Genomic DNA, 55,463 nt, shown 5'->3' on the forward strand with positions numbered 1-55,463 from the left:
CGAGCCGCCCAGCTAGACCCCGCGCTCAAGCCCAAGGAGGGTGCCGCCCGGGCGCAGCGCAGGGCGCCTCCCAGGCCGCCGCACCACCGCCGGACCGCGCCGGCCGCGCGCCCGGCCCGTCCGGCCGCCGAGGACGAGACCCCTGGCGCCCCGCTGGATCAGCGCTTCACCTTCGACAGCTTTGTCGTCGGCAAGCCCAACGAACTGGCCCATGCCGCCGCGCGCCGTGTGGCCGAGGGCGGGCCGGTGACCTTCAACCCGCTGTTCCTGTATGGTGGCGTGGGCTTGGGCAAGACCCACCTCATGCATGCGATCGCGCATGAGCTGCAGCAGCGCCGCCCCGAATTGCGGGTTCTGTACCTGTCGGCCGAGCAGTTCATGTACCGCTTCATCCAGGCCCTGCGCGAAAAGCAGGTGATGGATTTCAAGTCGCTGTTCCGGTCTGTCGATGTGCTGATGGTCGATGACGTGCAGTTCATCGCCGGCAAGGATTCGACCCAGGAGGAATTCTTCCACACGTTCAACGCGCTGGTGGATCAGAACAAGCAGATCGTCATCTCGGCCGACCGCGCGCCGGGCGAGATCAAGGATCTGGAGGAGCGGATCAAGTCGCGCCTGCAATGCGGGCTGGTCGTCGACCTGCATCCGACCGATTACGAATTGCGGCTGGGCATCCTGCAGCAGAAGGCCGATTTCTACCGCAGCCAGTACAAGGGTCTGGCGATCTCGCCCCTGGTGATGGAATTCCTGGCGCATCGGATCACCACCAATGTCCGCGTGCTGGAAGGCGCGCTGACCCGGCTTTACGCCTTCGCCTCGCTGGTCGGGCGCGAGATCACGCTGGATCTGGCCCAGGAATGCCTGGCCGATATCCTGCGCGCTTCGGACCGCAAGCTGACGATCGAGGAGATCCAGCGCAAGGTGGCGGAGCATTACAATGTCCGCCTGTCCGACATGATCGGGCCGAAGCGGCTGCGCACCATCGCCCGGCCGCGGCAGGTGGCGATGTATCTGGCCAAACAGCTGACCAGCCGCAGCCTGCCGGAAATCGGCCGGCGCTTCGGCGGGCGCGATCACACGACGATCATGCATGGCGTGCGCAAGATCGAAGAGCTGAAGGCCATCGACAGCCAGCTGGCCGATGACCTGCAACTTCTGAAGCGGCTGCTGCAGGGCTGAACCGGCCCGGAATCGCCGCCGACGCGGCGATTCGCCAAGGAGGGGCCGATCAGCCGGCCAGATCTGGCTGGGCATAGCGGCCCCGGAACCGCTCGAACACCTCGACCGTGCGGCGGGCGATGCCCGTCCAGCCAAAGGCCCGGCGCGCGAAGCGGGCGCCTTCCACCGTCAGCCGGTCGCGCAGCCAGCCATGCTGCAACGGCATGTTCAGCGCGGCGGCAAATTCCATCGGCCGGGTCGGATCGGCGACCAGCGCATGCCGCCCGAATTCGATCTGCGGATGCAGCCCGCCCCGTGTGGTCAGCACCGTCGGCGTGCCGCAGGCCATGGCCTCGACCGCGGTCATGCCGAAGGGTTCATAGCGCGACGGCAGCGCAAAGACCCCGGCGGCGCGATAGTGATCGGCCAGATCCTCATCGGCGACATAGCCGCGCCAGTCGATCGCCTCGGTCAGGCCCTGCGCCCGGGCCTGCGCCTGCCAGCGCCGTACCAGCTTGCGGTCGTCGGCCGAATTCGCGCCGGCCGCCAGCACCAGCCGGGCCTTGGGCTGCATCTTCAGAAGATGCGGCAGCGCGTCGATGATCAGGTCATAACCCTTGTTGGTCGCGGCGCGGCCGACGACATAGACATCCTGCTTGCCGATCCCCAGCCGCCGCCGGATCGCGGCCAGCCGCCCCGGCGTCACCGCGGTAAAGCGCTGCTCGTCGATGCCGGGCGGAATCATGGTGATATGTTCGACCGGCAATTCGTATTCATCCTGAATCAGCTGAACCTGCTGCTCGCTGGTGGCGATGATGTGGTCGCAGCTGCGATAGAGGACGAATTCCTTCTCGATCCGTTCCTCGAACCGGTAATTCGCCGCCGCCCCCTCGCCCAGGCTTTGCATGTCGCTGGCCTTCCACGCGCCCAGCGAATGCGGCGTGTGGACATGGGGGATCTGTAATTCTTCCGCGATCTTCTGCCCGGCCACGCCCGCATCCCAGTAATGGCTGCTGACCACGTCATAATGCAGCCCGTGCTTGCGCACCGCGGCCAGAACATTGGTGACGAAATCGCCGTACCAGTCGTGCATGTCTTCCTTGCGGATGAAGTCCTTGCCGCCAAAGGGAATGCGCCAGACGCGAAGGTTTTCGTTGATCCGGTCCTCGGCCGGCTGGTCCTCGAAGCGCCGGGTCAGCACATCGACCGTATAGCCAAGCCGCGCAAAGCGCTTGGCCAGTTCCATCACGAAGACCACCTGGCCGCCGGTATCGGGTTTGCCCAGCTCGGGCGACCCCGCGACATAGCCGTGCAGCGAAATCATCATCAGCGCGCCAAGCGATCTGTCCGCCATTGTCCGTTTCTCCTTTTTTGATTTCTTGTCCGGATCGGCGCCGCCCTGCGCGGCCGTTACGCAGCCGTCAGCGCGCCGATCCGCAAAAGACCCTCCAAAACACCCGCGGCATGCGGGCGCGTTGCGTGATAACTTGTGTCAACGGGCATGGCGGCCAGCAGTTCCCGCCTTGCATTGGCCACGGCGATGGCATGGCCGGCGATGCGGAACATCGCCAGATCATTGCCGCTGTCGCCCGCGACGATCAGCCGGGGCTGCGGCACGCCCAGCGTCCGGGCCAGGAACAGCGCGGCGGCATCCTTGCCGGCGGTTTCGGGGATGACGTCGAAATCATCGCGCCCCGAGGCGATGATGCGGCAGGGCAGGCCGGCATCGGCCAGCGCCTGCGTGGCCTTGGGCTGCGCCGCGGCCGGCACGGCGAAACTGACCTTGGCCGCGGATTGGAATTCCGGATCATGCGGCCGGTGGCCCAGCGCCGCCAGACAGTCGAAAATCTGGCCGCGCGGCCAGTCGGCAAAGCGCGCGGCCCAGGCCGCCACCGGCGCGCCGTCCAGCGCGATCTCGGTGCCCAGGGCGGTGATCACCGCCTCGGGCGCCAGGTTTTCGGGAAAATCCTCGCGCAGGGTGCGGGCAACGCTGGCGGCGGGCCGGCTGGAATTCACCGCGAACCAGATCCGCTTCCTTTCGCGGCCCAGCGCCGCGCCCAGCCGCTCCATCGCGTCGGGGCTGCCGGTCAGGGTGTCGTCGATATCGCTGACCAGAAGCCAGGGCCGCGCGCCGTATTCGGCTTGCCCTGTCACAGCCCCGGCTGCTGCTGGGGCGCGGGCGCCTGATCCGGTCGGGTCGAGGTATAGACGGCCTCTTCCGCCTGCTGCCGTTCCAGCCGTTCGATGCGCACATCGCCCAGCAGAAGGCGCGCGGATTCGGTGTAAAAGCCGACCCGCCCCTTCTGAAAACCGTCATCTACCAGGCTTAGCGTCACCTGTCCGTTGATCGACAATTCCATGTACATGCCATGGGCGACGATCTCGATCTCCCAGTCGGGGCGGGTGCGGTCTATCCGGAACTGGCCCGCCTGCAGCGACTGATAGCGGAAGGCATGTTCGAAATCGGGATTGGCGCTGGCGCCCCAGTGGCGGAACTCGGCCCGGCCCTTCACCAGATCCAGCGAAAGATAATAGCCGTCGGCCTCGTCCGAGATGCGCAGGACCAGGCCGCATTTGCCGTTGCCCTCGACCAGCAGCCGGGCGCGCAGGCGGAAATCCTCATGCGTGCCGGGCAGAAGGAAGGCTTCGTAGCCGCTGGAGCAGCCGACATGCAGCCCCGCCTCATCGGCGGACAGCCGGGCCAGCGGATTGCCGAACAGCGTCTGCACCTCGGTCGGGCGGGTGACGGCAAAGCCATCGCGGGCCAGCCGGTCGAATTCCGAAGACGACCGCACGATCAGCCGCCCGCCGGGGCTTTTGACCAGTTCCTTCGGCGGCGGCAGCAGCCGCGCCACGGTTTCGCGGCCGTAAAGCACCTCGGTCCGGGCGAAGAAGTTGAACAGCAGCACCCGGTCGCCGACCTGACAGATCCGGGCCGCGTAATTGCCGCGCGGCAGCAGCACATTGTCCGAGAAGTTCTCGTAAGGCCCGCCCAACCGGTCGGAATACCAGTAATGCACCTTGGTATCCTCGCGGATCGAGCCGAGAAGGTAATAGGTCCCGTCCAGGCAGAACAGGTTCGGCACCTCGACATCGTCATAGACCCCGGGGCGGTGCAGCGGTGGGCCGAATTCGAACCGGTCTGGCGCCACTTCGCGCGCCAGGCCCACGCAGCCGCGCCGCACCACGGGGCCGGTCTTGATCCGCGCGGCCGCCAGCAACAGCCTTTCGCCGCTGCTTGGATCAATGAAGAAGAACGGGTCGCGGAAGCTGACCCATTTGCGCCCCTCATCGGTGCGGGATTCGTAATGGCGGCCGTCGATCTCGATCGGGTAGGCGCCGCTGTCGCAGCGGGTCCAGTGATACAGGTCATCCGACCGGGCAAGGCCCACGCGCTGGACGCGACCGAATTCCGACCGGGTCAGGCCGGTATAGAACATCCGCCAGGCGCCGGGCCGGTCGGGGTCGGGGCTGACATGCATCGTCCAAAGCATGTCATCGTCCCAACTGCCGGGATCGCCCACGAACAGCGCATTGCGCACCCGGCGCCAGGTCATGCCATCGTCGCTGACCGCATGGGCGATGAAATCATGGTTCGGCAGAACCAGATGGAACAGGTGGAACAGCCCGTCATGATAGACGACATCCACGTCCCCGATATCGGATCGGAGGAATCCATGTGATGCATACATGCGTCGATCATGGGCCGATCCACGCCGCGATGCAACGCAAGCGGGCCGATCGGCGCGACAACCGGCGGATTTTGCCCGTCAAACCGGCATTTGGGCCCCCGTCGCCCCGGTTCAGCGCCGATGCGCCCGGGCGAAGGCCGCGATTTCCGTGGCGCTGGCCATGCCGCTGGCCGGGCCCTGCAGCGTGACCGCCCGGGCCGAGGCCACAACCGCCAGATCCAGCGCCGCCTCCAGCGGCTGGCCCTGCCCCAGCGCATGAACCAGCGCGCCGCCGAACGTGTCGCCTGCGCCGGTCACATCGGCGACATCGACCGTCAGGCCCGGGATGCGATGATGGGTCTGGCCGTCAAAGGCCTCGGCCCCGTCGGCGGCAAGGGTGCGGATCACGCAGCCGATGCCATGATCTGCCAGCCATGGCCCCAGTGTCCGGATCGGCGCGGCGCCGAAGGCGCGGTCATACCCTTTGCGGTTCAGCAGCACCACGGCTGCGCCCTGCAGAAAGGGCAGATCCTCGGGCGCGAAGCCGCCCACATCCAGATCGAAGACCGCGCGGCGGCCATGGCCGCGCAGATCGGCCAGCAGCCCGGCCCCGGCCAGAGCGCCATGACGCAACCGGCGGGCGCGGTACAGCGTGGTGTACAGCAGGCCCGGCCTGCGCATGCCGGCCATCAGCGGCGCCCCCAGCTCCATCGGCTGAAAGCCCATGTCGACCGTCAGCACCACATGTTCGCGGCTTTGCCCCGCGCCGGTCAGGAAGATCAGGTTGCGCGAATCGGCGATGCCGTCTTGCCGCAGCATGTGCCGCACCGAAACGCCGCGGACCTGCAATTCGCCACAGAGCCGGTCCGAGATCGGGCCGGTGTTCAGAAGCGAGACGAATTCCGTCGCGCCGCCCAGTGCTGCATGCACGCTGGCCGCGTTGGCGACCGAGCCGCCAACGTAATCGCCCAGGGCCGTGACGAAATCCTTCTCGGCCGGGCCTGGCCAGCGCGGCGCCAGGAAATATTCATCCAGCGAGACATCGCCCAGGAAATAGGTCGCGCTCATGGCTGGCCTGCGGGCAGATCGCGCCCGCCCAGATCATGGCCCCGGCGGATCATCGCCCGCACCCCTGCCGCAGCGCCCGAACCTGGCCCATCAGCGCCTGCACATGGGCCAGGTCCACCTCGCCCGTGTCGCGATGACTGTCCTTGAAATAGCTGCCGACAATGGCGCCATCGGCCAGCGCCAGCTGCCGCGCGGCGCTTTCCGCCGTCATCCCGGCACCGATGATCAGCGGATAATCCGCGCCCAGCACCCGGCGAAAGCGGGCAATCTTGTCATCATCGGTGGCCTGCCCGGTGCCGGCGCCGGTGACCACGATCGCATCGGCCCGCGCCCGGCCCAGACGCAGATCTTCTTCCTCGCTGCGGCCCGAGGCGACGGGCTGATACTTGAACCGCACCCCGCCCAGCAGCAGCGCCCCGGGCAGACCGGCGCGGCGTTCAGCCAGTTCGGCGGCATAATCGGCATCCTGATCGGGCGGCAGATGGCCCGCGACGGAATCGATCTGCAGGAAGGCAAGCCCGTAATCGCGCAGCAGGTCGAACCCCAGACGGAAATCGCGCAGCAGGTTCAGCCCGACCACCGCGGCCGGCGAGCGGGCGGCGAAAGCATCCAGCAGCCGGCGCACGTCGTCGGGCGTGCCGAAATAGTTCTCGACCACCAGCCCGTCCACCCCGCCGCGGATCATCAGATCCATCTCGCGCAAGGCCCGCGCCAGCCGGTCTTCGGGGCTGGTTCCGGCAAGATGCAGCATGCCCAGGATGGGCTTCGCTGCGGGAAAGACCTGGGCCAGGCGTCCTGTCATCGCGTCCTCGCTTATCGCCCCCGCCCCGGGCATCGGGGCAGAGAAAGGCCGTCAGAGCCGGGTCATCGCCAGACCGGGGCTTAACATATAGGGGGTCAGCCAGCCCGCCAGATTCGACAGCGGCAGCACTTCGGGTTTCAGCCGGATGCCCAGGACATCGGCCATGAAGGCCCGCCGCGCCTGGATCCGGCCCCAGGTCTCGGGCCAGGCCTCGGCCAGCCGGGCGCGGCCCGTGGCATCCAGAAGCGCGATCCCGTCTTCGATATTGGTGGTGAAATAGGCATTGCCCGGCGCGGGGATCATGTCGATCTGCACCGCCTGGCCCGAGCGGAAGGCCACTTCGCTGCCCGACTGCACCGGCGAATGCATCCATTCGTCGATATGCAGCAGATGGCCCGGATTCAGCGCCAGCCTGTGGAAGGGCGTGTCCAGCCTTGCCCGCATCTTGCGGTCGATCTCGCCCCCGGTCACGCCCAGGCCGATGGTTTCGTACCATTCCGCCGCGGCCTCGAAATAGGGGGCGACGAAAGCCTCGACATAGTCGCGCGCCGCTTCGGGCAGGTCGTCGGGCCCTTCGACCAGATAGCCCGCCCGCGCGGTCAACGACCCCTGATAGCCCAGGCACATGGTGATCGGGTCGCCGCGTTCCATGATCCGGTCCGAGGGGCTGGGCAGGCCGAAATAGGCGCGGCGGCCGGTCGACAGCATCGGGTGGCAGCACAGCGGATAGCCCAGCGGCGCCATCAGGCTGGCCGCTTCGAATTCGGTCATGCCGGGCGCAAGGCCGGTGATCACCCGGCGGATCGAATCCGAGCCATGGCTGGCCAGGAATTCGAACCGGGCCAGTTCATCCACCTCGATCTCGGCGCGCAGGCCGGTGGCCGGGTCCATCATCAGTGCGGTCGCGTTGCAGACCGGGCCGAAGCCGGCAATGGCGCTGACCAGATAGGCCGGCAGGTCGATTGCGGCCGCGCCTTCGGCCAGTTCGTTGGCCAGGAAGTATTTCCAGCCGACAAGGCCGATGCTCTGGCCGGCGGAAAGGCCCGCCTCGGCCAGCAGGTCGGCCAGCGGCCGGGCGCGGCTGCGGTCTTGCCCCATCAGACCGAAGCCGGGCCAGAGGCTGGCCTGCGCACCCAGGGGGCAGATCGCTGCCAGGCCCAGGTTTTCCGGCCCGGTCAGGATGACCGGCGCGCCGCTGCGGGGGGCGATCAGCAGCGCCTCTTCGAAGCGCGGATCAAAGCCGGTGAGATAGGCGATATTGGCGGCATGTTCGCGGTCACCATAAACGACCAGCAGATCCAGCGCCGCGGCGGCCATCCGGTCCTGCAGGCGCGCGTATCGGGCCTGATAGACCGACGGCGCGATCTGCGGCATGAATCGCGGAATGCCGTAATCCGGCAGGGTGATCGGCTTCAATCGGGCTTGTCCCGGCATGGCTCGGTCCTTCTTCCTTTCGGTTTGCGGCCCCCTTGGGGGCCCGTCGCGGGCCGGACGATCGCCGCCCCGTCTGTGGTCATGCCCCTTCGGGGATCACGCCGACCGCGCCCGGGCGGGCGTGGAAGGCCAGGGTCTTGCCGGTAATCTCGGCCGCGGAAATCTCAGCGGCGACCGAGGCGACCAGCGGCTCGCCCGTGGGCAGGCGCAGATGCAGGCCGCTGCTTGTGCCGGCGAAGATGACATCTTCGACCACCGCCTGAAAACCAATTTCACCAGCACCCGCCGGCCCCAGCGCGATATCGCCGGGCCGCAGCCAAAGCGTGGCGGCGCTGCGGTCTTCGGGAAGATCGCGGTCGGGCGGCAGGACAAAGCCGGTGCCGAGGCCCGTCCACCGCCCGCCCTGCCTTGTGCCGGTGACAAAGTTGTTCTCGCCCAGAAATTCCGCGACGAACCGGGTCTTCGGGGCGCGGAACAGCCGCTGCGCCGTGTCGCATTCGACGATGCGGCCCTTGTTGAAAACGGCGATCCGGTCCGACAGGGTCAGCGCTTCCTGCTGGTCATGCGTGACATAAAGGAAGGTCACCCCGGTTTCCCGATGCAGGCGGCGCAGTTCCTGCTGCATCGTTTCGCGCAGCATCCGGTCCAGCGCCGACAAGGGTTCGTCCAGCAGCAGCACCCTCGGCCCGAAGGCCAGCGCGCGGGCCAGAGCCACCCGCTGCTGCTGCCCACCCGACAGCTGGCGCGGCTTGCGGCCGGCCAGATGGGCAAGCCCGACCAGATCCAGCATCTCGGCCACCCTTGCCCTGATCCGCGCCTTGTCCCATTTCCGCACCCGCAGCGGGAAGGCCACATTGTCGGCCACCGACAGATGCGGGAACAGCGCATAGCCCTGGAACACCAGCCCGAAATCGCGGTCTTCCGGTTCCAGCCCGGTGATCTGCCGCCCGTCAAAGACGATCTCGCCCGCCGTCGGGCGATTGAAGCCGGCGATCGACATCAGCAGCGTGGTCTTGCCCGAGCCCGACGGGCCGAGAAGGGTGATGAACTCTCCCTCCTTGACCGTCAGCGACACGTCATCAAGCGCCGTGACCTGGCCGTAAGTCATTGTCAGCTGGTCGATGACGAGAAAGCCCATCTCAGATCGCGTCCCGCGCCAGCGGCGAGGTCGAGCAGTGGATGCCGCCGCCGCCATGTTCCACCGGCTCGTAATCGCAGGTGATCAGCTCGATCCCGGCCGCATCCAGCCGGTCTTCCAGCCGCTTGGTGCGCGAGCCGTGCATGATCAGCTTGCCCGGCGCGATGGCCAGGCTGTTCAGCGAGAAGGGGCTGTCTTCGGGCGGCAGTTCGATCAGCTGGATGCCGCGCTTCTTCAGATAGTCGATGAAGAAATAGGGCAGCTCATTGGTGTTCACGATCGCCTTGTCGACGTCGATCATGTTGAAGGCGCCGTCGATATGGATGCGGTAGCCGGGCATCGGCAGCTTGATCAGCTCGATGCCAAGGTGGTTCAGAATGCCCTCCAGCTGGCGCACGCCTTCCGCGTTGCAGGCGATGGACACGGCGCAGACCGCGGTCTTTTCGTCGATCAGCGCGAAGCCGCCGCCTTCAAAGACGCCAGTGCCGGTGATCGTGCCCAGGATCGGGCAGCCGGCCTTGGCCAGGGCCTGGGTAACCGGCAGTTCCTCGCCCCGGCGCACCTTGCGGGCCAGCCGGGTGACGATGGCGCCGCCGCGGACCGAGATGCAGCTGTCGCGGGTGAAAATCTGTTTCATCGCACCCGGCGCGGCCTTGTCGATCAGGATCACGTCAACGCCATTGGCCTTGAGGATCGCGGTCAGCTGGTCATGTGCCGTCTGCATCGCCGCCAGATCGGGCAGCGTGTCGCCGATCCAGTACCAGCCCTGCTCCGGGTCGCCATAGCCGCCGACCTCGGGCATCTTCTTGGTCGGGTCGACGATGTTCAGCTCGTCGCCCGGGCGGTGCATCAGCACGGCGCGCAGGCGGCCCACATCATTGGTGCAGCCCCATTGCCGGCCCCAGATCCGGGTTTGCTCATCGGCCGAGTCGAAGGCCGGTTCGGGCACCGAGGCGAAGGTCTGGAAGAACTGGCTCTCCTTGTATTCGAAGGGGCTCATGGCGTGTCCGTGGCTCATCTCGGGTCCTTTCTGCGATGATGTCTTGGGGTTAGCGGGCCGCGGGGTCATCCGGCCTGCCGGCCAGGAAAAGCCGCGCCGCCAGCACGGCGGTTGTCGCCAGCAGCAGAAGCGTGGCGATGGCCGCAAGTGCGGGGTCGATGGAATCCGCGATCGAGGTGTAGATCCGCCGCGGCAGGGTGGCGAAGCGGCGGGCGGTGATGAACAGGGTGACGGTGATTTCATCCCAGGAGGTGATGAAGGCCAGGAAGGCCGCGGCCGACAGGCCGGGCAGGATGTTCGGCAGGATCACTTTGCCGAAGATGGTGAAGGGGCCGGCGCCCAGGCTGCGGGCAGCCATCACCACGCGATTGTCGAAATTCGACAGCGAGGCGACCACGGCCAGCAGCGCCATGGGCAGGCCCAACACCACATGCACCGCCAGCACGCCGGGGAAACTGTCGATCAGCTTCATCGCCGACAGGACGCGCACCATGCCCACGGCATAGATGATCGGCGGCACGATCATCGGCGCCAGCATCAAAACGCGGATGGTCGAGGGCCACCAGCCCGCCCGCACCCAGGCGCCGATGGCAAAGGATGCGGCAAGCGCGGTGGAGATCAGCGCCGCGCAGACGGCCAGCAGCAACGACTTGCCCATCGCCGCGCTCCATCCGGTTTCGGGCGCCGCAAGCCCGCGGTAATGCTGCAGCGAAAGCCCATCCGAGGGCAGCGAGAGATAGGTCTTGTCGGTCAGCGAGACGGGGATCACCACCAGAACCGGCAGGACCAGGAACAGCAGGCAGGCCCAGACCAGCGCGGTCAGCAGGCGGGTCCGAAAGCGGCGGCTCATCTGCGGCCTCCACCGAAAGCGGCGCGCATGGTCGGGCTGCGCAGCGCAAGCGCGATCAGCAGTCCCACCACGATCAGCAGCGCGGTCGACAGGGCCGTCGCCAGATCCCAGCGCCGGGTCGTGGAAATCTGCACCGAGATATATTCGGCGATCATCAAGGTCTTGCCGCCGCCCAGCAGCGCCGGCGTGACCAGAAAGCCCAGCGAGAAGACCAGCACGAACAGCGCAGCCACGCCCAGGCCCGGCGCGCTGAGCGGCAGCCAGACCTTCAGGAACACGGTCAGCGGGCGGGCGCCCAGCGACCGGGCGGCCTGCACGATGCGGCGGTCGATATCGGTGAGGTTGGCGTAAAGCAGCAGCACCGCGAAGGGCACCATGTAATGCACCATGCCGATGGTGACGCCCAGGCGGTTATAGACCAGCTCCAGGGGCTGGCTGATCACCCCCAGCCCCATCAGCGCGCCGTTCAGCACGCCCTGGCTGCGCAGGATGGTGATCCAGGCAAAGGCCCGCACCAGGACCGAGATCCAGAACGGGATCGACACCATCAGCAGCGCGATGCGCCGGCTGCGCGCGGTCATGTGGATCATGCCGAAGGCGATGACATAGGCGACGACCAGAGTGATCGCCGTGGTCAGAAGCGAGACGTTCAGCGTCGTGCCCACCACCTTGGCCACGGCGCGGCTGGTGAACAGCTGGCTGTAATTCGCCCAGGCGCCCTTGCCCTCGGTCAGGCTCAGGCTCAGCACCTGCAGGATCGGCAGGGCGTAAAGCGCCAGCACCATGATCCCGGCAGGCAGGGTCAGAAGAAGCGCGTATCGCTCGAATCGGGAAGACATGGCGGGGCATTCCGGACAGCGTCAGGTCAGACCGGCCCGTGCGGGGCCGGCCGGGGCCGCCACCCAAACGGGCAGGGCGGCGGCGGGGCGCGGCGGTCAGGCGGCGATGAAATCGAGATACTGGTTCTGCAGCTCGGCTTCGTTCGCGGCGTAATAATCCTGGCTGATCGTGACCTGGCCCTCGGTATTGCCCGGGGCGGTCGGGTCGATCGCCTTGTCGGCATCGGTCATCAGCGCCAGCGCCTTGGGGTTGGTCGGGCCATTGCCCATCAGCCGCAGCAGGGTCAGCTGACCTTCCGGGTCCAGCGCGGAATTGATGAAGTCGAACACCTTCTTGCCGGCCGGATTGCCCTTGGGCACCGACCAGGCCGAGGTCGACAGCATGTTGTTGGTCCAGGTCCAGGTGAAATCCGGGTTCTCGTCGCGCAGCAGCTTGGCGCGGGTGTGCCAGATGAAGCCCATCGCCACTTCGCCATCGCGGAACAGCTGCTGGCTGCCGGCGCCGCCTTCCCAGAAGATGATGTCCTTCAGATAGGGCTCCAGCTTCTTGAAGGCGCGGTCCACATCCAGCGGATACAGATCGGCCACCGCCACGCCATCGGCCAGAAGCGCCAGCTCCAGCTGGCCCTGCACCCATTTGCACATGGTGCGCTTGCCGGGGAACTTGTCGAAGTCGAAGAAATCGACGGCCGACAGGGGCGCGGTCGGGAATTTCGAGGCCTGATAGGCGATCACCGTGGCGAAGGTGTAATTGCCCACGCCGAATTCCTGGGCCAGGCCGTCCCGCACCTTGGTCTTGTCGACGATGGCATAGTCGATCGGCTCGGCAAAGCCGGCCGCGCCCAGCGTCATGCCGTCGATCAGCCCGCCATCGGTGACATCCCAGATCACATTGCCGCTGTCGACCATGGCGCGGATCGCCCCGGTCGAGGGGCCGGCGCCGTCGATCACCAGCTTCATCCCGGTCTGGGCGGTGAAGGGGGCGCCGAAGGCCTGCTGGAAGGCATCGACCGCGGCCCCGCCCCAGTTGCACAGCACCACCTCGCCTTCGGCCGCCTGTGCCATGCCGGGCCGCAGCACCACCGCCAGCCCCATCGCCCCCAGCGCCGTCAGGAAGCCGCGGCGGTCGATCAGGCCCGCGCGCAGCTTTTCGGCAAGAATTTCGGCCGCGTCTTTCGAAAAGTCCCTATGCATTGCGTGTTTCCCTGTTGTGGTGGTTCTTGTTGCCTTCCGGGTCTCAGCCCGGAATGGTTTGAAGCGCCGTGTCGCGCCAATGCCGGGGCCGCCGCGGCGGGCCCACCGAATTGCGCGCGATCAGTTCGACATCGACATATTCGGTCACCCGCGCCGGCAACCGGCCGGCAATCGTTTCCAGCAGCATGCGGATGCCGCGGGTGCCGAAGGCCTCGGGCGACTGGCGCACGGTGGTCAGCGGCGGGTCCAGCACATCGGCCAGATCGGAATCGTCGAACCCCACCAGCGAGGCCGCCTCGGGCACATGCAGCCCGTGCCGACGCATCACCCGCAGCAGGCCGGTCGCGATGATATCAGCCGCCGCGAAGATCGCCGTCGGCGGCGCATCCAGCGCATCCAGCTGCGCGAAGGCCGCGGCCCCGCTGGCCGCATCATAGCCGGTGAACAGTTCCAGCGCCGGGTCGGGCGCAATGCCGGCCCCGGCCAGCGCGGCGCGATAGCCGGCCAGCCTTTCGCGGGTCGAGAGCAGTTCGGGCGCCCCGCCGACATAGGCGATGCGGCGATGGCCGTGGGCCAGCAGATGCTGCGTCACCAGAAGCCCGCCCTCGTGGTTGCGGGCAAACAGCCGCGGCGCCTGCGCGCCCGGCACGTCTTCATCGGCCAGAACCACATTGCCGACGCGGTTGATCATCTCGGCCAGCCCGGCCTGCCCCATGTGATTGGTCATCAGCAGAACGCCGTCGACCTGCGCCTCGCTGATGCGATGCAGGAAACCGATCTCGTTTTCGGCCAGGTTGCGGCTGTTGAAGATCAGCAGGCTGTAGCCCTGGCGGGCGCATTCTGCCTCGGCCGCGCTGGCGACGGCGGCGAAGAACGGATAGGCCACGTCCGAAATCACCACGCCCAGGGATTCACTGGTGCCGGTCGACAGGCGCCGCGCCGCGACATTGGGCCGATAGCCCAGATCGGCCGCCGCCTTTTCAATCCGGGCGGCGGTTTCCGCGGGCAGGGTGATGCGGCGGTTAAAATGGCGCGAAACGGCCGCGGTGGAAACCTGGGCGGCTTCGGCCACATCGCGGATCGTCGAGGGGGCCAGACGGCGCGGCGGCAGGGTCATGCCCGCCCCCCGCAGCCCGGGCCGCCGCCGTGATCGCCTGTGTCGCGCCTGACCAAAATCCTGCTCCGCCTCGTCTGACGGACCCGGTCTGAGCCGATTCGGCGTGGGCGTTAAACGGTTTAGTAAATCGGTTTATCGCTTCGGATCGGAATCGCGCGGTCTGGTGAAAAATGCGGCAGCGCGATCGGGCCCGCGGTGCGCGACGCGTCGAATTGCAAAGCGCGCGCTGGCCCGGACTGGCCCGGACCGGCATCCGCGGCGAAGACGGGGCAAGGGCTGCAACCGGGGAACGTGATGGCAAATCTGGCGCAACGGCTGGTCGAGATCCTGGCCGCGAACGGGGTTCAGGTGGTGTTCGGCATTCCGGGGGTGCATACGGTCGAACTGTACCGGGCCCTGGACGGTGCGCCGATCCGCCATGTCACGCCGCGGCATGAACAGGGGGCGGGCTTCATGGCCGATGGCTATGCCCGCGCCAGTGGCAAGCCCGGGGTCTGTTTCGTGATCACCGGCCCGGGCATGACCAATATCGCCACGGCCATGGGCCAGGCCTATGGCGATTCCATTCCGATGCTGGTGATTTCCACGGTGAATTCCGCCGGGCAGATCGGCTCGGGCCGCGGCCATCTGCACGAGATGCGCGACCAGCGCGCCATGGCGGCGACGGTCAGCGCCTTCAGCCATACGATCCTGGATCCGGCCGAGCTGGAGCCGGTTCTGGCGCGGGCCTTCGCGGTTTTCGCCTCGGCCCGGCCGCGGCCGGTGCATGTGGAAATTCCGGTTGCGCTGCTGCGGGCCGATTGCGGCGCCCTGCCGCCGCCGCGGCCCTTTGCCCTGCCCCAGCCCCCCGCGCCCCGGCCCGAGGCGATTGCCGAAGCCGCGGCGATCCTGGGCGCAGCCCGGCGGCCGCTGATCATCGCGGGCGGTGGGGCGCGGCAGGCGGCGGGCTTGCAGGCGCTGGCGCATCGGCTGGGGGCGCCGGTGCATATGACGGTGAACGGCCGCGGGCTTCTGCCCGCCGATGACCCGCTGGCCCTGCCGGTGACCGGCGATTTCCCCGGCATCCCGGCGTTGATCCGCGAGGCAGATGCGATCCTGGCCCTGGGCACGGAACTGGGCCCGACCGATTTCGCCGATTGCCTGCCGGGCCGGGCCGAGGTGGCGGCGAAGCTGATCCGCGTCGATCTGGACCCTGAGGGGCTGATGCGCGGGTGGTTGCCCGATCTGGCGCTGCTGGCCGATGCGGGGCTGGTCGTTCAGGCGCTGCGGGCCGCCCTGCCGGGGCCGGATGCCGTGCCGGGCTGGGGCACGGAACGGGCGGCGCAGATCCGTGCCGGCGCGCGGGCGGCGATGCCGCCGGTTCTGGCGGCGGGGCTTGCGGTGCTGGAGGATCTGGCACGGGCCTGGCCCGAGGCGATCCTGGCCGGCGATTCCTGCCAGCCGGTCTATGCCGGCTGTACGGCCTTCGGCGGGCTGGCCCCCGGCGGCTGGTTCTGCTCGGCCACCGGCTATGGCACGCTGGGCTATGCGCTGCCCGCCGCCATCGGCGCGGCCATCGCCTGCCCCGACCGCCCGGTCTTCGGGCTGATCGGCGATGGCGGGCTGCAGTTCACCCTGGCGGAACTGGGATCCGCGGTCGAGGTGGGCTGCGCCATCCGCCTGATCCTGTGGAACAATTCCGGCTATCTGGAAATCAAGCGCTACATGCAGCAGGCCGGCATCCCGCCGCTGGGCGTCGACATCTTCACCCCGGATTTCGCCGCGATCGCCGCGGGCTTCGGCTGGCAGCACAGCCGCATCGGCAGCCGTGCGGCGCTGCAGGCGGCGCTGGCCGGCCCGCCGAAGGGCAATGAGGTGATCGAGATCGACGAGGCCGAACTCCTGGCCGCGCCGGGCCCGTGACAGGCCGGCGACTGGCCGGCAGCAGACTCTTGATCTTCGGGAAGGAAGGGAATGCAGGATGGCTTTGGGTGTGGGCGTCATCGGCTGCGGCAATATCGCGCCGCATTACCTGCGCAACCTTCAGCGCTTTGCGGCGATCCAGCTGCGGGCCCTGGCCGATCTGGACCTGGGGCTTGCCGCGCAGCGGGGTGCGGATTTCGGACTGCCGGCCCTGACGCCCGAGGCGCTGCTGGCGCGCGAGGATATCGACATCGTGCTGAACCTGACCCCGCCGCTTGCCCATGCCGGGGTAACGAAGGCAGCGCTGGTGGCGGGCAAGCATGTCTACTCGGAAAAGCCGCTGGGAGTGACCCTGGCCGAAGCACAGGATCTGGCCGCCCTGGCCAGGGCCCGCGGCCTGACCCTCGGCGTGGCGCCCGACACCTTCCTTGGGGCCGCGCATCAGGCGGCGCGGCGGCTGCTGGATACGGGCGCGATCGGCACGGTCAGCGGCGGCACGGCGTTTTTCCTGTCGGCCGGCATGGAAGCCTGGCATCCCAATCCCGGCTTCTTCTTCCGCCGCGGCGGCGGGCCGATGCTGGACATGGCGCCCTATTCCCTGACGCTGCTGGTCAATCTGCTGGGCCCGGTCGCGCGGGTCATGGCCATGGCCGCCACGCCGCGAACCACGCGCAGGGTGACGGCGCCGGGCCCGATGCAGGGGCAAGAGATCGCGGTCGAGGTGCCGACCAGCCTGTCGGCGCTGCTGGGCTTTGCCTCGGGCGCGCAGATCCTTTTGGGGATCAGCTGGGATGTGATGGCGCATAGCCTGCCGCATGTCGAACTGTATGGCAGTGCCGGCACATTGCGCCTGGCCGATCCCGACCAGTTCGGCGGCGCGCTGCGGCTGAACCAGGGCGCGGGCTGGGATGAAATTGGCAGTGAAGGCGCGGTCTTCGGCGGGCCCGAGGGCAAGTGGACCGATTATCGCGGCCTTGGACTGGCCGAGATGGCCCAGGCTTTGACCGCGGGCCGCCCGCCGCGGGCGGGGCTGACGCAGGCGCTGCATGTGCTTGAGGTGATCGAGGCCCTGGGCGAGGCCGCGTCCAGCGGCGCCCCGCGCAGCATTGCCAGCCGCTGCGACCGCGCCGACCCGCTGCCGGCCGAGGATATCGCGCTGCGGCCGGCCTAGACGCCCGATATGACCCGGTCAGGGGCCGGGGCGATGGGCGGGGCGGCTGCGGATCTCGGCCAGGAAGGCGCGCAGCAGGGGCACGCGGCGGGGGCGGAAATGTTCCTCGGCCAGGGTCACGTCCGACATGGAAGACAGGTGGAAGCGGCGGAAATCCATCCGCAGCCGGCACTGCGCCAGACACAGAAGCGCGCGGTCCAGAAACACCACCGACAGGGGCCAGATCCGCCGCCGCGTCACCTCGCCCGCCCGGTCGGTATAGGTCAGGTCCAGCGCGCGTTCCTCCCAGATCGCCTCGCGCAGCAGCGCCAGATGCGGCGGCGGCGGGGGGCGGGTCTCGTAGCGATGCAGCTGGTGGGCGGTATGCACGGCCTGGGCCTGAACCCGGTCGGGCAGGGTGGCAACGATCTTGGCCAGAGCCGAATCCGCCGCCCGGGCCAGCGCCGGATCGCCCGCCAGTCGCACTTCGGCCAGGCCCAGCGCCAGCGCCTCGACCTCAAGCCGGGTCAGCATCTGCGGCGGCAGGGCGGGGTCTTCGGTCAGCGTGTAGCCAAAGCCCGCCGCCCCGTCGATCAGCGCGCCACCAGCCCGCAACGCCTCGATATCGCGGTACAATTGGCGCGACGAGACGCCGGTTTCCTCGGCCAGCCGCGCGGCGGTGACCGGCTGCGGCAGGCTGCGCAACGCGGCCAGAAGGCGAAACAGGCGATCGGCGCGGGACATGTGGCTTCCTGACGTAATCTGTCAGCAGACTGGCGTTAGGACAGGTGCATCGCAAGGAAAAAGGAGACCCTTGATGCTGACGTTCTTTCACAGCCCGAACAGCCGCTCGACCGCGGTGCTGACGCTGATCGAGGAAATGGGCATTGCCGACCAGATCACGCTGAAACTGGTGACGATCCCGCGGCTTGATGGCAGCGGCGCGCGCGATCCGGCCAATCCGCATCCCGAAGGCAAGGTGCCGGCGCTGGATCATGACGGGCGGCTGATCACCGAACGCGGCGCGATCATGGCGCATCTGTGCGGGCTGTTTCCCGACAGCGGCCTGTCGCCCAAGCCCTTTACCCCCGATTGGGGCGCGTTCCTGGGCTGGATGGCCTGGTATCAGGGCGTGCTGGAGCCGGTGATGATCCATGATTTCGCCGGGCTCAGCCATCCCGTGCTGCAGGCCACGTTCCGCGACCACCCGACTGCGGTACAGCGGCTGCGCAAGGCGCTGGAGCGCGGGCCCTGGCTGATGGGCGAGACGTTCTCGGCCGCCGATATTCTGGTGCATTCGCCCTATGCCTGGTTCGGCGACCGCACGCCGGACGATCCGCTGATCCAGGACTGGGTCGCGCGCTGCATGGCGCGGCCGGCCCGGCTGAAGGTGCTGGCTGAGGAGGAGACCCGGATGGCCGCGTAAGGCGCCGGGTCAGGCGGGCGCGGCTAGGGCTGCGGCCGCCGCGCCAGCTGCACGGCCAGGATCCCGGCCATGGTCACCGCCACCCCGGCCAGATCCCAGGCCGAGATCCGCTCGCCCAGCAGCAGCGCCGCGGCCAGGACGCCGAAGAACGGGTTCAGGAAATGGAAGGTCGCGGCCCGGGTGGCGCCGATCCTTCCGACCAGCCAGAACCACAGCAGCGTGGCGGTGATCCCCGGACCCGCCACCTGCCAGAGGAAAGCCAGCACCAGCGGCAGCGAGGGCACCAGGCGGAAGGGCTCGAACAGCCAGGCGGCCAGCGCCAGCGCGACCGAGCCGACCAGCATCTGATAGCCGACGATCGCCAGAAGGTTGCTGCCCCCGGCCGCAGCACCGCGCAGGGTCAGCGTGGCCACGGCCAGGGCCAGCGCCCCGCCGATGCACAGCAGAACCCCGGCCGGATCGGCGCCGCCCTGCAGCCGGTGCGCCATGATCAGCGCGACGCCGGCAAACCCCGCCAGCAACCCCGCGGTGCCCAGGGGCGGCAGCCGCTCGCCGCGCAGGGCCCAGGCCAGGCCCGCAACCAGAAGTGGCATCGTGGCGGCGATGATCACCGCGACCGAGGCCTCCACCTGCTGCAGTGCGATGAAATTCAGCCCCAGATACAGGGCGTTCTGGCACAGGCCGAACACCATCACCGGCACCAGCTGGCGCCGCGACAGGCGCAGCGTCTGGCCCAGCGCCGCGGCAAGGCCCAACGCGATCAGCCCCGAGATCAGAAAGCGCAGCGCCAAGGCGGCCAGCGGCGCCATGTCGGCCACGATGATCCGCGCCGTGGCGAAGGCCGAAGACCAGAAGCAGATGAAGACCAGCCCCACCAGGACAGAGCGCAGATCCACGCGTGTCGCCTTCCCTTGCCGTGCCATGAAAAAGGGCCGCCAGACGGCGGCCCGAACCAGTCAGAGACCTGGCTGGATCAGCCGTTCACGACATCTTTCAGCGCCTTGGCGATGGCGAATTTCACCTGCTTGTCGGCCGGCTTGGTCATGGTCTCGCCCGTGGCGGGGTTGCGGACCTGACGCTCGGGCCGGGCCTTGCAGACGACCTTGCCCAGACCGGGCAGCGTCACGGCGCCACCGGCGGAAACCTCTTTCGACACGACGGCGGCGATCGCATCCAGCGCAGCACCGGCGGTCTTCTTGTCGGACCCCATGGCCTCGGCCACGGCAGCGACGAGTTGGGTCTTGGTCATCGGCTTGGACATTTTTTCATCCCTTTGTTGTTCCGTTGCCGGCCCGCCTTCCCGCGGGCCCCCCGGCCAGCCGGGGTCTGCGTCCACAAGCCCAGTTTCGGGGCCGAAATCAAGACCGGAACGCGCAATCGGCGGCTTTTCCCGCGATTTTCGCGCGTTCAAAGGAATGCGGTTTCCTCGAAACTGCGCAACTTGCGGCTGTGGATGCGCGACAGCGGCTGTTCGCGCAACAGCTCCATCGCCCGGACGCCGATCAACAGATGCCGGCTGACCTGGGTGCGGTAGAAGGCCGAGGCCATGCCGGGCAGCTTCAGCTCGCCATGCAGCGGCTTGTCCGAGACGCACAGCAAGGTGCCATAGGGCACCCGGAAGCGGAACCCGTTGGCCGCGATGGTGGCGGATTCCATATCCAGCGCCACAGCGCGGGATTGCGACAGGCGGCGCACCGGGCCCGACTGGTCGCGCAATTCCCAATTGCGGTTGTCGATCGTGGCCACGGTGCCGGTGCGCATGATCCGCTTCAGCTCGTACCCTTCCAGCTGGGTGACCTCTTCCACCGCGTCTTCCAGCGCGATCTGGATCTCGGCCAAAGCCGGGATCGGCACCCAGACCGGCAGGTCATCGTCCAGCACGTGGTCTTCGCGCAGATAGGCATGGGCCAGCACGAAATCGCCCAAAGCCTGGGTGTTGCGCAGCCCGGCGCAATGGCCGACCATCAGCCAGGCATGCGGGCGCAACACGGCGATATGGTCGGTGGCGGTCTTGGCGTTCGAGGGGCCGACGCCGATATTCACCAGGGTGATCCCCTGCCCGTCGGCGCGTTTCAGGTGGTAGGTCGGCATCTGCGGCAGGCGGGCCGGCAGCGTGATCAGCCCGTCGGGCGTGGTGATCTGCTGATTGCCGGTGGCGACGAAGGCCGTATAGCCCGAGTCCGGCCGGCCCAGCGCCTGGCGGGCATAGGCTTCGAACTCGTCCACATAGAACTGGTAGTTGGTGAACAGCACGTGGTTCTGGAAATGCGCCGGGTCGGTGGCGGTGTAATGCGCCAGCCGCGCCAGCGAATAGTCCACCCGCTGCGCGGTGAAGGGCGCCAGCGGCGCCGAGCCATCGGCGAAGACCGACAGCATGCCATTGACGATGTCGTCATTGGTGGTGGCAAGATCCGGCACGTCGAACACGTCGCGCAGCGGAAAATCCAGCACGCCTTCCTGCGGAATGGACAGATCGGTGTTGCCGGCCACGGCGAAATGCACCGGCATCGGCGTGGTCGAGGTGCCGACCCGCACCGGAACGCCGTGATTCTGGATCAACAGACCCAGCTGCTGGACCAGATATTGCCGGAACAGATCGGGCCGGGTGATCGTGGTCGAATAGGTGCCGGGATGGCTGACATGTCCGAAGGACAGGCGGGAATCGATGGCGCCGAAACTGGTGACCGTCAGCCGCACTTCGGGGTAGAAGGCCCGGATGCGCCGGGCGGGCCGGCCTGTGGTCAGCGCGGCATTGAAGGCCTGCGTCAGATGGGCGACGGATTGGCTGTAAAGCTGTTCCAGACGGGTGACCGCGGCCTCGGCATCCAGGAAATCCTCGGCCGCGACGGGTTCGGGAAGCAGAAAGGCGCTGTCTTCAGGCATGATCGTCCCTAAGGGGTTGATCGCCGCAGGTATGGCCTATGCGGGGCCGCGGCGCAAGTGAAGGCTGGATGACGGTCTTGCGGCAGCGCAGCAAGCCTGCAAGGATCGCGGGCATGAAAACGCTTCTCAGTCTTGGCCATGGCTATTCCGCCGCCGCCCTGGCCCGGCTTCTGCTTCCGCAGGGCTGGCGGGTGATCGGCACCACCCGTAGCGCCGACCGCGCGGCAGACCTGACCGCACAGGGGGTCGAGCCGCTGCTCTGGCCCGGCGATCTGGGCCCGGCGCTGCAGGCGGCCAGCCATATCCTGGTCTCGGCCGGGCCCGGGCCTGGGGGCGATCCGTTCCTGACGGCCTACCCTGCGCTGCGCGAGGCGCGTCCCGAATGGGTCGGCTATCTGTCCACCACCTCGGTCTATGGCGATCATGGCGGCGGCTGGGTCGACGAGACCACGCCCCTGCACCCCGCCAAGGGCCGCGGCGATGCGCGGGTCATGGCCGAGACGGAATGGCTGGCGACCGGCCTGCCGGTGCATGTCTTCCGCCTGTCGGGCATCTATGGCCCCGGGCGCGGCCCGTTCCAGAAGGTCAAGGCCGGCACGGCGCGGCGGATCATCAAGCCCGGCCAGGTCTTCGGCCGCATCCACGTGGACGATATCGCCCGGGTGCTGGAGGCCTCGATCCGCCATCCGAACCCCGGCGCGATCTACAATGTGACCGATGACCTGCCCGCCCCGGCCGAAGATGTGCTGTCGCATGCCGCGGCCCTGCTGGGCCTGCCCGAGCCGCCCGAAGTGGCCTTCGAGCAGGTGGTGGCCGAGATGACGCCGATGGCCCGCAGCTTCTACATGGAATCGAAGCGGGTGCGGAACGACCGGATCAAACGCGAGCTGGGGGTGGAGCTGCTCTATCCCGATTACCGCGCCGGCCTTGCGGCGATCCTGGCTGCCGAAGGTGCCCCGGACTGATGCCCCGGGGGCGCTTCGCCCCCCGGACCCCCCGAGGATATTTTTGCAGAGAGGAAGGCTGCTTTGCCGGAAGGAAGGCTAGGCAGGTTTTACTGCGCTGCCATTTCGCGGCTGGCGGGGGCCAGGATGCCTTCGGTCACCGCTGACAGGGCCAGCGCCGCCGCGCCATGCGCCCAGAGAAGATCGCCCCAGGCATGGATCTCGATCGGCGGGCGGGGGCGGCCGGTGTCGATCACCAGATTGTCCATCTCGGCCAGGGTCTCGGCGGCATAGAGATAGTCGTAGCGCATCCGTTCGCCCGACAGGATGATCAGCTCGGGGTCGAAGAGATTGATCACATTCGACAGGCCCACCGCCAGATAGCGCCCGGCACGGCGGAAGATCGACTTGGCCGTGGCATTGCCGGCCTTGGCATGATCGTACAGGCTTTCCAGCAGGATGTTGATCGGCTGGCCGTCCTTGTGGCCCCAGTTCAGCGCCGTGCTGGCCTCGCGCGCCAGGGCGTAATCGGCGACATAGGCCTCAAGGCAACCACGCTGCCCGCAGCGGCACAGCGCCCCGTCCAGCTGCACCTTGGTATGGCCAAGTTCCATCCCCAAGCGCTGGGCACCGCGATAGATGCGGTGGTTCATCACAAAGCCCATGCCCAGCCCGTGTTCGATCGTGACCACGGCGAAATCCGACAGGCTGCGGCCGGCGCCGAACCACAGTTCGGCCAGGGCCACCAGATTGGCGTCATTGTCGATCGCGACCGGCAGACCCAGCCGCGCCCCCGCGGCGGCGGCCAGCGGCACGGCGCGTTCGGTCAGGACCGAGGACCAGAACACCATCCCCTCGGCCACATCGACAAAGCCCGGAACCCCGATCCCCACCGCCGACAGCTGCGCCCGGTCAAGCCCCGCCTTGGCACAGACCCGCGCCAGCAGCGTCTCGACCGCATCCAGCAATTCGGCCAGCGTCATCGGCCCGGGCCGGCGCGGGATCACGTCATCGGCCACCAGATTGCCGGCGAAATCCACCACCACGGCGGTATGTTCGCGGTCCGACAGCTTCATGCCCGCAACGTGATGCGCCGGCGCGCGCACGCCCAGCGCCACGGCCGGTCGGCCGCGACCGGGGCTTTCGGCATCGCGCGGCGGGGCGACTTCCTCGATCAGCCCGGCCTCGATCAGTTCCTGCGTGATGGTCGTCACCGTCGCGGGCGAGACGTTCAGTTGCCGCGCCAGGGTGACACGCGGGATCAGCCCCGCCGCGCGCACCCGCTCGAACACCTGCTGGCGCAGCGGGCGCTGGCCTTCGGTCAGGGGCGGAATCAGCGGGCCGACCCCGACCCGCCCCCCCGGCCCCTGTCCTTTTGGCAGTCGCGGCATATTTATTCGACCTCCGAACTAAACAGGGGCATCACATGCCCGAACCCTTGCCGAACCGCTTGAAAATTGCCGCATCGCAGCGAATTTTCGTAGCCGGAGTCAGCAGACCCAGATTTGACCAGCGTTTTTATTTTGACAACTGAAATTATTAGCGGCAGGATTTTTCCCGTATCGGCGAATCTGCCGGACCGGCCGTGGAGGGCCGTATCGAACGGGAGGAATCAATGCGGAAAGTCTTTCTCGCCGCCATCGTGGCGGCGGCCGGTTTTTCGTCGGCAGCCCTGGCCGAAGGCCTGACCGTCGGCGTCAGCTGGTCGAACTTCCAGGAAGAGCGCTGGAAGACCGACGAGGGCGCGATCAAGGCGGCGCTGGAAGCCTCGGGCGACAAATATGTTTCGGCCGATGCGCAATCGTCCTCGGCCAAGCAGCTTTCGGATATCGAGGCGCTGATGGCGCAGGGCGTGGATGCGCTGATCATCCTGGGCCAGGACACGGCGGCGGTGGTGCCGGCGATTCAGGCCGCGGCGGATGCCGGGATTCCGGTCGTCGCCTATGACCGGCTGATCGAAGACCCGCGCGCCTTCTACCTGACCTTCGACAATGTCGAGGTTGGCCGGATGCAGGCCCGCGCCGTGCTGGAAGCCGCGCCCAAGGGCAATTACGTGATGATCAAGGGCTCGCCCACCGATCCGAACGCCGATTTCCTGCGCGGCGGCCAGCAGGAAGTGCTGCAGGCGGCGATCGACGCGGGCGACATCAAGATCGTGGGCGAGGCCTATACCGATGGCTGGCTGCCGGCCAACGCCCAGAAGAACATGGAACAGATCCTGACCGAGAACGACAACAAGGTCGACGCGGTCGTGGCGTCGAATGACGGCACGGCGGGCGGCGCGGTGGCGGCGCTGACCGCGGTCGGGATGCAGGGCATTCCTGTTTCGGGCCAGGACGGCGACAAGGCAGCGCTGAACCGCATCGCGCTGGGCACGCAGACCGTCTCGGTCTGGAAGGATGCGCGCGAGCTGGGCAAGGCCGCGGCGGAAATCGCCGTGGCGCTGGCCGGCGGCACCAAGCCCGAAGAAGTGCCGAATGCGATCAAGTTCACCACCCCGGGCGGCAATGAGATGAACTCGGTCTTCCTGGTGCCGGTGCCGGTCACCAAGGACAATCTGTCGGTCGTCGTCGATGCCGGCTGGATCACCAAGGACGAGCTTTGCCAGGGCGTGAGCGCAGGCCCCGCCCCCTGCAACTAAGCTGACAAGCGGCCCCGGGCATCCTTTGTCCGGGGCCTTCCCCCCTATTTCCGTTCCTGCGCCTTTCGGGTGAAGCATGACCAAACCGGCCCAGGACGCAGCGCCCCGCGTGGCGCGCCGCGGCCTTCTTCAGACACTTGAAATCGACACGCGGCTTCTGGGCATGATCGGCGCCTTCCTGGTGATCTGCATCGCCTTCCAGGGCTGGACCGGCATCCGCGCCATGGCGGAGTTCACCCTGAACCCCTTCGCCTGGCTGGCGAACGGCCGGTTCCTGATTCCGCAGAACGTGTTCAACATCACCATCCAGATGGTTTCGGTCGCGATCATGGCGACGGGGATGGTCTTCGTCATCGTCACCCGCAACATCGACCTGTCGGTCGGCGCGATGCTGTGCCTGTGTTCGGCGCTGATGGGGATCTTGCAGGTCACCATCCTGCCCAAGACGCTGGGCCTTGGCATCGGCCATCCGGCCATCGCGCCCCTGGCCATGCTGGCGGGGCTGGCGCTGGGCACGGCCGTCGGCGCCTTTACCGGCTGGCTGGTCGGCTATCAGGGCATCCCGGCCTTCATCGTCACCCTGGGCGGGCTGCTGATCTGGCGCAATCTGGGCTGGTACATGACCTCGGGCCAGACCCAGGGCCCGCTGGATTCGACCTTCATCCTGTTCGGCGGCGCCGAGGGCACGCTGGGCCCGATCTGGAGCTGGGTCGTCGGGCTGATCGCCTCGGCACTGGCCGTCCTGGGCCTGATGCAGGCGCGCAAGGCCAAGGAACGCCACGGCTTTCCGGTCAAGCCGCTTTGGGCCGAAGGCGTGCTGGCCGGCATCGCCTGTGCGGCGATCCTGGGGCTGATCGCGCTGCTGAATGCCTATGAAATTCCGGCCGGCAAGCTGAAGCGCCTGTTCGAGGCCCGGGGCGAGGCGATGCCCGATGGCTATACGACCGGCTTCGGCCTGCCCTTCTCGGTGCTGATCCTGGCGCTGGTCGCGATTGCGATGACGGTGGTCGCCAAGCGCACGCGCTTTGGCCGCTACATCTTTGCCACCGGCGGCAACCCCGATGCGGCGGAACTGTCGGGCATCAACACCCGGCTGTTGACCGTCAAGGTCTTTGCGTTGATGGGCTTTCTGTGCGGGCTGTCGGCGATCATCGCCCAGGCCCGGCTGCAGAATCACACCAATGACATCGGCACGCTGGACGAATTGCGCGTCATCGCCGCGGCCGTCATCGGCGGCACGGCCCTGGCGGGCGGGATCGGCACCATCCATGGCGCGATCCTGGGCGCGCTGATCATGCAATCGCTGCAATCCGGCATGGCGATGGTGGGCGTCGACAGCCCGTTCCAGAACATCGTCGTGGGCATCGTCCTGGCGCTGGCCGTCTGGATCGACATTCAATATCGCAAGCGCAAGGGGATCCGCTGATGGCCGGAATCGCGCCCAATCGTGAGGGAACGCCCTTGGTCGAGATGCGCGACATCTCGATCTCATTCGGCGGGATCAAGGCGGTCGACCACGTCTCGGTCGATCTGTATCCCGGCGAGGTCGTGGGCCTTCTGGGCCATAACGGCGCCGGGAAATCGACGCTGATCAAATGCCTGTCGGGCGCCTATCAGGCCGATGCGGGCGAGATCCTGATCGAAGGCCAGCCGGTCCAGATCCGCAACCCGCGCGATGCAAGGGCCTATAACATCGAGACGATCTACCAGACGCTGGCGCTGGCCGACAATCTGGATGCGGCCTCGAACCTGTTTCTGGGCCGCGAGCTGGTGACGGCGACCGGGCTGGTCGACGATTCCGCCATGGAAGCGGAAACGCGCAAGATCATGGGCCGGCTGAACCCGAATTTCCGCAAGTTCAAAGAGCCGGTCTCGGCCCTGTCGGGCGGGCAGCGCCAGTCGGTCGCCATCGCGCGGGCGGTCTATTTCAACGCCAAGATCCTGATCATGGACGAACCGACCGCCGCCCTTGGCCCGCATGAGACCCAGATGGTGGCCGAACTGATCCAGGAGTTGAAGGCGCAGGGCCTGGGCATCTTCCTGATCGAGCATGACATCCACAATGTGATGAAGCTCTGCGATCGGGCCAGCGTGATGAAGAACGGCCAGCTCGTGGGCACGGTCAATGTCGACGAGGTCACCGATGACGACATTCTGGGCATGATCATCCTGGGCAAGAAGCCCGCGCATCTGGCCGCCTGATGTATATCGGGCTGGATCTGGGCACATCGGGGCTGAAGGGCGTGCTGATCGGTGCCGACCAGCAGGTGCTGGCCGAAGCCACCGCGCCCCTGACGGTGCAGCGCCCGGCCGAGGGCTGGTCGGAACAGCGCCCGGCCGACTGGATCGCCGCGGCCGAGGCGGTGCTGGACGCGCTGGCCGCGCATGGGCTGGGCCAGGTGAAGGGGATCGGGCTGTCGGGCCAGATGCATGGCGCGACGCTGCTGGATGCCTCGGACGAGGTGCTGCGGCCCTGCATCCTGTGGAACGACACCCGCAGTTTCGAAGAGGCCGCCGAACTGGACGGCGACCCGATGTTCCGCCGGCTGACCGGCAATATCGTCTTCCCCGGTTTCACCGCGCCAAAGCTGATCTGGGTGCGCCGGCACGAACCTCGGATCTGGGACCGGGTGGCGAAGGTCTTGCTGCCGAAGGATTACCTGCGGCTCTGGCTGACCGGCGGCCATGTGGCGGAAATGTCCGACGCGGCCGGAACGGCCTGGCTGGACACCGGCAAGCGCGCCTGGTCGGACGCGCTGCTGCAGGCAACTGGCCTGACGCGGGCACATATGCCGGCGTTGGTTGAAGGCTCCGAGGTTTCGGGCCAATTGCGCGCGGCGCTGGCGGCGCGCTGGGGCCTGCCCAAGGATGTGATCGTCGCGGGCGGCGGCGGCGACAATGCCGCTTCGGGCGTGGGCGTGGGCGTGGTGCGCGCGGGTGAGGCTTTCGTGTCGCTGGGCACCTCGGGCGTGCTGTTCGCGGCGAATGACGGCTACCAGCCCGATCCGGCCACGGCCGTTCATACCTTCTGCCATGCGCTGCCCGGCACCTGGCATCAGATGGGGGTGATCCTGGCCGCCACCGATGCGCTGAACTGGTATGCGCGGCTGGTCGGCACCGATGCGGCGAAGCTGACGGGGGAACTGGGCGCGCTGCAGGCCCCGGGCAAGACGCTGTTCCTGCCCTATCTGGGCGGCGAGCGCACGCCCCTGAACTCGGCCGCGATCCGGGGCGCCTTTACCGGGCTGGAACATGCAACCGACCGGCAGGCCGCGACCCGCGCCGTGCTAGAAGGCGTGACCTTCGCGATCCGCGACTGCCGCGATGCGCTGGCCGCGACCGGAACCAAGATCGGCACGCTTCTGGCCGTCGGCGGCGGTTCGCGGTCGGACTACTGGCTGCAGCTGATCGCATCGGCGCTGAATGCGCCGGTGGCCCTGCCGGTGGCCGGCGATTTCGGCGGCGCCTTCGGGGCCGCGCGGCTGGCGCTGATGGCGGCAACCGGCGCCGGGGCCGAGATCGCGACCCTGCCGAAAATCGCCCGGCTGATCGAGCCGGACCCCGCCCTTCTTGCGGCTTTCGATGCGGGCCATGCCCGTTTCCGCGCCGCGCAATCTGCGATCAAGGACCTGAAATGACCGACTTCTTCAAGGACATCCCCCGGATCACCTATCAGGGCCCCGAGGCCTCAAGCGAGTTCGCCTTCCGCCATTACAACCCCGACGAGGTGGTGCTGGGCAAGCGGATGGAAGACCATCTGCGCTTTGCGGTGGCCTATTGGCACAGCTTTGCCTGGCCGGGCGGCGACCCGTTCGGCGGCCAGACCCTTGACCGGCCGTGGTTCGGCGACACGATGGCGCTGGCCAAGCAGAAGGCCGATGTCGCCTTTGAGCTGTTCGATCTTCTGGGCGCGCCCTTCTACTGCTTCCACGATGCCGATGTGCGCCCCGAAGGCGCCAGCTTCGCCGAAAGCCTGCGCAATCTGGAAGAGATGGTCGATTACTTCGGCCAGAAACAGGCCAGCCACAAGACGCAGCTTCTGTGGGGCACCGCGAACATGTTCAGCCATCGGCGCTGGATGTCGGGCGCGGCCACCAATCCCGATCCCGATGTCTATGCCTATGCCGCCGCCAATGTGAAGGCGATGATGGACGCGACCGCCAAGCTGGGCGGACAGAATTACGTGCTTTGGGGCGGGCGCGAAGGCTATGAGACGCTTCTGAACACCGATCTCAGGGCCGAACGCCAGCATGCCGGCCGCTTCCTGCAACAGGTGGTCGAGTACAAGTACAAGATCGGCTTCAAGGGCACGATCCTGATCGAGCCGAAGCCGCAGGAACCCTCGAAGCATCAATATGATTACGACGTGGCCACGGTTTACGGCTTCCTGAAGGAATTCGGTCTGGAAGCCGAGGTGAAGACCAATATCGAACAGGGCCATGCGATCCTGGCCGGCCATTCCTTCGAACATGAACTGGCGCTGGCGGCATCGCTGGGCATTTTCGGTTCGATCGACATGAACCGGAACGATTACCAGTCCGGCTGGGACACCGACCAGTTCCCGCACAATCACCCCGAAATGGCGCTGGCCTATTACGAGGTGATCCGCGCCGGCGGCTTCACCACCGGCGGCACGAATTTCGACGCCAAGATCCGCCGCCAGTCGCTGGACCCGGAAGATCTGGTTCTGGCCCATGTCGGCGGCATGGACACCTGCGCGCGGGCGATGAAAGCTGCCGCCGCGCTGTGGGAAGCGGGCGATCTGGAAGCCGCGCGCCAGGCCCGCTATGCCGGCTGGGACACCCCGGCCGCCCAGGCGATGCTGAAGGGCGGGCTTGCCGAGGCGGCCGCGCGTGTCACCGCCGAAGGGCTGGAGCCGCAGCCGAAATCCGGCCGGCAGGAGCGGCTGGAAAACCTGTGGAACCGCTTCGTCTGACCGGGCCGCGCAAGGGAAGGCAAGGGCGGTCTTCTGCCCTGCTGCCTTCCTCTCTGCAAAAGTATCCCGGGGGGTCCGGGGGGCTGGCCCCCCGGCTTCGCCCGGCCTAACGCCGCCCCATCAGCCGGAACAGCTTGGCCCGCGCCTCCAATTCGGCATTGATCGCGCCGCCGACCAGGATCGCCCAGACCGACAGATACAGCCAGGTCATCAGGATGATAACCGCCCCGATCGAGCCATAGATCCGGTTGTAGCTGTTGAAATTCGACAGATAGACCGAAAAGCCGATCGACACCCCCGCCCAAGCGGCCGAGGCGAACAGCACGCCCACAGTGAACCAGCCCGACCTTTGCCGCCCGGGCACGTTCGGGCCGAAGCGGTACAGGATCGACAGGCAGGTCAGCACGAACAGGAACATCACCGTCCAGGGCAGCACCCGGGTCAGCCAGGCGTCGAAACTGCCGTCGGGCAGATAGGCCAGCAGCACCGGCACCACGACCGAGGTCGCCAGCGCCATGATCAGCGCGCCGATCAGCGCGCCGGTCAGCATGAAATCGACCGCCCATCCCCAAAGAATGCCGCGCCGCTCGGCCCGATGCACCACGTCCAGCCCCTGGATCAGCGCCGAAACCCCGGCCCGGGCCGAATAAAGCGCCACGGCAACCGAGAAGAACGTGGCCCAGCCCAGCGTGCTGCGCGGCGCGTTCAAAAGCCCCATGACCTGATCATGCACCAGTTCGGCCGCCTCGGTCGGCAGGAAGCGTTCGGCCATGACCAGGTATCCGGCGATGACCTGCGGGTCCGACACCATGCCCCAGATTGCCACCACCGCCGCTATGCCGGGAAACACCGCGAACATCGCATAGAAGGCCACGCCGGCGGCGATCAGGCCGAAATGGCCGTCGCCGACCCGCGTCCAGACGGCGACCAGGAATCGCCAGAAATGCCGTGCCACCAGGATCATGGCGCCAGAGTTTCAGACCCGGCGCCCGGGCGCAATCGCCCGAGGGCAGATTTCCCGCGACGGCGGCGATCCGCGCCGCCGTGCGGTTGCGCCATCTGCCTAACCCGCCCGGGTCGAGGCGGTAACGTAATTCACCGACAGATCGCGGTCCGACAGGCTCCACCGCCACGAGACCGGGTTGAACACCATGCCCTTGCGGTCAACCGGCGTCAGGCCGGCGCGGCGGATAAGCTCGTACAGCTCGTCGGGCGTGATGAATTTCTGCCAGTCATGCGTGCCCTTGGGCAGCCAGCGCATCACCCATTCGGCGCCGACGATGGCCAGGGCAAAGCTTTTCGCATTGCGGTTCAGGGTCGAGCAGACCATCAGCCCGCCGGGTTTCAGAAGGTCATGGCAGGCGGTCAGATAGGCCAGGGGATCGGCGACATGCTCGACCACTTCCATGTTCAGGACCACATCGAACCGCTCGCCCGCCGCGGCCAGCGCCTCGGCCGTGGTATGGCGATAGTCGATCTGCAGGCCCGACTGTTCGGCATGCAGCCGCGCCACCGGAATGTTGCGCTCGGCCGCATCGGCGCCGATCACCGTGGCGCCCAGCCGCGCCATGGGTTCGCACAGCAGCCCGCCGCCACAGCCGATATCCAGAAGCCGCAGCCCTTCGAACGGGCGCTGCGCGGTCAGGTCGCGGCCAAACTCGGCGGCGATCTGCCGGGTGATATAGTCCAGCCGCACCGGGTTCATCTGGTGCAGCGGCTTGAACTTGCCAGAAGGGTCCCACCATTCCTCGGCCATGGCCTGGAATTTCGCCACTTCGGCAGGATCGACCGTGGTTGCGGCTTCCATTGCGGTTCCTCTTCGCATTCGACTCCGTTCCCGGCCGGTATATACTGCGGGAATGGACCACAGATCAGGCCAAAAGCGCGCAGTCGAATATCTTTACCCGCCGGTCGACCCGTTCGACCAGCGCATCCTCGACATGGGGGATGGCCACCGCATCTATGTGGAACAATGCGGCAAGCCCGATGGCGTGCCGGTGATCGTGTTTCATGGCGGGCCGGGGGGCGGCTGCAGCCCGGCGATGCGGCGCTATTTCGACCCGGATCATTACCGCGTCGTGCTGTTCGACCAGCGCGGCTGCGGGCGGTCGCGGCCGCATGCGACGGTGCAGGCCAATACGACCTGGGATCTGGTCGCCGATGTCGAACGGATCCGGGCGGCGCTGGGGATCGGGCCCTTCATCGCATTCGGCGGCAGCTGGGGCGCCACGCTGGCGCTGGTGCATGCGATCACCCATCCGCAGGCGGTGCGCCATCTGGTTCTGCGCGGCGTCTTCCTGATGACCCAGGCCGAGCTGGACTGGTTCTATGGTGGCGGGGCCGGCGCCTTCTTCCCCGATCTCTGGCAGCGCTTCGTCGCCCCCATCCCCGAAGAGGACCGCGCCGACCTGATCGCCGCCTATCACCGCCGGCTGTTCTCGGGCAATCTGGCCGAGGAAACCCGCTATGGCCGGGCCTGGGCGCAATGGGAAAACGCGCTGGCCTCGATCCATCAAGAGGGGATGTATGGCGAAAGCCCGGCCGATTACGCCCGGGCCTTCTCGCGGCTTGAGAACCATTATTTCATCAACAAGGGCTTTCTGGCCGAGGACGACTGGATCGTGAAGAATCGCGGCCGGATCGAAGCGACGGGCGCCACCATCGTGCAGGGCCGCTATGACATGGTCTGCCCGCCGATCTCGGCCTGGCGGCTGGCACAGGGCTGGAACCGGGCGCAGCTGCAGCTGGTGGGCCTGTCGGGCCACGCGCTGAGCGAGCCTGCGATCAGCGAGGCGCTGGTCAAGGCGATGGACGGGCTGCGCGGGGGCTGAGGGGCTACAGCCCGCCCAGCACCTCGTCCTGATGTTCGCCCAGCCGCGGCGCCGGCCGGTCCAGCTGCAGGCGGGCCGCGGAAAAGCCGATCGGGCTGCGCACGCCCGGCACGCCGCCTGGCGCGATCTGCATCCCCCGCGCCACAACCTGCGGATCGGCAAAGACCTGACCCATGTCGTTGATCGGACCCGCGGGCACGCCCTCGGCCTCGCAGGCGGCCAGAATATCGGCCATCGACCAGGTTCTGGTCGCCGCAGTCAGCCGCGCGGTCATCGCATCGCGATGGGCGACACGGTCGGCATTGGTCAGGAACTCGGGCGCCTCGGCCATGTCGGACAAGCCCAGGATCCCGCAAAGCCGGCGATATTGCGCATCATTGCCGGTGGCCAGGATCACCCAACCATCGGCGCAGTCGAAGACCGCATAGGGCGCCAAGTTCGGATGGGCATTGCCCATCTTCCGGGGCGCCACGCCGGTGGCCAGATAGTTCATCGCCTGATTGGCCATGATCGCGGTCGCCACATCCATCAGCGCCATGTCGATCTGCTGGCCCTGCCCGGTCCGCCCGCGCTGAATCAGCGCCGCCATCACCGCATTGGCCGCATAGATGCCGGTGAACACATCGGTCACCGCCACACCCACCTTCTGCGGCTGGCCCTCGGGTTCGCCGGTCACGCTCATCAGCCCGGCCATGCCCTGGATGATGAAATCATAGCCGGCCCGATGGGCATAGGGCCCGGTCTGGCCGAAGCCGGTGATTGAGCAATAGACCAGACGCGGGTTGACCTTTTGCAGCGAAGGCCAGTCGAGCCCGTATTTCGCCAGGCCCCCGACCTTGAAATTCTCGATCACCACATCGGCATCGGCCACCAGACGGCGCACGGTTTCCTGGCCCTCGGGCGTGCGGAAATCGACCGTCACGCTTTTCTTGCCGCGGTTGCAGGAATGGAAATAAGCGGCCGAACGGTCGCCTTCGCGTTCGATAAAGGGCGGGCCCCAGCGGCGGGTGTCGTCGCCCTCGGGCGCCTCGACCTTGATCACCTCGGCGCCAAGATCGGCCAGAAGCTGGCCGGCCCAGGGACCGGCAAGGATCCGCGCCAGTTCGATGACGCGAATCCCTTCCAGCGGTGCGCCTTGCATGGCTTAGCCTGCAAGCTTCTTGTCGAGGATCGCCTTCAGATCCTCGTAGGACATGTTCGAATGCTTCTCGCCGTCGATGATCAGCGTCGGCGTGCCTTCGATCTTGTCGGCGGCCATATTGGCTTCGAAATGCGCGACCATCGCCTCGACCATGGCGCTGTCGGCCATGCAGGCATCCAGCGCCTCATTGGTCAGCCCGGCGGTCAGGCCGATCTTGCGCAGGTTCTGCACCACCACATTCGGATCTTCCGACGCAGCCCATTCGCCCTGGGTCGAGAACAGCATGTCCTGGATGCCGAAATAGCGCAGATCGCCACCGCAGCGCGCCACCAGCGCGGCCCAAAGGCCGTAGCGGTCGAAATAGACTTCCTTCAGGGTGAAGTGGACCTTGCCGGTGTCGATGTAATTCGTCTTCAGCTGGCCAAAGACGGTTTCATGGAAATGCGCGCAATGCGGGCAGGTGAAGCTGGCATATTCCACCATCTTGATCGGCGCATCGGGGCTGCCGATCGAGAAATCCTTGATCTCGGGCGCCGCGGCGGCGGGCGCGGTCGCATCCTGCGCCCAGGCGGGCATCGCGGCCATGGCGGCGGCCAGGGCCATCAGGGCCCGTCGGTTGATCATCGTCATTTCTACCCTCTTTCAGCCTTGCGGCGACTTAAGACATTTTGCGCCAGCCGTTCAAGCGCGGCCCGAAGCCCGGGATCGCCAACGGCCGAAGCGGTTTCTGCGGCCTGCGCCACCAGCGCCGGATCGGGCGGCGGCGGGGCTTTCGGGGCAGCGGTGAACTGGGCCTGGCCTTCGGCAAAGCCCGAAGCGGCGGTCTGGGTCAGATGGATGCGCGAGATGGCGTTGTAGCCATAGACGGCATTCACCTTCTGGCGCAGCTTTTCCTTCTGCATGTCGATCAGCGGCGCATGGGCGCCCTGGACCAGCAGGGTCAGCGTGGCGCCCAGGCCCCCCTCGCGCCCATAGCTGACCTTGACCGGACGGGTGACGCGGGCCAGATCCTCGCCCACCACCTCGGCCCAATGGGTGACCAGCCGCGCCACGGCAAAGCCCCGCGCCTCGCCCGCGGCGCGCAGCTGGCCCGACATCAGCGAGAATGCGGGTTCGAAGCCGCGGCGGCGGTGATCGGCCGATGGGGAAGGGGCGGTCGGCGTCTTTGCCATCTGGTTCCGGGCCTTGTGTCGGGTCTATCTTAGCGCAAGACCCCGGCCCTGCCAGCGCCGTGGAAGACATGGGGGCATAAAGATTGCGTGACGCGGCCGAAACGATTGCCGGAAAGCCGGACGCCGATCTGGCCGCCGACCTGGGGGCGCGGCTTCTGGCCTGGTATGACCGGCATGCAAGGGCAATGCCCTGGCGGGTGGGCCCGGCCGAACGGGCGGCGGGCGTGCGGCCCGATCCCTACCGGGTCTGGCTGTCGGAAGTCATGCTGCAACAAACGACCGTGGCGGCGGTGCGCGACTATTTCCACCGCTTCACCGTGCGCTGGCCCGATGTGGCGGCGCTGGCCGCGGCGCAGGATGCCGAGGTCATGGCCGAATGGGCCGGGCTTGGCTATTACGCCCGCGCCCGCAACCTGCTGAAATGCGCCCGCGCGGTGGCCGAGCGGGGCGGCTTTCCCGGCACGCGCGACGGGTTGCTGGAATTGCCCGGGATCGGCCCCTATACCGCCGCCGCCGTCGCCTCGATCGCCTGGGACGAGCCGGCGGCGGTGGTCGACGGCAATGTGGAACGGGTGGTGTCGCGGCTGTTCGCGGTGGAAACCCCGCTGCCCGCCGCCAAGCCGCAGCTGGTCGCCCTGGCCGAGGCGCTGACGCCCCAGGACCGGCCCGGCGATCATGCCCAGGCGATGATGGATCTGGGCGCCACGATCTGTACGCCGAAATCTCCGGCCTGCGGGATCTGCCCCCTGGTCGATCTGTGCCAGGCCCGCGCCCAGGGCATCGCCGCCGACTTGCCGCGCAAGCTGGCCAAGCCTGCGAAGCCGGTGCGGCAGGGCGTGGTCTGGGCGCTGCGCCAGCCCGAGGGCTGGGTGCTGGAGCGCCGGCCCGAGCGCGGGCTTCTGGGGGGCATGCTGGGCCTGCCGGGCGACGCTTGGGACGGCACGGGCGGCCCCGCCCCGGCCGAGGCCCCCTGGCAGCGCCTGGGCGAGGTTCGCCATACCTTCACCCATTTTCATCTGATCCTGCAGGTCCTGGCCGCCGAGGCCGCGCCCGGCCCGCTGGCCCGCGGCGAGATCGTGCCCTTTCGCGATTTCCGCCTCGACAGCCTGCCCACGGTGATGCGCAAGGCGCTTTCCCTTGCGCAAAGTGCGCTTTCGCCGCGTTGAGCCTGATGCGCAAAGGCGTAGACTTCGCCGCCAAGGAGGACCGCCCATGCCGCTGATCCCTGCCGATGTGGTCGCGCGACCGCTGAATGCCCTGCCGTTCTTTCTGTCACTGGGCACGGTGCCGCTGGCGCTGATCGGCATGCGCTATGGCGGGCTGACCGTGCTGCTGCTGCCGCTGTATTCCTGGGGGCTGTTCACCCTTCTTGACCTGCTGACCGGGCTGAATGACGGCAATGCCGATCCTCAGACCCCCGAGAAGGATCTGGTCCTGTACCGGCTGGTCACGCTGATCTGGTTCCCGCTGCAATTCAGCCTGCTGTGCCTGGCGCTGTGGTATCTGCCGCGGGCCGAGCATCTGAGCGGGCTTGAGAAATTCGGCATGATGTTCGGCATGGGGGTGATGGGCGGCACGATCGGCATCAATTACGCGCATGAGCTGATGCATCAGAAATCCAGGCTGGAACGCTGGCTGGGTGATCTGCTGCTGGCAACCGTGCTGTATTCGCATTTCCGCAGCGAACATCTGCGGGTGCATCACCTGTATGTCGGCACCCCGCGCGATGCGGTGACGGCGCGCTACAACGAAGGCTTCCACCGCTTCTATCCGCGTGTGCTGCGCGAAAGCCTGCGCTCGGCCTGGGCGGCCGAGAAGGCGCTGCTGGCGCGGCGCGGCTTGTCGGTCTGGAACCGGCGCAACCCGTTCTGGCGCTATTGGGCGCTGCAAAGCGCGATGCTGTGGATCGCGGGGCTTCTGGGCGGCTGGGAAGGGCTGGGCCTGTTCCTGATCCAGGCCGGGGTGGCGATCTGGCAGCTGGAACTGGTGAATTACGTCGAACATTACGGGCTGACGCGGAAATATCTGGGCGAGGGGCGCTATGAACATGTGCTGCCCCGGCACAGCTGGAACGCCTCGCATCGGGCCACCAACTGGCTGCTGATCAATCTGCAGCGCCATTCCGACCATCATTACAAGCCCGACCGGCGCTTTCCCCTGCTGCAGACCTATCCCGAGGACGAGGCGCCGCAGCTGCCCTATGGCTATCCGGTGATGGCGCTGTCGGCGATGATCCCGCCCCTGTGGCGGCGGGTGATGAACCCCAAGGTCCGGGCCTGGCGCAAGCGTTTTTACCCCGAGATCACCGATTGGCAGCCCTATACCAGGGCGCGCAATCCGATGCCGAAGGGCGCGCCCTGACCGGCGGCGTTGCCGCGGCGGTTCGGCAAAAGACCCCGCCATGACCAGCATGGCGGGGCAGTGGCATTCCAGGCGGACCGGAATGCAGGCGTAGAAAAGACCCGTCCCGCAGGCAGGGTCAGTTCGGGCGAGAGGCCTCTGCTTCCATCTCGGCCCGGATTTGTTGGCGAAGGATGTCGATCGGGATCAGCTTGCCGTCGCGCTTGAAATGCCAGTAGGTCCAGCCATTGCAGGACGGCGCCCGTTCATAGGCGGCGCCGACCTGGTGGATCGAGCCGGTCATCTCGGGCCCGGTCAGCGTGCCATCGGCGCGCACCTTGGCCTTGTAGCGGTTGCCGATCGAGAACAGCTCTTCCCCCGGGCGCAGCATGCCGCGTTCGACCACCTGGCCGAAGGGCACCCGCGGCTCGGCGCGTTTCGAGGTGCTGACCTCCAGCGCCGAGGCATCAAAGCGGCGCACGCGGGAAATCCGGGCCTCGGCGGCGCGGCGATAGCTTTCCTCGCGCTCGATCCCGATGAAGTCGCGGCCCAGCATCTTGGCCACGGCGCCGGTCGTGCCGGTGCCGAAGAACGGGTCCAGCACCACATCGCCCGGATTGGTCGTGGCGACCAGCACCCGGTGCAGCAGGCTTTCCGGCTTCTGCGTCGGATGCGCCTTGTCGCCGTTTTCATCCTTCAGCCGCTCATGCCCGGTGCAGATCGGCAGCACCCAGTCGCTGCGCATCTGGATGCCTTCGTTCAAGGATTTCAGCGCTTCGTAATTGAAGGTGTATTTCGACCCTTCCCCGCGCGAGGCCCAGATCAGCGTCTCATGCGCATTGGTCAGCCGCTTGCCCTTGAAATTCGGCATCGGGTTCGACTTGCGCCAGATCACGTCGTTCAGCAGCCAGAAGCCCTGGTTCTGCAGCTCGGCCCCCAGACGGAAGACGTTGTGATAGGATCCGATCACCCAGATCGCCCCGTTCGGCTTCAAAAGCCGCTTGGCGGCCGCCAGCCAGCGGCGGGTGAAATCGTCATAGGCGGCAAAGGACGAGAACTGGTCCCAGTGATCATCCACCGCATCGACACGGGAATTGTCAGGGCGATGCAATTCGCCCTTCAGCTGAAGGTTGTAAGGCGGGTCCGCGAAGATCAGGTCCACGCTGCCGGCCGGCAGGCTTTCCATCACCTCGATACAATCGCCCGCAAGAATCTGATTCAGCGGAAGGTCTGCCCCCGCCGCGGTCTTCCTGGTCGCCATATCTGCCTCTGTCCCACGGCATCTTGATGTGCCGATCTTGGGCCAAAGCATGAGTCACAGGCGATTCGCCGTCAAATTCTTTTTTGAATCAAGAGGTTACAGATTTTGCTTGGCACAATATCTTGTGGACGGGCGCGAAAGAACGCCTATGCACGGGGGTGACCCCCAAATCTAGAAGCGCCTGCAAATGGGCCGGAACCGGGTAGCCCGCGTTCCCTTCCCAGCCGTAGCCGGGGTATTGTTGCGCCAAATCCACCATGAGGCGATCGCGTGTCACTTTGGCCACGATCGAGGCCGCGGCGATCGACAGGCTGCGGGCATCGCCTTTCACCAGCGCTTCGGCCGAACAGGCCAGATCTTTCGGCAGCCGGTTGCCGTCGATCAGCGCGTGATCGGGCGCCAGCTCGGCCAGCGCGCGGGCCATGGCCAGATGGCTGGCATTCAGAATGTTCATCGCGTCGATCTCGTCCACGCTGGCATGGGCCACGGCCACGCGCGCGTCGCGCAGGATCGCCTCATACAGCCGGTCCCGCGCCGCGGCGGTCAGCTTCTTGCTGTCATTCAGCCCCGGCGGAATGCGGGCCGGGTCCAGGATCACGGCCGCCGCCGTGACCGGCCCGGCCAGGGGCCCGCGCCCCACCTCATCCACCCCGGCAACCGTGGTGCAGCCACGCGCCAGGGCGGCCAGTTCAAAGCTGAAATCGGGTGGGGTCTTCACGGCATCACCGGCAGTTGAGGAAGGAAGCTGCCCTGAAGGGCCAGAATGGTTTCGGCCAGGGCCTGTGCCGCAGGCACCTGGGGCTGGTCAAGCCGCCGCACCAGAAACCAGTGCCGCTCGATCGGCAGGCCGGGCACCTGCAGCGTCACCAGACTGCCATGGCGCAATTCATCGGCCACCGTATGCAGCGACAGAAGCGCGATGCCCAGCCCCGCCATCACCGCCTGCTTGATCGTCTCGTTCGAGCCCATCTCGACCTGGGTGAAGGGCGCGCCGTCGCCGATCCGGTCCAGCCAGCGCGTCATCAGGATGCGCGTGCCGGATCCCGGCTCGCGGGTCAGAAAGGTTTCGGCCGCCAGATCGGCCGCCGACAGCGCGGCCTGCCCGGCCAAGGGATGGTCGGGCGCCGCCACCAGCGCATGCGGATGCGGCGCAAGCGGCCTGGCCTCGACCGGCGGCAGGCGCGGCGGGCGGCCCATGATGATCAGATCCAGCCGCATCCGCTCCAGATCGGCCAGAATCTCTTCGCGATTGCCGACCTGCAGCGCCACTTCGATTCCCGGGTGGCGGCTGCGCAGGATCTTCACCAGCCGCGGCGCGAAATACTTGGCCGTCGACACGACGCCCAGCACCACGCGGCCGGCATGCCCGGCCTTCAGCGCGGCAATCCGCGCGCCCGCCTGCGACAAAGCGACATCCATCTTTTGGATGGCCTCCAGCAGAACCGCGCCGGCCGGCGTGGCGCCCTGACCTGCGCTTTCGCCGGGGCGATGGATCAGCGGCAGACCGAACAGATCTTCCAACCCTTTGATCTGACTGTGAATTGCCGGGGTCGTCAGGCCCAGATCCCGCCCGGCCGCGGCCATGGTGCCCAGTCGCGCCACGGCGGCCAGGGCGCGCAATTGACGAAGCGTCAGGGCATCTTCGGCGGCCATTCGATTTTCCTGAATGAAGGCACAAAAGAATTAAATTTTCTCGCAAGCCGGCGCAAGTCACAAAGACCCCCAACCGGTTGCGATTGGGGGGAGGCCATGACCAGCGGCAGCGAGAGACTACCGAAAACCCATGTGCCGGCGGCGCTTGCGCCCCTGGCCGAAGCCCTGGCCGAGGCGTCCATCGCCCTGGCCGGGATCATCGCCCGCAACGGGCTTGGCCATGCGCTGGGCGCCGCCCGCGGCACCAATTCCGACGGCGACACCCAGAAGGCGCTGGACGTGATCGCCGATGATCTGTTCCTGGCCGCCTGCCGCCGCGCCGGCCTGCGCCATTTTGCCAGCGAGGAACAGGAAGAGGCGCTGGACCTGGCGGAAGGCACGCAGGGCGAAGGCACGCAAGGCGGGGGTTGGGCGCTGGCGATCGACCCGCTGGACGGGTCGTCGAACATCGACACCAATGTCTCGGTCGGCACGATCTTCTCGATCTACCCCGCCGCCGCCACGCCCGAGGCCAGCTTCCTGCGCCCGGTTTCCGACCAGGCCGGCGCCGGCTATGTAATCTACGGCCCGCAAGTCGCCCTGCTGCTGACCTTTGGCCGCGGCGTGCAGCGCTATGTTCTGGATCCCGACAGCCAGTGCTTCATGCTGGTCGAGGCCCAGGTCGCGATCCCGCCGGACTCGAACGAATTCGCCGTCAACGCCTCGAATTACCGGCACTGGACCACCCCGATCCGCGCCTATGTCGACGATTGCGTCGCCGGGGCCGAGGGGCCGCGCGCGAAGAATTTCAACATGCGCTGGATCGCCAGCCTGGTGGCCGAGGCGCATCGGATCTTTGCCCGCGGCGGGGTGTTCCTGTACCCGGCCGATGCCCGCAAGGGCTATGACCGCGGAAGGCTGCGGCTGGTCTATGAATGCGCGCCGATCGCCTTCCTGTGCCAGCAGGCCGGCGGCGGTGCCACCGACGGCACCGATCCGATCCTGTCGATGCGCGCCACCACCCTGCACCAGCGCGTGCCCTTCGTCTTCGGCAGCCTGTCGAAGACCGCCCGCATCGCCGCCTATCACGACATGCCCGAAGCCGAGAGCGCCCTTTTCGGCAAGCGCGGCCTGTTCCGGAGCTGAAAGACCATGAGCAAGAAACACCCGATCATCTCGGTCACCGGATCCTCCGGCGCCGGCACCTCGACGGTCAAGACCACCTTCGACAACATCTTCCGGCGCGAAGGCTTTACCGCCGTCTCGATCGAGGGCGACGCTTTCCACCGCTACAACCGCGCCGACATGAAGGCCGAACTGGCCCGGCGCAGCGCCGAAGGCGACATGACCTTCTCGCATTTCAGCTACGAGGCGAATGAGCTGGAAGAGCTGGAGCGGGTCTTCCGCGACTATGGCGAAACCGGCACCGGCCGCACCCGCACCTATGTGCATGACGAGGCCGAGGCCGCGAAGACCGGCGTGGCGCCGGGGAATTTCACTGCCTGGGCGCCCTTTGCCGAAGGGACGGACCTGCTGTTCTACGAAGGCCTGCATGGCGCGGTGGTGAATGACCGGGTGAACCTGGCGGCGCTGGCCGATCTGAAGGTTGGGGTCGTGCCGGTCATCAACCTGGAATGGATCCAGAAGATCCATCGCGACCGCGCCCATCGCGGCTATTCGACCGAAGCGGTCACCGACACGATCCTGCGCCGCATGCATGCCTATGTGCATTGCATCACGCCGCAATTCACCGAGACCGACATCAACTTCCAGCGCGTGCCGGTGGTGGATACGTCAAACCCGTTCATCGCCCGCTGGATTCCGACACCGGATGAAAGCCTGGTCGTCATCCGCTTCAAGAACCCGCGCGGGATCGACTTCCCCTATCTGGTCTCGATGATCCACGGGTCCTGGATGAGCCGGGCGAATTCCATCGTCATTCCGGGCAACAAGCAGGATCTGGCGATGCAGCTGATCCTGACGCCGCTGATCGAGCGGCTGGTCCGCGACGCCAAGCGCGCCTGAGGGAGGGAAACATGAACGTCAATTCGCAAATCCAGACCGGCAGCGTGACCGAGCGTCAGATGGCCAATGCGATCCGTTTCCTGGCAGTGGATGCGGTGGAAAAGGCCAAGTCCGGCCATCCCGGCATGCCCATGGGTATGGCCGATGTGACCGCGGTTCTGTTCAACCGTTTCCTCACGCTGGACCCGGCCGATCCGGCCTGGCCCGACCGTGACCGTTTCGTGCTGTCGGCCGGCCATGGCTCGATGCTGCTGTATGCGGTGAACCATCTGCTGGGCTATGCCGATATGCCGATCGGCCAGTTGGAGAAGTTCCGCCAGCTGGGCGCGCGCACGGCGGGTCACCCGGAATATGGCCATGCCCAGGGGGTCGAGGTCACCACCGGGCCCCTGGGCCAGGGCATCGCCACTGCGGTTGGCATGGCGCTGGCTGAACGGATGGCGGCGGCGCGGTTTCCGGGTCTGGTCGACCACCGCACCTGGGTGATCGCGGGCGATGGTTGCCTGATGGAAGGGATCAGCCACGAAGCGCTTGATCTGGCGGGACATCTTGGCCTTGGGCGGCTGACGGTGCTGTGGGATGACAACCGCATCACCATTGATGGCGATACCGATCTGTCCACCTCGATGGACCAGAAGGCGCGCTTTGCCGCGGCCGGCTGGCATGTCGGCGCCTGCGATGCGCATGACCCGGAGTCGATTGCGGCGGCGATTGCGGCGGCGCTGGCCGATCCGCGGCCCAGCCTGATCGCCTGCCGGTCGATCATCGGCTATGGCGCGCCGACCAAACAGGGCGGCCATGACGTGCATGGCGCCCCCCTGGGCGCCGAGGAAATCGCTGCGGCGCGCCAGGCGCTGGACTGGCCGCATGCGCCTTTCGTGATCCCCGAACCCATCCGCGCGGCATGGGCCAAAGTGGCCGCGCGGGGGGCCGCTGCCCGCGCCGACTGGGAACACAGGCTTGCGGCATCTCCCGACCGCGCAGCTTTCCGGTCGGCGCAGGCGGCGGACGTTGGCGCCCTGGCGGCGCCGATGATGGCGCACAAGGCCAAGCTTCTGGCCGAGGCGCCGAAAGTCGCCACCCGCAAGGCATCCGAAATGGCGCTGCAGGTGGTGGCCGATGCCCTGCCCTTCGTCATCGGCGGCTCGGCCGACCTGACTGGGTCGAACCTGACGCGGGCCAAGGGGCAGGCTTCGGTCAAACCGAACGACTATTCGGGAAGCTATGTTCACTATGGCATCCGCGAGCATGGCATGGCGGCGGCGATGAACGGCATCGCGCTGCATGGCGGGTTCCGCGCCTATGGCGGTACCTTCCTGGCCTTTGCCGATTACTGCCGGCCCTCGATCCGGCTGGCGGCGCTGATGGGCGTGCCGGTGACCTATGTGATGACGCATGACTCGATCGGACTGGGCGAGGACGGGCCGACCCACCAGCCGGTGGAAACACTGGCCAGCCTGCGCGCCATGCCCAATCTGGCGGTGATCCGGCCCTGCGATGCGGTGGAAACCGCCGAGGCCTGGGAACTGGCGATGGGGTCGCGCAAGACGCCGGTGCTGCTGGCGCTGTCGCGGCAGAACCTGCCGCTGGTGCGGAAGATGGCCGATCAGAACATGGTCGCCAAGGGCGCCTATCTGCTGCGCGACGTGGAAAACCGGCAGGTGACGCTGATCGCGACGGGCTCGGAAATCGAGATCGCGCTGAAGGCGGCCGATCTTCTGGCGGCCGAGGGGATCCGGGTCGCGGTGGTTTCCGCACCCTCGTTCGAATATTTCGCCGAACAGCCCGCAGGCTATCGCGAAGGCGTGTTGGGCCATGCACCGCGGGTGGGGGTTGAGGCCGCGATCCGGCAGGGCTGGGACGCGCTTTTGCGCCCCGAAGACGGGTTCGTGGGCATGACCGGCTTTGGCGCCTCGGCACCGGCACCGGCGCTTTACGCCCATTTCGGCATCACGCCCGACGCTGTGGCCAAGGCCGCAAAAGACCGTATCCAGGACTGACAAGGATCTGAAATGACTGTGAAAGTTGCCATAAACGGCTTTGGCCGTATTGGAAGGAACGTGCTGCGCGCCGTGGTGGAATCGGGCCGCAAGGACATTGAGGTCGTGGCGATCAACGATCTGGGCCCGGTCGAGACCAACGCCCATCTGATGCGCTTCGATTCGGTCCATGGAAGGTTCCCGGGCGAGGTGACCACGGGCGAAGACTGGATCGACGTGGGCCGCGGCCGGATCAAGGTCACCGCCCTGCGCAACCCGGCCGAGCTGCCCTGGGACGGGGTGGATGTGGCGCTGGAATGCACCGGCATCTTCACCGCCCGCGACAAGGCGGCGACGCATCTGGCGAATGGCGCGAAACGGGTGCTGATCTCGGCGCCCGGCGAGGGGGCGGACAAGACGATCGTCTTTGGGGTGAACCATGACGTGCTGACCAAGGACGACCTGGTGGTGTCCAACGCCTCTTGCACCACGAATTGCCTGAGCCCGGTCGCCAAGGCGCTGAACGATGCGATCGGGATCGAGAAGGGGATGATGACAACCATTCACTCCTATACCGGCGACCAGCCGACGCTGGATACGATGCACAAGGATCTGTATCGCGCCCGGGCGGCGGCGCTGAGCATGATCCCGACCTCGACCGGGGCGGCCAAGGCGGTGGGGCTGGTGCTGCCCGAGTTGAAGGGCAAGCTCGATGGGTTCGCGATCCGCGTGCCGACGCCGAATGTAAGCGTCGTCGATCTGAAGTTCATCGCCAAACGGGCAACTTCGGTCGACGAGATCAACACCGCGATCAAGGCGGCGGCCGAGGGGCCGCTGAAGGGGATCCTGGGTTTCACGGTCAGACCGAACGTCAGTTCGGATTTCAACCACGACCCGCATTCCAGCGTGTTCCACATGGACCAGACCAAGGTGATGGACGGCACGATGTGCAGCGTCCTGAGCTGGTACGACAATGAATGGGGCTTCTCCAACCGCATGGCGGATACGGCCGTGGCGATGGGGCGGTTGATCTGAGCGCTTCCGGGGAGGCCCCGGGGCTCTGCCCCGGACCCCGGGATATTTCTGGACAGATGAAGAGGGGAGAGAGATGGCACTGATCACCTTGCGGCAATTGCTGGATCACGCGGCGGAGCGTGGCTATGGCGTGCCGGCCTTCAATATCAACAATATGGAGCAGGGGCTGGCGATCCTGAAGGCGGCCGAGGCCTGCGATGCTCCGGTCATCCTGCAGGCCAGCCGGGGCGCGCGGTCTTATGCCGGCGACATCATGCTGCGGCATATGGTCGAGGCGCTGGCAGAGATGCATCCGGGGATTCCGATCTGCCTGCATCAGGACCACGGCAACAACGAGGCGACCTGTCTGTCGGCGATCCGGCATGGCTTCACCAGCGTCATGATGGATGGCAGCCTGCTGGCCGACATGAAGACGCCGGCCTCTTACGACTACAATGTCGCAATCACGGCCAAGGTGGCGGATGCAGCGCATTGGGTGGGGGCCAGCGTCGAGGGCGAGCTGGGGGTTCTGGGCAGCCTTGAGACCGGCGAGGCCGAGGCCGAGGATGGCTCGGGCGCAGAAGGCAAGCTGGATGAAAGCCAGCTTTTGACCGATCCCGACCAGGCCAAGGATTTCGTGGCGCGGACCGGGGTGGATGCGCTGGCGATTGCCTGTGGCACCAGCCATGGCGCCTACAAGTTCAGCCGCAAGCCGGATGGCGACATTCTGGCGATGCGGGTGATCGAGGCGATCCATGCCAAGATCCCGAACACCCATCTGGTGATGCACGGCTCTTCCTCGGTGCCGCAGCATCTGCAGGATCTGATCAACGAAAGCGGCGGGAAGATGCCGCAGACCTATGGCGTGCCGTTGGAGGAAATCGTCCGCGGCATCCGCCATGGGGTGCGCAAGGTGAATATCGACACCGATTGCCGGATGGCGATCACCGGGCAGTTCCGCAAGGTCGCCAAGGCAAGCCCGGCGGAATTCGACCCGCGCAAGTTCCTGATCCCGGCGATGAAGGAGATGGAGGCCCTGGTGCGCGAGCGGTTCGAGGCCTTCGGCACCGCCGGGCAGGCCGGGCGCATCCGGGTGATCGGTCTGGACGAAATGGCGAAACGCTATGCAAGCGGCGCGCTGACCCCTGCAACCACGACCGCCGCGGCGGCCTGAGGGAGGATCTGAAGATGGCTGACGGAACCAAGACCGAGATCACCGACACGAAAAAGCGCTATGCGGCGGGCGTGCTGAAATATGCGCAGATGGGCTATTGGGACGGCGATTACGTTCCCAAGGACACCGATCTGCTGGCGCTGTTCCGCATCACCCCGCAAGAGGGCGTGGACCCGATCGAGGCGGCGGCGGCTGTGGCAGGCGAAAGCAGCACCGCGACCTGGACCGTGGTCTGGACCGACCGGCTGACCGCCTGCGACCAGTATCGCGCCAAGGCCTACAAGGTCGAGCCGGTGCCGAACAACCCGGGCCAGTATTTCTGCTATGTGGCCTATGACCTGATCCTGTTCGAGGAAGGCAGTATCGCCAACCTGACCGCCTCGATCATCGGCAATGTGTTTTCCTTCAAGCCCCTGAAGGCGGCGCGGCTGGAAGACATGCGTCTGCCGGTGGCCTATGTGAAAACCTTCAAGGGCCCGCCCACCGGGCTGGTCGTCGAACGCGAACGGCTGGACAAGTTCGGGCGGGCGCTTCTGGGCGCCACGACCAAGCCGAAGCTGGGCCTGTCGGGCAAGAATTACGGCCGCGTGGTCTATGAGGGGCTGCGGGGCGGGCTGGACTTCATGAAGGATGACGAGAACATCAACTCGCAGCCCTTCATGCATTGGCGCGACCGCTTCCTGTATTGCATGGAGGCGGTGAACAAGGCCACGGCCGAGACCGGCGAGGTGAAGGGCCATTACCTGAACATCACCGCCGGCACGATGGAAGAGATGTACCGGCGCGGCGAATTCGCCAAACAGCTGGGCTCCTGCATCGTGATGGTCGATCTGATCATCGGCTGGACGGCGATCCAGTCGATCAGCGAATGGTGCCGGCAGAATGACATGATCCTGCACATGCACCGCGCGGGCCATGGCACCTATACGCGGCAGAAAAGCCACGGGATCAGCTTCCGGGTGATCGCGAAATGGCTGCGGCTGGCGGGGGTCGACCATCTGCACACCGGCACCGCCGTGGGCAAGCTGGAAGGCGATCCGCTGACGGTGCAGGGCTATTACAATGTCTGCCGCGAGCTGTACAATCCGGTGGACCTGCCGCGCGGCATCTATTTCGAGCAGGACTGGGCCGACATCAAGAAGGTGATGCCGGTCGCCAGTGGCGGGATCCATGCCGGGCAGATGCACCAGTTGCTGGATCTGTTCGGCGATGATGTGGTGCTGCAGTTCGGCGGCGGCACGATCGGGCATCCGATGGGCATCCAGGCCGGCGCCACGGCGAACCGGGTGGCGCTGGAGGCGATGACCTTCGCCCGCAATGCCGGGCGCGACATCAAGTCGGAAGGGCCGGAAATCCTGCGCGCCGCGGCCAAGTGGTGCAAACCTCTGGAAGCCGCCTTGGATACCTGGGGCAACATTTCCTTCAACTACACCTCGACCGACACTTCGGACTTCGTGCCGCAAGTTTCGGCCGCCATGTAAGGAGCGAGACGATGCGTATCACTCAAGGCTGCTTTTCCTTCCTGCCCGACCTGACGGATGAAGAGATCACCACCCAGGTGGACCATTGCCTGGAGAAGGGCTGGGCGATCGGGGTGGAATGGACCCATGACCCGCATCCGCGCAACACCTATTGGGAGATGTTCGGAAATCCGATGTTCGACCTGAAGGATGCCAAGGGCGTGATGATGGAGCTTGACGCCTGCCGCAAGGCCAACCCCGAGGCCTATATCCGCTTCAACGCCTTCGACAACACCCGCGGCTTCGAGACGGTGACGATGAGCTTCATCGTGCATCGCCCGAAGGTGGAACCGTCGATCCGCATGACCCGGACTGAGGGGGATGGGCGGTCCATTCGCTACACCCATGAGGTGGTGCGCTGATGGAAACCCCGGGGGGGCTTTCTGCCCCCCCGGCCCCCCCGAGGATATTTTTGCAGAGAGGAAGGCCATGAGCGAGACGGTCGATCTGCGCGCCGAGTTCAAGGAAAGCGGTGTTCGCGCCGTTCTGGAGGAGCTGGATGCCGAGATGGTGGGGCTGGCGCCGGTGAAGGCGCGGATCCGCGAGACGGCGGCGCTTCTTCTGGTGGACCGGGCGCGCAAGGCGCTGGGCCTGGCGGTCGAGACGCCGACCCTGCACATGAGTTTCACCGGCAATCCGGGCACGGGCAAGACCACGGTCGCCTTGAAGATGGCGGGGCTGCTGCACCGGCTGGGCTATGTGCGCAAGGGGCATCTGGTCTCGGTCACCCGCGACGATCTGGTCGGGCAATATATCGGCCATACCGCGCCGAAGACCCGCGAGGTGCTGAAGAAGGCGATGGGGGGTGTGCTGTTCATCGACGAGGCCTATTACCTGTACAAGCCTGACAATGAACGCGATTACGGCGCCGAGGCGATCGAGATCCTGTTGCAGGTGATGGAAAACAATCGCGACGATCTGGTGGTGATCCTGGCGGGCTATGCTGGCCGGATGGAGGATTTCTTCCGCTCGAACCCCGGCTTCCGCTCGCGCATCGCGCATCACATCGAGTTTCCCGATTATACGGACGACGAGCTGGGGCGGATCGCCGAGGGGATGCTGGAAGCGCAGAATTACCGCTTCACGCCGGCCGCCAAGGCGGCGATGGCCGCGTATATCGCCGCGCGCAGCGTGCAGCCGCATTTCGCCAATGCGCGGTCGATCCGCAATGCGCTGGACCGGGCGCGGCTGCGGCAGGCGAACCGGCTGTTTTCTGCCTCTGGCCCTGTCGACGCCGAGGCGTTATCGACAATCGAAGCAGAGGATATCCGCGCGAGCCGGGTCTTTCAGGGCGGGCTGGCGCATGAGAGGAAGGCCGCAGAGTGACCGAGCGCATGAATTTTTCCCGCAAGATCAAGATCGCGCCGTCGATCCTGTCCGCCGATTTCGCCGATTTCGGCCGCGAGATTCAGGCGATTGAATCCGAGGGCGCCGATTGGGTGCATGTCGATGTGATGGACGGGCATTTCGTGCCGAACCTGACCTTCGGACCTCCGGCTGTCGCGGCGTTCCGCAAGCATGTGAAGACGGTCATGGACGTGCATCTGATGATCGCGCCGGTCGACCCCTATATCGACGCTTTCGCCAAGGCGGGCGCCGATGTCCTGACCGCGCATGTCGAGGCGGGGCCGCATATCCACCGCACCCTGCAGGCTATTCGCGGCGCCGGGATGAAGGCGGGCGTGGCGTTGAACCCCGGCACTTCGGCCGAAGCGGTGACCGATCTGCTGGATCTGACCGATCTGATCTGCGTGATGACGGTGAACCCGGGCTTCGGCGGGCAGAAATACATCGACATGACGGCGAAGGTGCGCAAGTTGCGCGCGATGATCGGCGACCGGCCGGTGCATATCGAGATCGACGGCGGAATGGATCCGGTGACGGCGCCGGCCATGGTGGCGGCGGGGGCCGATGTGCTGGTGGCGGGCTCGGCGGTGTTCCGCGGCGGCTCGGTCGACAATCCGGGCGTCTATGGCGCGAATATCCGGGCGATCCGGGCGGCGGCGGATGCCGCGCTGCCGGGACGGGGCTAGGCGCGCATGGCGGCGGTGATCTTCGATCTGGACGGCACGCTGGTTGACAGCGCGCCCGACATTCAGGCCGCGGTCAATCTGATGCTGGCGGCCGAGGGCAAGCCGGCGCTGGATCTGGCGACCGTGACCTCGTTCGTCGGCAACGGACTGCCCAAGCTGGTCGAGCGGGTGATCGCCGCCACGGGGCTGGATCCGGCCCGGCACAAGGCGCTGACCGCCGTGGTGCTGGACCATTACAACCGCGAGTCCAGCGCACAGACCCGGCCCTATCCGGGGGTTGTGGCGGCGCTGCAGGCGCTGGCGGCACGGGGCCATGTGCTGGGCGTCTGCACCAACAAGCCCGAGGCGCCGGCCCGGGCCATTCTGGCCGATCTGGGCCTGGCCGGGCATTTCGCCGCAGTGGTGGGCGGCGACCGGCTGGCGGTGACCAAGCCCGACCCGGCGCCTTTGTGGCTTTGCGCGCAGGAACTGGGCGCGGCGGCGGGCGAGATCACCTATGTCGGCGACAGCGAGGTCGATGCCGCCACCGCCGTAGCGGCCGGCCTGCCCTTCCTTCTGTTTACCGAAGGCTATCGCAAATCGCCGGTCGAGGCCCTGCCCCATCGCGCCGCCTTCGCCGATTTCGCGCAGCTGCCCGGCCTGGTCGGATGAGCCTGCGCGCGCTGATCTTCGATGTCGACGGCACGCTGGCCGAGACCGAAGAAGCGCATCGTGCCGCCTTCAACGCGGTCTTCGCGGCGCATGGGCTGGGCTGGCACTGGACGGTCGAAGACTATCGCCGGCTGTTGCGGGTGACCGGCGGCAAGGAACGCATGGCGGCGCATCGCGCGGCTCTGGGGGCCGGCCCGTCGGATGCGCAGATCGCCGCGCTGCATGCCGAGAAGACGGCGCTTTTCGCCCAGCGTCTGGCCCAGGGCGGGGTGGCGGCGCGGCCGGGCGTTCTGGCCCTGGTGGACGCGGCCCGGGCGCGCGGGCTGGCGCTGGCGATTGCCACCACGACCAGCCCGGGCAATGTCGAGGCGCTGTGCCGCTGCCTGTGGAACCGGCCGGCCGCGCAGGTTTTCGACGTGATCGCCGCGGGCGACGAGGTGGCAGCAAAGAAGCCCGCGCCGGATGTCTATCTGCTGGCCCTGCAGCGGCTGGGCCTGCCGGCCCAAGCCTGCCTGGCGCTGGAAGACAGCCGCAACGGCGTGCTGGCGGCGCGGGGCGCGGGGCTGGCGGTTCTGGCCACGCCCTCGCTGTATTCGGCGGGCGAGGATCTGTCGCAGGCCCTGCGAATCCTGCCCGATCTGGCCGGTTTCACGCTGCCCCAGGCAGAGGCGCTGGTGCGGGCCTGAGCGCCTGCCAGGCCTGATACTGGGTCAGGAAGACCTGGCCGTTCAGGTGCTGCAGGAAATCGGTGCGCTTCAGCCGGTCCATCACCGGGCCTTTCACCTCGGACAGATGAAAGCCCACGCCCATGTCGCGGAACCGGGCGTTGATCGCCTCAAGCGCCTCAAGCGCCGAAAGGTCGATCTCGTTCACCGCGGTACACATCAGGACGACATGTTTCACCGGGCAATCGGGGGCGACGCGGTTCAGCAGCAGATCTTCCAGCCGCCGGGCATTGGCGAAATACAGGCTTTCATCGACCCGCAGCGTCACCAGGCTGGGGTCGGTCAGCACGGTATGGCGGCGGATATTGCGGAAATGTTCGGTCCCCGGCACCAGCCCCACCTCGGCCACATGCGGGCGCGAGGTGTGCCAGAGAAACAGCAGCAGCGAGACCAGAACGCCGGTCGACACCCCGGCCTCGACGCCCAGGCCCAGGGTCGCCAGGATCGTGGCCAGGACGGCGGCGAAATCGCCGCGCGAATAGGCCCAGCTGCGCTTCAGCACGGAAAGATCGACCAGGCCCAGCACGGCGACGATGATCGTCGCGGCCAGCGTGGCCTTGGGCAGGAAGAAGATCAGCGGTGTCAGGGCCAGGGCGGCGAAGGCCAGGCCCAGCGCGGTGAAGGCGCCGGCGGCCGGGGTGGCGGCGCCGGCATCGAAATTCACCACTGATCGGGCGAAGCCGCCCGTCACCGGATAGCCGCCGGTGAAGGCCGCGCCCAGATTGGCGGCGCCCAGGCCCAGCAGTTCCTGATCCGGGTCGATGCGCTGGCGCCGCTTTGCGGCCAGGGTCTGGGCGACCGAGATCGACTCGACGAAGCCGATGATCGAGATCAGCAGCGCGGGCAGGAACAGATCGCGCAACAGCGCCGGCGACAGGCCCGGCAGGGTGAAGGGCGGCAGGCTTTGCGGCACATGGCCCACCACCGCCACGCCGCGATCGGCCAGGCCCAGCGCCCAGGTGGCCAGCGTGGTTCCCACCACCGCCGCCACCGGCCCCGCCTTGCCCGCCACATCGGCCAGGCCCGGCGCCAGGCCGCGCGCGACCAGCGCCCGTTTCAGCCCGCCACGGCGCACCCAGAACAGGAAGGCCAGGGCCAGCGCGCCGATCAGCAGGGTGGGCAGGCTGGACGCCGGCAGATGGGCGACCAGCGCCGGCAGCAGGGAGGGCAGCGTATCGCCCTCGGCCCTGATGCCCAGAATGGATTTCAGCTGGCTGGCCGCGATCAGGATGCCCGAAGCGGTGATGAAGCCCGACACCACGGTATGCGACAGGAAATTCGCGATGAAACCCAGGCGGAAGATCCCCATCGCCACCAGCATCAGCCCCGACAGGAAGGCCAGCGTCAGCGCCGCCACCGCATAGCCCGCCGCCCCCTGTTCGGCCACGCCCCCGATCGCCGCCGCCGTCATCAGCGAGACCACGGCCACCGGCCCCACCGCCAGCGCGCGCGACGTGCCGAACAGCGCATACAGCAGGATCGGCAGGATCGAGGCATAGATCCCGGCCTCGGGCGGCAGACCCGCCAGCAGGGCATAGGCCAGCGACTGCGGGATCAGCATGATCGTCACGATCACCGCGGCGATCAGGTCGGCCGAAAGCTCGGCCCGGGAATAGCGCCGGGCCCAGGTCAGGATCGGCAGGCGGGCGGCAATGGCGGTGCGCAACGCCGGTCGCATCCGCATCCTAGGCGCTGAAGGGCTGGGGGCCGCCGCCGTCCAGCCGGGCCGCCAGCATCCGCGCGATCATCATTCCCGACAGCATGGCGGACAGGAACAGCCAGACCGCCGGCTCGAACGTGCCCAGCGCCGGCAGGGCGCCGCCGGGGCAGAAGCCGGTCATGCCCCAGCCGAGGCCGAACAGCGCCGACCCGCCCAGAAGCCGCGCGTCGATGGCCCGGCTGGTCGGCAGGTGGAACTGCGGCTCGAACAGGGGCGCGGGGCGGCGCAGGACCAGACGGTAGCCCAGGAAGGTGACGGCCAGGGCCCCGGCCATGACGAAGGCAAGGCTTGGGTCCCAGTTCCCGGCAATGTCGAAGAAGTTCAGCACTTTGGCCGGGTTGATCATGCCGGCCAGCGTGATGCCCAGGCCGAAGATCAGCCCGATCAGATAGGGAAGGGCAAGGCGCATGGGTCAGGCTCCGATCACATGGCGGATCACATAGACGGTCAGCGCGGCGCTGGCCATGAAGGTCAGCGTCGCGACCAGCGAGCGTGGCGACAACCGGGCCAGGCCGCAGATGCCGTGGCCCGAGGTGCAGCCGCCGCCGAAGGTCACGCCGATGCCGACCGCAAGCCCGCCCAGCACCAGCTGGACCGGGCCGGCCGCCACGCTGACCTGCGGCCAGGTGCCGGTGGCCGCCAGCCAGACCAGCGGGCCGGTCGCCATGCCCAGAACCAGCGCCGCCCGCCAGGCCCAGTCGCGGCCCGAGGCCGGCGCCAGCAGCCCCGCGACAAGGCCGGTGGCGCCCATGATCCGCCCGAGGCCAAGCATCAGCAGAACCGCGGCAAGCCCGATCAGCCCCCCGCCCGCCAGCGAAAGCAGCGGTGTGAATGTGGTATCCATTGGGTCTCCGGTGCGGGACGGGGCCAGGGTCTGGCCGCCAGATCTATGCGCAGAATTTGATATATGCGATATTGAATTTAAATAGTCCAGAGCCCGCCCCCCGGCCGGCGCGGGCTTGCCGCCGGGCCGCGGGATCTTCGCAAAACCATCGGAAAAGCGACGCGCGGCTGTGATCTTTGGCTGACACAGCGGGGCTGCGGCGGTCCGACAGGGCCACCGAAGCCATTCCGTCAGCCAGAGGCCCGCCATGACCCAACCGACCCAAAGCCACGACGACCTGTCCTGGGATGCATTCGACGAGCAGCGCGATCCCCGCCCCTCGCGCCAAGGCTTTGACGAGGTGGTCGACCGCGCCATTTCGCGCCGCGGCTTTCTGGGCGGCGCGCTGGCCATCGGCTCGGGCGCTTCGGTCTTTGGCGCGGCGCTTCTTCGCGCCACCCCGGCGCGGGCGGCCAGCTTTCCCTTCACGCCGATCGGCATCGGCACCGATTTCTCGCTGCAAGTGCCCGAGGGCCATTCCTGGAAGACGCTCGTCCGCTGGGGCGATGCGCTGACCCAGGCCGCCGAAGGCGCCTTCTCGGGCGAAACCGGCGTGGCGCTGGACCTGTCGACCCAGGTTTTCGGCGAGAATACCGACGGGATGGAACTGTTCCAGATCGACGGCAAGGAAGTGATCGCGGTCAATTCGGAATATGTGAACCCCAAGATCAACCTGCCCGCCGCATCCGAAGGCAAGCCGCAATCGGCCGAAGAGGTGCAGCTGCTGAAGAACCTGCAGGGCGTCACGATCCTGGAAGTGGCCGATCAGGGCCAGGGCTATCAGGTGGTCGTCGGATCGGCCTTCAACCGGCGGATCACCAATGACACGCCGATGACGATGGACGGGCCGGTAGCCGGCACCGATCTGGTCAAGACCGCGGCCGATCCGGCCGGCATGTCGCCCCTTGGCACGCTGAACAATTGCGGCTCGGGCCGCACGCTGTGGGGCACCTATCTGACCTGCGAGGAAAACTTCAACGGCTATTTCGGCATGGTCACCGAACGCGACCAGACGCCTGAGGAAAAGCGCTACGGGTTGAAGGGCGAAAGCAACTATCTGTATGAAAAGTTTGATGCCCGCTTCGATCTGATCGCCAATCCGAACGAGCCGCACCGCTTCGGCTGGGTGGTCGAGATCGACCCGGCCGATCCGGCCTCGACCCCGGTCAAGCACACGGCCCTGGGCCGCTTCAAGCATGAGAATGCCGA

53 protein-coding genes (1 of these 53 running past the window's edge) are annotated in these 55,463 nt (G+C 67.1%); 25 read left to right on the forward strand and 28 right to left on the reverse strand.

Annotation, left to right across the window (positions count from 1 at the left end):
* On the forward strand, positions 1-1,179 hold a 1,179-nt coding region (gene dnaA, locus K1Y73_RS05865; RefSeq protein ID WP_225027137.1), incomplete at its 5' end, for a chromosomal replication initiator protein DnaA.
* A 49-nt stretch (positions 1,180-1,228) separates the two neighbouring features.
* On the opposite strand, the gene K1Y73_RS05870 is transcribed toward dnaA, so the two are convergent.
* From K1Y73_RS05870 to K1Y73_RS05925, 12 genes are all read right to left on the reverse strand, one after another.
* Positions 1,229-2,512 (reverse strand): glycosyltransferase, encoded by a 1,284-nt coding sequence (locus K1Y73_RS05870; protein WP_225027139.1) that lies wholly within the window; start codon positions 2,510-2,512, stop codon positions 1,229-1,231.
* Between the two features lie 56 nt (positions 2,513-2,568).
* Positions 2,569-3,312, reverse strand: a complete 744-nt coding sequence (locus K1Y73_RS05875) for an HAD-IIB family hydrolase (RefSeq protein WP_225027140.1) — start codon at positions 3,310-3,312, stop codon at positions 2,569-2,571.
* A complete protein-coding gene (locus tag K1Y73_RS05880) occupies positions 3,309-4,850 on the reverse strand; it encodes a glycoside hydrolase family protein (protein ID WP_225027142.1) in 1,542 nt (513 codons plus the stop codon). Before K1Y73_RS05880 ends, K1Y73_RS05875 begins: the two co-directional genes overlap by 4 nt.
* Before the next feature lie 111 nt (positions 4,851-4,961).
* The gene (locus tag K1Y73_RS05885) at positions 4,962-5,897 is read right to left on the reverse strand and encodes a carbohydrate kinase family protein (RefSeq protein ID WP_225027144.1); all 936 of its coding nucleotides are present in this window, start codon (positions 5,895-5,897) and stop codon (positions 4,962-4,964) included.
* Between the two features lie 49 nt (positions 5,898-5,946).
* On the reverse strand, positions 5,947-6,699 hold the full coding sequence (locus K1Y73_RS05890) for a BtpA/SgcQ family protein (protein WP_225027146.1): 753 nt from the start codon (positions 6,697-6,699) through the stop codon (positions 5,947-5,949).
* A 51-nt stretch (positions 6,700-6,750) separates the two neighbouring features.
* On the reverse strand, positions 6,751-8,133 hold the full coding sequence (locus K1Y73_RS05895) for an aminopeptidase P family N-terminal domain-containing protein (protein WP_225027148.1): 1,383 nt from the start codon (positions 8,131-8,133) through the stop codon (positions 6,751-6,753).
* 79 nt (positions 8,134-8,212) lie between these two features.
* Positions 8,213-9,271, reverse strand: a complete 1,059-nt coding sequence (locus K1Y73_RS05900) for an ABC transporter ATP-binding protein (RefSeq protein WP_225027150.1) — start codon at positions 9,269-9,271, stop codon at positions 8,213-8,215.
* 1 nt (position 9,272) lies between these two features.
* Positions 9,273-10,289 carry a dimethylarginine dimethylaminohydrolase family protein gene (locus tag K1Y73_RS05905; RefSeq protein ID WP_225027151.1) on the reverse strand — a complete coding sequence of 339 codons (1,017 nt, stop codon included), beginning with the start codon at positions 10,287-10,289 and terminating at the stop codon, positions 9,273-9,275.
* Positions 10,290-10,320: 31 nt separating this feature from the next.
* Positions 10,321-11,121 carry an ABC transporter permease gene (locus K1Y73_RS05910; protein ID WP_225027152.1) on the reverse strand — a complete coding sequence of 267 codons (801 nt, stop codon included), beginning with the start codon at positions 11,119-11,121 and terminating at the stop codon, positions 10,321-10,323.
* Entirely contained in the window at positions 11,118-11,960 is an 843-nt protein-coding gene (locus K1Y73_RS05915; RefSeq protein ID WP_225027153.1) for an ABC transporter permease, read from the reverse strand. Before K1Y73_RS05915 ends, K1Y73_RS05910 begins: the two co-directional genes overlap by 4 nt.
* A 96-nt stretch (positions 11,961-12,056) precedes the next feature.
* Entirely contained in the window at positions 12,057-13,154 is a 1,098-nt protein-coding gene (locus K1Y73_RS05920) for an ABC transporter substrate-binding protein (RefSeq protein ID WP_225027154.1), read from the reverse strand.
* 43 nt (positions 13,155-13,197) lie between these two features.
* Positions 13,198-14,271: a LacI family DNA-binding transcriptional regulator gene (locus tag K1Y73_RS05925; RefSeq protein ID WP_225027155.1), complete on the reverse strand. Its 1,074-nt coding sequence runs from the start codon at positions 14,269-14,271 to the stop codon at positions 13,198-13,200.
* Between the two features lie 294 nt (positions 14,272-14,565).
* Here K1Y73_RS05925 and K1Y73_RS05930 point away from each other — a divergent pair, with 294 nt between their 5' ends.
* A complete protein-coding gene (locus tag K1Y73_RS05930) occupies positions 14,566-16,173 on the forward strand; it encodes a 5-guanidino-2-oxopentanoate decarboxylase (RefSeq protein WP_225027156.1) in 1,608 nt (535 codons plus the stop codon).
* Positions 16,174-16,231: 58 nt separating this feature from the next.
* Positions 16,232-17,344 carry a Gfo/Idh/MocA family protein gene (locus K1Y73_RS05935; protein ID WP_225027158.1) on the forward strand — a complete coding sequence of 371 codons (1,113 nt, stop codon included), beginning with the start codon at positions 16,232-16,234 and terminating at the stop codon, positions 17,342-17,344.
* A gap of 18 nt (positions 17,345-17,362) precedes the next feature.
* On the opposite strand, the gene K1Y73_RS05940 is transcribed toward K1Y73_RS05935, so the two are convergent.
* Positions 17,363-18,067 carry a helix-turn-helix transcriptional regulator gene (locus tag K1Y73_RS05940; protein WP_225027160.1) on the reverse strand — a complete coding sequence of 235 codons (705 nt, stop codon included), beginning with the start codon at positions 18,065-18,067 and terminating at the stop codon, positions 17,363-17,365.
* Positions 18,068-18,140: 73 nt separating this feature from the next.
* Here K1Y73_RS05940 and K1Y73_RS05945 point away from each other — a divergent pair, with 73 nt between their 5' ends.
* Positions 18,141-18,749, forward strand: coding sequence for a glutathione S-transferase family protein (locus tag K1Y73_RS05945; protein WP_225027162.1), 609 nt, complete (start codon positions 18,141-18,143; stop codon positions 18,747-18,749).
* A 23-nt stretch (positions 18,750-18,772) separates the two neighbouring features.
* Here the strand turns inward: K1Y73_RS05945 and K1Y73_RS05950 are convergent, their stop codons facing one another.
* The 3 genes from K1Y73_RS05950 to K1Y73_RS05960 form a co-directional block, all read right to left on the reverse strand.
* Positions 18,773-19,645 (reverse strand): DMT family transporter, encoded by an 873-nt coding sequence (locus K1Y73_RS05950; RefSeq protein WP_225027164.1) that lies wholly within the window; start codon positions 19,643-19,645, stop codon positions 18,773-18,775.
* 77 nt (positions 19,646-19,722) lie between these two features.
* A complete protein-coding gene (locus K1Y73_RS05955; protein ID WP_225027166.1) occupies positions 19,723-20,010 on the reverse strand; it encodes an HU family DNA-binding protein in 288 nt (95 codons plus the stop codon).
* Between the two features lie 146 nt (positions 20,011-20,156).
* Positions 20,157-21,632: an AMP nucleosidase gene (locus K1Y73_RS05960; RefSeq protein ID WP_225027168.1), complete on the reverse strand. Its 1,476-nt coding sequence runs from the start codon at positions 21,630-21,632 to the stop codon at positions 20,157-20,159.
* Positions 21,633-21,745: 113 nt separating this feature from the next.
* Here K1Y73_RS05960 and K1Y73_RS05965 point away from each other — a divergent pair, with 113 nt between their 5' ends.
* On the forward strand, positions 21,746-22,597 hold the full coding sequence (locus K1Y73_RS05965; RefSeq protein ID WP_225027170.1) for an SDR family oxidoreductase: 852 nt from the start codon (positions 21,746-21,748) through the stop codon (positions 22,595-22,597).
* 89 nt (positions 22,598-22,686) lie between these two features.
* Here the strand turns inward: K1Y73_RS05965 and K1Y73_RS05970 are convergent, their stop codons facing one another.
* Entirely contained in the window at positions 22,687-23,967 is a 1,281-nt protein-coding gene (locus K1Y73_RS05970) for an ROK family transcriptional regulator (protein WP_225027171.1), read from the reverse strand.
* A 224-nt stretch (positions 23,968-24,191) separates the two neighbouring features.
* Between K1Y73_RS05970 and xylF the strand changes: the two genes are divergently transcribed.
* The 5 genes from xylF (at position 24,192) to xylA (ending at position 30,153) form a co-directional block, all read left to right on the forward strand.
* Positions 24,192-25,217, forward strand: a complete 1,026-nt coding sequence (gene xylF / locus K1Y73_RS05975; RefSeq protein ID WP_225027172.1) for a D-xylose ABC transporter substrate-binding protein — start codon at positions 24,192-24,194, stop codon at positions 25,215-25,217.
* Positions 25,218-25,293: 76 nt separating this feature from the next.
* On the forward strand, positions 25,294-26,643 hold the full coding sequence (locus K1Y73_RS05980; RefSeq protein ID WP_225027173.1) for a sugar ABC transporter permease: 1,350 nt from the start codon (positions 25,294-25,296) through the stop codon (positions 26,641-26,643).
* The gene (locus tag K1Y73_RS05985) at positions 26,643-27,419 is read left to right on the forward strand and encodes an ATP-binding cassette domain-containing protein (protein WP_225027174.1); all 777 of its coding nucleotides are present in this window, start codon (positions 26,643-26,645) and stop codon (positions 27,417-27,419) included. Before K1Y73_RS05980 ends, K1Y73_RS05985 begins: the two co-directional genes overlap by 1 nt.
* The gene (gene xylB / locus K1Y73_RS05990; RefSeq protein WP_225027175.1) at positions 27,419-28,855 is read left to right on the forward strand and encodes a xylulokinase; all 1,437 of its coding nucleotides are present in this window, start codon (positions 27,419-27,421) and stop codon (positions 28,853-28,855) included. The genes K1Y73_RS05985 and xylB overlap by 1 nt, the downstream gene beginning before the upstream one ends.
* Positions 28,852-30,153, forward strand: coding sequence for a xylose isomerase (xylA, locus tag K1Y73_RS05995; protein ID WP_225027176.1), 1,302 nt, complete (start codon positions 28,852-28,854; stop codon positions 30,151-30,153). The genes xylB and xylA overlap by 4 nt, the downstream gene beginning before the upstream one ends.
* Positions 30,154-30,259: 106 nt before the next feature.
* Here the strand turns inward: xylA and K1Y73_RS06000 are convergent, their stop codons facing one another.
* Positions 30,260-31,117, reverse strand: a complete 858-nt coding sequence (locus tag K1Y73_RS06000; protein WP_225027178.1) for a YihY/virulence factor BrkB family protein — start codon at positions 31,115-31,117, stop codon at positions 30,260-30,262.
* Between the two features lie 99 nt (positions 31,118-31,216).
* The gene (gene ubiG / locus K1Y73_RS06005; RefSeq protein ID WP_225027179.1) at positions 31,217-31,960 is read right to left on the reverse strand and encodes a bifunctional 2-polyprenyl-6-hydroxyphenol methylase/3-demethylubiquinol 3-O-methyltransferase UbiG; all 744 of its coding nucleotides are present in this window, start codon (positions 31,958-31,960) and stop codon (positions 31,217-31,219) included.
* Between the two features lie 52 nt (positions 31,961-32,012).
* Here ubiG and pip point away from each other — a divergent pair, with 52 nt between their 5' ends.
* The gene (gene pip / locus K1Y73_RS06010) at positions 32,013-32,984 is read left to right on the forward strand and encodes a prolyl aminopeptidase (RefSeq protein WP_225027180.1); all 972 of its coding nucleotides are present in this window, start codon (positions 32,013-32,015) and stop codon (positions 32,982-32,984) included.
* Positions 32,985-32,988: 4 nt separating this feature from the next.
* Here the strand turns inward: pip and K1Y73_RS06015 are convergent, their stop codons facing one another.
* From K1Y73_RS06015 to K1Y73_RS06025, 3 genes are read right to left on the reverse strand one after another with little or no spacing between them, the layout of a single operon-like run.
* The gene (locus K1Y73_RS06015) at positions 32,989-34,125 is read right to left on the reverse strand and encodes a CaiB/BaiF CoA transferase family protein (RefSeq protein ID WP_225027181.1); all 1,137 of its coding nucleotides are present in this window, start codon (positions 34,123-34,125) and stop codon (positions 32,989-32,991) included.
* A 3-nt stretch (positions 34,126-34,128) separates the two neighbouring features.
* Positions 34,129-34,755, reverse strand: a complete 627-nt coding sequence (locus K1Y73_RS06020; protein WP_225027182.1) for a DsbA family protein — start codon at positions 34,753-34,755, stop codon at positions 34,129-34,131.
* A gap of 2 nt (positions 34,756-34,757) precedes the next feature.
* On the reverse strand, positions 34,758-35,297 hold the full coding sequence (locus tag K1Y73_RS06025) for a DUF721 domain-containing protein (protein ID WP_225027183.1): 540 nt from the start codon (positions 35,295-35,297) through the stop codon (positions 34,758-34,760).
* Between the two features lie 83 nt (positions 35,298-35,380).
* Between K1Y73_RS06025 and K1Y73_RS06030 the strand changes: the two genes are divergently transcribed.
* On the forward strand, positions 35,381-36,463 hold the full coding sequence (locus K1Y73_RS06030; protein ID WP_404819063.1) for an A/G-specific adenine glycosylase: 1,083 nt from the start codon (positions 35,381-35,383) through the stop codon (positions 36,461-36,463).
* Between the two features lie 46 nt (positions 36,464-36,509).
* Complete coding sequence (locus tag K1Y73_RS06035) at positions 36,510-37,658, forward strand: alkane 1-monooxygenase (RefSeq protein ID WP_225027184.1); 1,149 nt, start codon at positions 36,510-36,512, stop codon at positions 37,656-37,658.
* Positions 37,659-37,776: 118 nt separating this feature from the next.
* Here the strand turns inward: K1Y73_RS06035 and K1Y73_RS06040 are convergent, their stop codons facing one another.
* From K1Y73_RS06040 to cbbR, 3 genes are all read right to left on the reverse strand, one after another.
* Positions 37,777-38,898 (reverse strand): site-specific DNA-methyltransferase, encoded by a 1,122-nt coding sequence (locus K1Y73_RS06040; RefSeq protein WP_225027185.1) that lies wholly within the window; start codon positions 38,896-38,898, stop codon positions 37,777-37,779.
* Positions 38,899-38,986: 88 nt separating this feature from the next.
* The gene (locus K1Y73_RS06045; protein WP_225027187.1) at positions 38,987-39,616 is read right to left on the reverse strand and encodes a ribonuclease HII; all 630 of its coding nucleotides are present in this window, start codon (positions 39,614-39,616) and stop codon (positions 38,987-38,989) included.
* Entirely contained in the window at positions 39,613-40,551 is a 939-nt protein-coding gene (gene cbbR, locus K1Y73_RS06050; RefSeq protein WP_225027189.1) for a LysR family regulator CbbR, read from the reverse strand. The genes K1Y73_RS06045 and cbbR overlap by 4 nt, the downstream gene beginning before the upstream one ends.
* Before the next feature lie 96 nt (positions 40,552-40,647).
* On the opposite strand from cbbR, the gene K1Y73_RS06055 reads away from it, so the two are divergent.
* From K1Y73_RS06055 to K1Y73_RS06105, 11 genes are all read left to right on the forward strand, one after another.
* Positions 40,648-41,676, forward strand: a complete 1,029-nt coding sequence (locus tag K1Y73_RS06055) for a class 1 fructose-bisphosphatase (RefSeq protein ID WP_225027191.1) — start codon at positions 40,648-40,650, stop codon at positions 41,674-41,676.
* Between the two features lie 6 nt (positions 41,677-41,682).
* Positions 41,683-42,555, forward strand: a complete 873-nt coding sequence (locus K1Y73_RS06060) for a phosphoribulokinase (RefSeq protein WP_225027192.1) — start codon at positions 41,683-41,685, stop codon at positions 42,553-42,555.
* Between the two features lie 11 nt (positions 42,556-42,566).
* Positions 42,567-44,555, forward strand: coding sequence for a transketolase (tkt, locus tag K1Y73_RS06065; RefSeq protein ID WP_225027194.1), 1,989 nt, complete (start codon positions 42,567-42,569; stop codon positions 44,553-44,555).
* Positions 44,556-44,567: 12 nt separating this feature from the next.
* The gene (gene gap / locus K1Y73_RS06070; protein WP_225027196.1) at positions 44,568-45,569 is read left to right on the forward strand and encodes a type I glyceraldehyde-3-phosphate dehydrogenase; all 1,002 of its coding nucleotides are present in this window, start codon (positions 44,568-44,570) and stop codon (positions 45,567-45,569) included.
* Positions 45,570-45,642: 73 nt separating this feature from the next.
* Positions 45,643-46,722 (forward strand): class II fructose-bisphosphate aldolase, encoded by a 1,080-nt coding sequence (gene fba / locus K1Y73_RS06075; RefSeq protein WP_225027198.1) that lies wholly within the window; start codon positions 45,643-45,645, stop codon positions 46,720-46,722.
* A 14-nt stretch (positions 46,723-46,736) separates the two neighbouring features.
* Positions 46,737-48,203, forward strand: a complete 1,467-nt coding sequence (locus K1Y73_RS06080; protein ID WP_225027200.1) for a form I ribulose bisphosphate carboxylase large subunit — start codon at positions 46,737-46,739, stop codon at positions 48,201-48,203.
* Between the two features lie 11 nt (positions 48,204-48,214).
* Positions 48,215-48,604, forward strand: coding sequence for a ribulose bisphosphate carboxylase small subunit (locus K1Y73_RS06085; RefSeq protein WP_225027201.1), 390 nt, complete (start codon positions 48,215-48,217; stop codon positions 48,602-48,604).
* 67 nt (positions 48,605-48,671) lie between these two features.
* Entirely contained in the window at positions 48,672-49,568 is an 897-nt protein-coding gene (gene cbbX, locus K1Y73_RS06090; protein WP_225027202.1) for a CbbX protein, read from the forward strand.
* Positions 49,569-49,576: 8 nt separating this feature from the next.
* Positions 49,577-50,275: a ribulose-phosphate 3-epimerase gene (gene rpe / locus K1Y73_RS06095; protein WP_225027223.1), complete on the forward strand. Its 699-nt coding sequence runs from the start codon at positions 49,577-49,579 to the stop codon at positions 50,273-50,275.
* Positions 50,276-50,281: 6 nt separating this feature from the next.
* Complete coding sequence (gph, locus tag K1Y73_RS06100; protein ID WP_225027203.1) at positions 50,282-50,926, forward strand: phosphoglycolate phosphatase; 645 nt, start codon at positions 50,282-50,284, stop codon at positions 50,924-50,926.
* Entirely contained in the window at positions 50,923-51,612 is a 690-nt protein-coding gene (locus tag K1Y73_RS06105) for an HAD-IA family hydrolase (RefSeq protein WP_225027204.1), read from the forward strand. The genes gph and K1Y73_RS06105 overlap by 4 nt, the downstream gene beginning before the upstream one ends.
* Here K1Y73_RS06105 and K1Y73_RS06110 read toward each other — a convergent pair.
* The 3 genes from K1Y73_RS06110 to K1Y73_RS06120 are packed head-to-tail and all read right to left on the reverse strand — an operon-like array spanning position 51,575 to position 54,215.
* Entirely contained in the window at positions 51,575-53,329 is a 1,755-nt protein-coding gene (locus K1Y73_RS06110; RefSeq protein ID WP_225027205.1) for a SulP family inorganic anion transporter, read from the reverse strand. The two genes, K1Y73_RS06105 and K1Y73_RS06110, sit on opposite strands and share 38 nt — an antisense overlap.
* A gap of 7 nt (positions 53,330-53,336) precedes the next feature.
* A complete protein-coding gene (locus K1Y73_RS06115; RefSeq protein ID WP_225027206.1) occupies positions 53,337-53,780 on the reverse strand; it encodes a DUF6691 family protein in 444 nt (147 codons plus the stop codon).
* 3 nt (positions 53,781-53,783) lie between these two features.
* Complete coding sequence (locus K1Y73_RS06120) at positions 53,784-54,215, reverse strand: YeeE/YedE family protein (protein ID WP_225027208.1); 432 nt, start codon at positions 54,213-54,215, stop codon at positions 53,784-53,786.
* 247 nt (positions 54,216-54,462) lie between these two features.
* Here K1Y73_RS06120 and K1Y73_RS06125 point away from each other — a divergent pair, with 247 nt between their 5' ends.
* Positions 54,463-55,463 carry the 5' portion of a PhoX family protein gene (locus K1Y73_RS06125; protein WP_225027210.1) on the forward strand. It continues 859 nt past the right edge of the window, so only the first 1,001 of its 1,860 coding nucleotides appear in the window; its start codon is at positions 54,463-54,465; its stop codon lies beyond the right edge, outside the window.

Source organism: Xinfangfangia pollutisoli (assembly GCF_020179405.1).
Lineage (GTDB): Bacteria > Pseudomonadota > Alphaproteobacteria > Rhodobacterales > Rhodobacteraceae > Pseudogemmobacter > Pseudogemmobacter pollutisoli.

Bases quoted from the DNA above. Each gene is read 5' to 3' on its own strand.
- K1Y73_RS06085 (WP_225027201.1), top strand. From the start codon at position 48,215: ATGCGTATCACTCAAGGCTGCTTTTCCTTCCTGCCCGACCTGACGGAT.
- K1Y73_RS05945 (WP_225027162.1), top strand. From the start codon at position 18,141: ATGCTGACGTTCTTTCACAGCCCGAACAGCCGCTCGACCGCGGTGCTG.
- K1Y73_RS05895 (WP_225027148.1), bottom strand. From the start codon at position 8,133: ATGCCGGGACAAGCCCGATTGAAGCCGATCACCCTGCCGGATTACGGC.
- gph (WP_225027203.1), top strand. From the start codon at position 50,282: ATGGCGGCGGTGATCTTCGATCTGGACGGCACGCTGGTTGACAGCGCG.
- K1Y73_RS06035 (WP_225027184.1), top strand. From the start codon at position 36,510: ATGCCGCTGATCCCTGCCGATGTGGTCGCGCGACCGCTGAATGCCCTG.
- K1Y73_RS05965 (WP_225027170.1), top strand. From the start codon at position 21,746: ATGAAAACGCTTCTCAGTCTTGGCCATGGCTATTCCGCCGCCGCCCTG.
- K1Y73_RS05870 (WP_225027139.1), bottom strand. From the start codon at position 2,512: ATGGCGGACAGATCGCTTGGCGCGCTGATGATGATTTCGCTGCACGGC.
- K1Y73_RS05955 (WP_225027166.1), bottom strand. From the start codon at position 20,010: ATGTCCAAGCCGATGACCAAGACCCAACTCGTCGCTGCCGTGGCCGAG.
- K1Y73_RS05910 (WP_225027152.1), bottom strand. From the start codon at position 11,121: ATGAGCCGCCGCTTTCGGACCCGCCTGCTGACCGCGCTGGTCTGGGCC.
- K1Y73_RS05930 (WP_225027156.1), top strand. From the start codon at position 14,566: ATGGCAAATCTGGCGCAACGGCTGGTCGAGATCCTGGCCGCGAACGGG.
- K1Y73_RS05905 (WP_225027151.1), bottom strand. From the start codon at position 10,289: ATGAGCCACGGACACGCCATGAGCCCCTTCGAATACAAGGAGAGCCAG.
- xylF (WP_225027172.1), top strand. From the start codon at position 24,192: ATGCGGAAAGTCTTTCTCGCCGCCATCGTGGCGGCGGCCGGTTTTTCG.
- K1Y73_RS05985 (WP_225027174.1), top strand. From the start codon at position 26,643: ATGGCCGGAATCGCGCCCAATCGTGAGGGAACGCCCTTGGTCGAGATG.
- K1Y73_RS05920 (WP_225027154.1), bottom strand. From the start codon at position 13,154: ATGCATAGGGACTTTTCGAAAGACGCGGCCGAAATTCTTGCCGAAAAG.
- K1Y73_RS05980 (WP_225027173.1), top strand. From the start codon at position 25,294: ATGACCAAACCGGCCCAGGACGCAGCGCCCCGCGTGGCGCGCCGCGGC.
- K1Y73_RS06000 (WP_225027178.1), bottom strand. From the start codon at position 31,117: ATGATCCTGGTGGCACGGCATTTCTGGCGATTCCTGGTCGCCGTCTGG.
- K1Y73_RS06040 (WP_225027185.1), bottom strand. From the start codon at position 38,898: ATGGCGACCAGGAAGACCGCGGCGGGGGCAGACCTTCCGCTGAATCAG.
- K1Y73_RS05925 (WP_225027155.1), bottom strand. From the start codon at position 14,271: ATGACCCTGCCGCCGCGCCGTCTGGCCCCCTCGACGATCCGCGATGTG.
- K1Y73_RS05880 (WP_225027142.1), bottom strand. From the start codon at position 4,850: ATGTATGCATCACATGGATTCCTCCGATCCGATATCGGGGACGTGGAT.
- xylA (WP_225027176.1), top strand. From the start codon at position 28,852: ATGACCGACTTCTTCAAGGACATCCCCCGGATCACCTATCAGGGCCCC.
- fba (WP_225027198.1), top strand. From the start codon at position 45,643: ATGGCACTGATCACCTTGCGGCAATTGCTGGATCACGCGGCGGAGCGT.
- K1Y73_RS05960 (WP_225027168.1), bottom strand. From the start codon at position 21,632: ATGCCTGAAGACAGCGCCTTTCTGCTTCCCGAACCCGTCGCGGCCGAG.
- K1Y73_RS06015 (WP_225027181.1), bottom strand. From the start codon at position 34,125: ATGCAAGGCGCACCGCTGGAAGGGATTCGCGTCATCGAACTGGCGCGG.
- xylB (WP_225027175.1), top strand. From the start codon at position 27,419: ATGTATATCGGGCTGGATCTGGGCACATCGGGGCTGAAGGGCGTGCTG.
- K1Y73_RS05970 (WP_225027171.1), bottom strand. From the start codon at position 23,967: ATGCCGCGACTGCCAAAAGGACAGGGGCCGGGGGGGCGGGTCGGGGTC.
- K1Y73_RS05890 (WP_225027146.1), bottom strand. From the start codon at position 6,699: ATGACAGGACGCCTGGCCCAGGTCTTTCCCGCAGCGAAGCCCATCCTG.
- K1Y73_RS06110 (WP_225027205.1), bottom strand. From the start codon at position 53,329: ATGCGACCGGCGTTGCGCACCGCCATTGCCGCCCGCCTGCCGATCCTG.
- K1Y73_RS06020 (WP_225027182.1), bottom strand. From the start codon at position 34,755: ATGACGATGATCAACCGACGGGCCCTGATGGCCCTGGCCGCCGCCATG.
- K1Y73_RS05900 (WP_225027150.1), bottom strand. From the start codon at position 9,271: ATGGGCTTTCTCGTCATCGACCAGCTGACAATGACTTACGGCCAGGTC.
- K1Y73_RS06080 (WP_225027200.1), top strand. From the start codon at position 46,737: ATGGCTGACGGAACCAAGACCGAGATCACCGACACGAAAAAGCGCTAT.
- K1Y73_RS05885 (WP_225027144.1), bottom strand. From the start codon at position 5,897: ATGAGCGCGACCTATTTCCTGGGCGATGTCTCGCTGGATGAATATTTC.
- K1Y73_RS06105 (WP_225027204.1), top strand. From the start codon at position 50,923: ATGAGCCTGCGCGCGCTGATCTTCGATGTCGACGGCACGCTGGCCGAG.
- K1Y73_RS05935 (WP_225027158.1), top strand. From the start codon at position 16,232: ATGGCTTTGGGTGTGGGCGTCATCGGCTGCGGCAATATCGCGCCGCAT.
- tkt (WP_225027194.1), top strand. From the start codon at position 42,567: ATGAACGTCAATTCGCAAATCCAGACCGGCAGCGTGACCGAGCGTCAG.
- ubiG (WP_225027179.1), bottom strand. From the start codon at position 31,960: ATGGAAGCCGCAACCACGGTCGATCCTGCCGAAGTGGCGAAATTCCAG.
- K1Y73_RS05940 (WP_225027160.1), bottom strand. From the start codon at position 18,067: ATGTCCCGCGCCGATCGCCTGTTTCGCCTTCTGGCCGCGTTGCGCAGC.
- cbbX (WP_225027202.1), top strand. From the start codon at position 48,672: ATGAGCGAGACGGTCGATCTGCGCGCCGAGTTCAAGGAAAGCGGTGTT.
- cbbR (WP_225027189.1), bottom strand. From the start codon at position 40,551: ATGGCCGCCGAAGATGCCCTGACGCTTCGTCAATTGCGCGCCCTGGCC.
- gap (WP_225027196.1), top strand. From the start codon at position 44,568: ATGACTGTGAAAGTTGCCATAAACGGCTTTGGCCGTATTGGAAGGAAC.
- K1Y73_RS06115 (WP_225027206.1), bottom strand. From the start codon at position 53,780: ATGCGCCTTGCCCTTCCCTATCTGATCGGGCTGATCTTCGGCCTGGGC.
- K1Y73_RS06055 (WP_225027191.1), top strand. From the start codon at position 40,648: ATGACCAGCGGCAGCGAGAGACTACCGAAAACCCATGTGCCGGCGGCG.
- K1Y73_RS05915 (WP_225027153.1), bottom strand. From the start codon at position 11,960: ATGTCTTCCCGATTCGAGCGATACGCGCTTCTTCTGACCCTGCCTGCC.
- K1Y73_RS06060 (WP_225027192.1), top strand. From the start codon at position 41,683: ATGAGCAAGAAACACCCGATCATCTCGGTCACCGGATCCTCCGGCGCC.
- pip (WP_225027180.1), top strand. From the start codon at position 32,013: ATGGACCACAGATCAGGCCAAAAGCGCGCAGTCGAATATCTTTACCCG.
- K1Y73_RS06120 (WP_225027208.1), bottom strand. From the start codon at position 54,215: ATGGATACCACATTCACACCGCTGCTTTCGCTGGCGGGCGGGGGGCTG.
- rpe (WP_225027223.1), top strand. From the start codon at position 49,577: ATGAATTTTTCCCGCAAGATCAAGATCGCGCCGTCGATCCTGTCCGCC.
- K1Y73_RS06025 (WP_225027183.1), bottom strand. From the start codon at position 35,297: ATGGCAAAGACGCCGACCGCCCCTTCCCCATCGGCCGATCACCGCCGC.